Genomic DNA, 55,897 nt, shown 5'->3' on the forward strand with positions numbered 1-55,897 from the left:
GTGGCGTGGATCTGGCGCGGTTGAGCCATGTCAGCCAGCGCGCGTTGCAGGAAGGCTTTCGGCGTTTTGTCGGGATGTCGATCGTGGCGTATCAGCGGCAGGTGCGTTTGCAGCGCGCCTATGAGGCGTTGGCGCGAGGGCATGCAAGCTCTGTGACGGAGGTGGCGTTGAGCTTTGGCTTCAGTAATGTCGGGCGCTTTTGTCAGTATTTTCAAAGCGCTTACGGCGTAAGCCCAGCGGAATTGAAGGCCAGGCGTTGACCATTCGGTCCGGCGAAACCTGCATTTGATTGAACAGCAGGAATCTCACGGCGACTAACCCAGACAGGTCGTTTGACGGCACCGCCGATTCAAGCGGCGTTTACCTGGCTGCGACCCGACGGTGCGTTTCTGCGCGCGTCGGTGCAGGCTTCGCAAGGGGGTTTCCATGACCGAGGATTTCATCGGCTTTTTCACGGCTCACACGATTTTAGGAATTTCACTGGCGAACTGGGTGCTGGCGTTCCTCGCCGCGACACTCAGTTATCTGCTGACCACCACGGCGATCCGTTTCGTCTTCCGCAAGGTCCAGGCGCGGGCCAGCGCCGGCAACGGACATCTGACTTACATGGCCAGCGAAGTGCTGGCGGCAACCAGCACCACGTTGCTGCTGTTGGCATCGATTCTGGTCGGCATCGGTTTGCTGGATTTGCCGGAGCGCTGGCTCGGGCGGGTCAGCAGTTTATGGTTCGTGGTGGCGGCGTTGCAGGTCGGCCTGTGGACCAACCGCGCGCTGGCGCTGGGGTTGCATCGGTATTTCTCGCGGCATAACGCGACCGGCACTTTTCAGGCGAGCGCCCTGGCGACCCTGAGCCTGTGGGGCGTCAAGGTGTTGCTGTGGGCGGTTATTCTGCTGGCGATGCTGTCGAACCTGGGCGTCAACATCACTGCATTCGTCGCCAGCCTGGGTGTCGGCGGTATCGCGGTGGCGCTGGCGGTGCAGAACATTCTCGGCGACGTGTTCGCCTCGCTGTCGATTGCCGTCGACAAGCCGTTTGAGGTGGGCGATTTCATCGTCGTCGGCACGCTGGCCGGTACGGTCGAGCACGTCGGCCTGAAGACCACGCGCATCCGCAGTCTCGGCGGTGAACAGATTGTCATGGCCAACGCCGACATGATCGGCAGCACCATTCAGAACTACAAACGCTTGCAGGAGCGTCGAGTGGTGTTCGAGTTTCGTCTGACATACGAGTGCACCAGCGAACAGATCCGCCAGATCACCCAACGCGTTGAAAGCATCATCAAGAACGAAAAACAGGCACGCTTCGACCGCTGCCATTTCCGCAGTTTTGGTGAGAGCGCGCTGGAATTCGAGACGGTGTACATCGTTCTGGACGCCAGCTACAACGTCTACATGGACGTGCAGCAACGCATCAACCTGGCAATCATGGAAGCGGTGGCCGAGCTGGACGCGACGTTCGCCTTCCCGGCGCGCACCGTGCATGTCGCCTCCCTGCCCGAACCCAGCGCGCAGCCAGCACGCACACAGCAACCTTCGCGTGCGCAGCATGCTTGAGCGCAAGAGCCCGGCAATTTGCCGGGCTCGCTGTGTTCAAAACGCGTAACTGGCCTTGAGTCCGCCATTGAAACCATGGCTGTCACCGCCACCGTTGGCCCCGACCTCAGCGCCTACACTCAGTGCGCCGAGGTTGGCCATCAGATTAACGCCGCCGCTGAACTGGTCGCGGTTGTCGAACGCCGCGCGCTGCTCGATATCCAGCCCCAGCAGCTGGCCTTCGCTGTCGACTTGCTGATTGCCGAGCGCACGTTCATAGCCCACGCGAACACCCGGGACCAACTGCCACGCACCCATCGTCACCGGGGCAAATGACACGTCGAGATTGGCCACCGCGCTGCGGCGGGTCTGCTCAATGCCATCGACGTCGAGCGCCAGCTCACTGCCCTTCTCTTTGAAACCTTGCAAGTCGAGATGACTGACGCGAAAGCCCAGGCTCGGTTCGACAATCACGCTGCTGAGCGGCAGGCGATAACCCAACGCCACGGTCGCGCCAGTGAGATTGCCGTGAGTGTCGCCCTTGGCAGTGCCGAGGCCACCGCCAAGCTCGCGTTTGCTGTCGTAGTCGACATAACCGGCGCTGGCGTTGGCGTCGACAAACAAGCCGCGCTCAAGGCTGATGAAGCCGTAACGCGCACCGAGGTTGAGGAAGGTGAAGTCCGTATCGGCCTCGCCACCCGCTCCGCCCACGCTGCCCTTGCTGTAGCCAAAGCTGCCGCGCGCGCTGAGTTGTTCGCTGAAGCGCTGGGTGATGCCGAGCATCAGGCCCTGGCTGTGTTCGTTGCTGCTCTCGGCATGGGCCGAGCCGTCGGTGCCGAGGTAGCTGGCGAGCGCGGTGCTCCAGAGGCGGTATTGGCCGACCTTCAAATCGCTGCCGCTGGCGAACGGTGCGGCGGCTTGTTCGATCATCGTGTTCTGCCGCAGCAGGTAGCTGGCCGCATCGGCGTGAACCTGACCGCCGACTTGAGATTCGACACCGCCCAGGCTGCCGGCGTCGATCGCCGATTGCAGGTAGTAGTTGTAGGCGCTGTAGGTGCCGGACAGCTCGGAGTTCTGCAACTGCCGCAGCAATTCGGCACCAGCGGCGGCGTTGCCGACCAGCCCGGCCTGCCCCGGCAAGCTGTTGTACTCGACCAGTTTGCCGCGCAGTACGTAAATGGTTTCCTGGGACAGACCGAGGCCCTGCTTGAGGTAGTTGTCCATGCTGCCGTACTCAGCGGCGACCTGGTCGAGACCGGCCTGCAGGTAACTGGCCTGCACCCCGAGCAGCGGCCCGTAGACAGCGGCCATGCTCGGCGGCAGCGCTTTCAGGGTCGCGGCGACACGGGCGGCGGTGTAGTCGTTGGTCGCCAGATAATTGGCCATGATCGTCGCCTCATCGACGCCAGCGATGCTCTGCAACACGGCGGCGGTCCAGCCGGTGCGATCCTTGCCGGCGGTGCAGTGGAACAGCTGCGCAGCGTCGACACTGGCCAGCTCATTGAACAACTGGCCGAACTGCCCGCGCATGCCGGCATCGCTGACGAAAGCGCGGTTGGTTTCCTCCATCATCGCCACCGCTTCGGCGGCGCTGTGGAACGAGATATTGGTGATGTCCGCACCCGAGGTGGTGCTGCCGATGATGTCGATATTGCGATAGGCCGCGCCCGTGATCATCGTGTCGGGCGTCGCGGCGATTTCGCTGGGCGTGCGCAAATCGTAAATGGCTTTGATGCCGAGACCATTGAGCGTCGCCAGATCCGTCGCCGACGGCGTCAATGCGTTGGAGCGGTAGAACACGCCGCTGCGCATCACGCCGTCGTGGGTGGTGGAGTACGCGGTGGTGATGCCGGCGATGTCGCGAAAGTTGTCGATGCCGGACAAGCGCGGCGTATCAAGGGTGACAGGCTCGGCCGCGTGGGCAGCGGCGATGGACAGGCTCAGAACGGACAGCGAACACAGAAGACGTTGGAACACAGTGCAGCCTCATGAAATCAGCGTTGGGCTGGTCACTATGGGCAGGCGAGTGGGAAGGAATATGACAGTTTCGGCTGGCGACAAAATACCTGCGCGACTGGGCCGTGGAGTGCGTGATCGGTCCATCAATCCTGCTTGGATGTGTTGAAGATCCCTGTGGCAGCGAGCCTGCTCATGAAAGCGGCGTGTCAGCCGATTATATTCAAACTGAAAAAAAGCTTTCGCGAGCAGGCTCGCTCCCACAGGGTTTGGGGAAGTATCCGTTTTTTCAATTTGTCGCGCGCAATGCCAACCCCTTATAAGACTGCCATCACTTTCAAGAACAAGAGGCTGTACCCATGAGCAACGCCTGGAACGAAGGTTATTTCACCGACGAAGGCTACACCTACAGCTATAGCCGGGAGATCAATCCGGTGTTCCTGCGTTACTGCCTGTTGCTGCGCGGCTTTGCCACGCTGGAAAGCAGCGACGGCGTGCACTGCGAACTGGGTTTCGGTCAGGGCGTGTCGATCAACATCCACGCCACCGCCAACCCGGGCTCGTTTGTTGGCACGGACTTTCATCCGGGTATGGCGGCCCATGCCATCGACCTCGCGACTGCCGCCAACAATGGCGCCCGTCTGTATGACGACAGCTTCGAACAACTGCTGGCGCGCAATGATCTGCCGCAGTTCGACAGCATCAGCCTGCACGGTATCTGGACCTGGGTCAGCCGCGACAACCAGAAACTGATCGTCGAATTCGCCCGCCGTCACCTTAAACCCGGCGGCATGCTCTACGTCAGCTACAACTGCTTCCCCGGCTGGTCGCCGTCGGCGCCGCTGCGCAATCTGTTCAGCCTGCATGACCGTTTCGCCAATGCCTCGGCGCGCTCCGATGAGCGTATTGACGCCGCACTGGAGTTTTCCGAAGCGCTGCTCGCGGCCAATCCGAAGTATGCCGCTGCGGCGCCGAGTCTCGGCGCGCGGCTGCAAAGCATCAAGGGCCAGGATCGTCACTACGTCGCCCACGAATATTTCAACCGCGACTGGAACTGCATGTACTTCGCCGACATGGTCGACGCGCTGGCCCCGGCCAAACTCGACTACGCCACCACGGCAGTGCCGCTGGACTCAATCGACCCGCTCAACCTGAGCGCCGAAGGCATGGACTTTCTGGAAACCATCGAACACCCGATCATGCGCGAGCAAGCGCGGGACTACTTCGTCAACCAGCACTTCCGCCGCGATCTGTACGTGCGTGGCGCGACGCGCCTGTCCGCTGCCGAACGCCGGGCGAGGATGCTGCACAGCCGTTTCGCGTTGCTGCAACCCTGGGAAACTGTCGCGGGTTCGGTCACCGGTCCTGCCGGCGAAGCGACCCTGCAAGCGGAAATCTACGGCCCGGTGCTCGATGCCTTGGCGGCGCAGAACTATGCGGCCAAATCAATGCGCCAATTGCTCTCCGAGACTGCAATGGCTTACGACGACCTCGAACAAGCCTTGGCCGTGCTGATCGGTATGGGCGCGGTCGCTCCGTGCCAAAGCGAGGCCGCCGAGGCGCAGGTCAGCGGTCGCTGCGCCGCGCTCAATCTGCAACTGTGCAAACGCTCGCTGTACGGCGCCAACATCCAGACCCTGGCCAGCCCGGTCACCGGTGGTGGCGTGACGGTCAGCCGCTTCCAGCAGTTGTTCCTGATCTCGATCAAGCAAGGCAAACAGCAGCCGGCCGAATGGGCGCAACTGGCGTGGGGGGTGATCAGCGAACAAGGTGAAGTGCTGGTCGACAATGGCCAACCGCTGCTCACCGCTGAAGCCAATATCGCTGCGTTGACCGCACAGGCGCAGGTGTTTGCCGAGCAAACGCTGCCTGTGCTGAGGGCGCTTAAAATCGCTTGATTGCAAACGAACCAAGGTGGGAGCGAGCCTGCTCGCGAAAGCGCTGGATCAGCCGCCAAATCGGTGACTGACGTACCGCATTCGCGAGCAGGCTCGCTCCCACATTGGTCGAGGAACGTGGCTAAGCCAACCGTCCTGTTTGCGGAACTTTCCGCGCTCTGCCGCCCGTCCTGCCACTCGGCAAAAAACGAAATTTCTGCTGCGCGCCCTCCTCACAAACTATGCATGCGCCAACGCCCACAAGGGCAAGGCGCGATAGCCTGGTCTGAGGAAAATTTGAATGTTCATACATAACAAGCGACTTCAGTACACCGTTCGCGTGGCCGAGCCCAACCCGGGTCTGGCCAATCTGCTGTTGGAACAATTCGGGGGCGCCAATGGCGAACTGGCCGCGGCAGCGCGCTATTTCACCCAAGCCTTGGCCGAGGAAGATCCGGGACGCAAAGACCTTCTGCTGGATATTGCCACCGAAGAGTTGAGTCACCTGGAGGTCGTCGGCTCGATCATCGTCATGCTCAACAAAGGCGCCAAAGGTCAACTGGCAGAGGGCGTTCAAGAGGAAGGTGAGCTGTATCGCGCGCTGAATGGCGCCGGCAATGACTCGCACATCACCAGCCTGCTTTATGGTGCCGGCGCGCCTCTGGTCAATTCGGCTGGTGTGCCTTGGACGGCGGCCTACGTTGACTCGATCACCGAGCCGACCGCTGACTTCCGCTCCAATATCGCAGCCGAAGCGCGGGCGAAAATTCTCTACGAACGCTTGATCAACATCACCGATGATCCGGGCGTCAAAGAGGCGCTGGGCTTCTTGATGACGCGGGAAATCGCCCATCAACAGTCCTTCGAAAAAGCCCTGCATTCGATCCAGCCGAACTTCCCGCAGGGCAAACTGCCGGGCATGCCGGAGTTCACCAACAAGTACTTCAACATGTCTGGCGAGCCCAACGTTCGTGGTCCGTGGAACGAGGGCGGCGCGTGGGAATATGTGGAAACTCCAGAGCCGGCAGTTGACGGCGGTGACGGTCTGGCGACGGTCAGCCTCCCTGCTGACGACGCAGAGGTCCTGGAAGCCATGAAGATTCGCACGGCGTCTGACCCACTCAGCGAGCCGGTGACCGGTGCTGATTTGGGCTCCGGTTACGTGCAAGGCAAAGATGTCTGAACCCCGTCCGGCGGCCCCGGATCGGGTCGCCACTTGCTCAAGGTGATCAACATGAAAAACAGCAAAGTCCTGGCGCTGACCTCTGAACATTTTCAACGTTTGATGGAGCACGCTTACGCCGGTTTTGAGCTGGACTGCAAACAGGCCTGTCGGGGATTGAAAGTCAGCATGGCGGTGAATGTATTTGGCCTGGGCACCCTGCTGCCGAATAATTTCGCTGAGGAGACTGCCGTTCCGGCAGCGGACGCACATCCAGCCGTCGACGACGCCTTGCCCACGATGCCGGTGGTCGCCAAGCGCGTATTGGCGCAGCGCAACCGTTCCATCGACGGGGCGGAAAGTTTTCATCGGTAACAGGAGCGCGACATGAGAACGTATAAAAACCTGAGTTTCCCCTCAAGCCTGGGTGTCGCCCCGGGACTCCAGTTTCTGCTGGGCTGTGCGATATTCGCCGGCGGAACGCTGATCCTGATGAGCGAACTGGCGGCAACCTTCTTTGCGATGTGAACCTTGGTTTGCTATCGGGCGTTCAAAACAGCACCGCAGCCGCTTCCCTCATGAAGATCTCAACGGTCTTCGGCCCTATCCCCTCGAACTCGGACAGGCGCTTCTCCAGCGCCTTACGATCCGCGCTCGCCGCCACGATATTAGTGACCTTGCCGGCGTACTCGCTGTTGAGCTTGTTGGCCAACGCGAGCAATCGCGACGCCGTGCTCTCGTCGTAGCGCACGTAACGCGCCTGCCCCAGCATCGATACCAATTGACGGTGCGTACACTGCGCGAGCTTTTGCGGGGTGTCTTTGTGGTGCTGCTCTACTATGACCTGATACGCCTTGGCGGCGATGGCGCCCTGAATCCTTTTGCCCATCAGAAAACTGGCCAGCAGCCATTGGAACAGGCCGGTTTCGCTGGCGTTTTGCAGGTCGATGTTCAAGTCACCGGCCGTGATGATATCGCTCACAAGTCTCACCTCAAGGCGCGCTTCAATTACAGATGTTGACCCGGCACGGCTTTGAACGATCCAATCGAGACAGCCTGGCCAAGGCAGTAAATTGAATTCCAGGTGGAAAAGGATGGTCATCTTTCAAGAGATGAGAGATGACAAGCACAAGGACCCTCAAATGCTCGGTCGTAAGATGCCCAAAACCCCGGGGCATGACGCCGCACGAACCGCTCCCATCAAAGCTGCCAGCGAGATCGCCGCTTTCCGCCTGACAGTCATCTTCATGCTGACGGTCATTCTGGCGTTTCTCGGCGTGGAAGGATGGCGAACCTGGCGTGACTACCATGCAGCCTTCTCGTCGGCGCGTGATTCGGTCACCAACCTCGCGCGGGCAACCGCGCAACATGCCGAAGACGCCATCCGCCAGGTCGATGTGCTGACCGCCGCGCTGGGCGAGCGCGTCGAAGGTGATGGCCTGCAAAACATAGACGTACCGCGCATCCACAACTTGCTGGTCCAACAAGCCAAGTTGATGCCGCAGTTACATGGACTGTTTATCTACGGCCCGGACGGCAAATGGATTGTCACCGACAAGGAAATGATCCCGGACCCGGCGAACAATGCCGATCGCGACTACTTCCAGTATCACCGCGCCAACACTGATCGAAATGTGCGTATCGGTGATGTCGTCAAGAGCAAATCCACCGACGACCTGATTATCCCGATTTCCCGCCGCTTGAATAACCCGGACGGCTCCTTCGCCGGCGTGCTGCTTGGCACCATCAAGGTCAGTTACTTTGTCGACTATTACGGCGATTTCAAGATCGACGACAAGGGTGCGCTGGTGCTGGCATTGCGCAACGGAACCATTCTCGTGCGGCGTCCTTTCATCGCTTCGGTAATCGGTCAGAGCCTCGCCGACAGTGAGGTGTTCAAAAACTACCTGCCCTTTTCCAGTCAAGGGATCGCCGAGGTCCGAGCGGTCGTCGACGGCACCCAGCGTCTGTATGGTTACAGAGCTTTGAGCACCTACCCGCTGGTGGTCGAAACCGGCCTTTCCCGCGAATCGATCATTGCGCCGTGGCGCTGGGACCTGATCAAAACCGGTTTCGTGTTGATGTCGGTGATTACCGCGTTCACGGTCTTCGGACTGATCGTCTTGAGGCAACTGCGTCAACGGATGGTGATGGAAAAGGATCTGCGCCGGGCACACCAGGCCATGAAGGACATGGCTTTGACCGACAGCCTGACCGGGCTGGCCAACCGTCGGCGACTGGACACTGCCTTGATTGACGAAATTCGCCTGGCCAGACGCCAGGGTTCGTCGATCTCACTGATCATGATCGATGTCGATCACTTCAAGCTCTACAACGACAGCTACGGGCACGCGGCAGGTGACGATTGCCTGAGCGCCGTCGGCCAGGCGATTGCGCAAGCAGTAAAACGGCCGGGTGATCTCGCCGTGCGCTATGGCGGCGAGGAGTTCTCCGTGCTGCTGCCCAACACCGATATACGTGGGGCGGCGCTTGTGGCTGAGGAGATTCTTGAGGCCATTCGATCCTTGCGGATGGAGCACAAAGCCCATCCGCTGGGTCACGTCACCGCCAGCGCAGGTATTGCGGTTGGCAAGCCGTCCGAACATGAAGTGAGCCCCGCCACTCTTATCGAGTCGGCTGACAAACTGCTTTATGCCGCGAAGCAGAAAGGCAGGGATCGCTACTGTATCGGCGAGGAAGTGCTCGGCGCCTAGCCACCGCTCTTCAACGGGAGCGCAGCATCACGGCTGCGCGAACCCGCTGGACGCCAAACACCGTCATGCGCAGAAATTCCTGGTGACTGACCGGCAAGTGCTGGCAGTCCAGGCCGCGCTTGAGTTTGCTGTGGTCGACATCAGGATCGTGCGAGTAAACGAAGTCCTCGTCGCACCCGGTGATGATGACCCAATGCGGCGCTTTCAAGCGGGTGAATCGGTAGCTGCTGATCAGCACCAGCGGTTTGTATCCGGCCGCCAACGCCTCGCCGATCTGCAGATATTCACCCAGCACCTGCTCGACTTGCGTGGCCGCCAGGTCTTGGGCAAAGCCGTCCTCGACCAGTTTCATGATCGACTTCTTCTCCGTGCTGCGTACGCCGTGAAGAAAAAGCGAGCCCGCGTGACTGACCTCAAGGCGCACATCGAAACCGCGCCGCCAGGCCGCCAATGCCAGACCCCGAGGACTACAGCCACCGTGCCCCGCCGTCATGAAAATGGTGGTTGCCTCGCGCCACAGCTGGATTTCCTCCGCTCGGGTCATGGCACGGGTCGGATCGATGGCAGACATCGCCATCAGCAAGCACGCGGCGCCGCAGGTGAACTCGGTGGTTTGCTGGTAGTAAGGCACTTGGCGCGCGGGCGCTGGTGTTTCGCGCAGAATGCGTTTCTCGTAGCGCAACGCTTCGCAGTGATCCTCGTAGTAGTCCTCGACGCTGGCAAAGCGCTGATAGCCGTTGGCTTCGTAGAGGCGAATGGCAGCGCTGTTGTCCGCGCGCACCTCCAGGCGCAGCCATGCGCAGTTGCGCGCCAATGCGCAGGCCTGGGCCTGTTCCAGCAGACGCTGGCCAAGCTCATGACCGCGCCACGCTGGGCTGACCGCAATCGAATACAGGCGTCCAAGTGAGGTGCCACGGTGAAAAAGCACCAGCGCGTAACCACAAAGTGTTGCGCCCGAGGTGACGACAATCAGCGCGGCATTCGCTCGACTGAGCATCCAGCTGAAGTTGCGCTGATTCAACCGGTCGAGGGTAAAACACACCCGCTCCAATTCGACCAGATCGTCGATATCGTCAGTGGATGCAAAGCGAAAATCAAAAGACATGACCGCACCGTAAAGTTTGAGTAACGAACCGGGACAGACCGAAAGGCCCGTGATTTATTGAAGCGGCGTCTTCTTCAACAGGGATTCATTACTCATGTCAGCGGTGCAAGCCAACGTGAACGAAGTATTAGACAAAACCGAGCATTCGACAATCTCCCTCAGCGAGGAACCTCCCAGTCTCAAACCCTCGGGAAGTCGATTGCTCATACTGGTCGAACGCAAGGATGACTGGGCTGATTACCTGCCCAGCGAGAGCCTGATGCTGGCGCAGGATTACCTTGAACACAGCGATGATTTTCCTCATCGCACCCAGGTCATCAACCTCTGCCGCAATTACAAATACCTCGGTCAGGGCTATTACTGCTCATTGCTCGCCGAGGCGCGTGGGCACAAGGTTTTTCCCTCGGTGCGCACCGTCAGCGAGCTGGCGCGCAAAGCGCTTTACGGGGTCGGGCTGAATGATCTGCAACGCACCCTGGAGCGGGCGCTGGCCAACCATCCATACGGCGAAACCGAGGCGTTCACGCTGTCGCTGTACTTCGGCAAGGCCTCGATCGAGCCGCTGCAAGAGATCGGCCGTCAACTGTTCGAGGCGTTCCCCTGCCCTATCCTGCTGGTTGAATTCCGCCGTGGTGAGAGCTGGCAGATCGCAGGCATCAAAGCCGGAGCGCTGCACAAGCTTCGCGACGAACAGCAGCATGTCTTCGCTGACGCACTGGACGCGTTCAATCGCAGAACGTGGCGTCAGCCCGCTTCAAAACGCGTGGCCCGCTACGACCTGGCCATCCTGCACGATCCTGACGAAGCCCTGCCGCCGTCTAACCCCGAGGCATTGCAGCGCTTCATCGCGGCAGGCGAACAGCTGGGTATCGATGTCGAGCTGATCGAGAAAAAAGACTACGCGCGTCTTGCTGAATTCGACGCGCTGTTCATCCGCGAAACCACGCGAGTGGACGATCACACCTATCGGTTTGCCAAGAAGGCTGAAAGCGAAGGCCTTGTGGTGATTGACGATCCGTCGTCGATCCTGCGCTGCACCAACAAGGTCTATCTGGCCGACCTGCTCAAGCGTCGCGGGCTGGGCATGCCGGCAACGGAAATTCTCTACAAGGATCGTCCGCAGGAACTCGAAAACGTAGGGCGTCGCCTCGGTTTCCCCCTGGTGCTGAAAATCCCCGATGGCTGCTTTTCACGTGGTGTGATCAAGGTCGCCGATGCGCAAGCGCTGGCCACAGCCGCACAGGAGTTATTCGAACACTCGGTGCTGCTGCTCGCGCAGGAGTACTGCTACACCGAATACGACTGGCGCGTCGGCGTGCTAAATGGCGAAGCGCTGTATGCCTGCCGATACTTCATGTCCAAGGGGCATTGGCAGATTTACAACCACAAGGCGCTGCCCGGCGAGATCAACGGAATGTGCGAGGCGGTGCCCGTCGAGCAAGCTCCGCCCGCAGTCGTGCAGCTCGCCGTACAGACGGCGCGGCTGATCGGCGACGGCCTCTACGGCGTCGACCTCAAGCAGGCGGGCGATCGGGTTTTGGTCATCGAAGTGAACGACAACCCCAACCTCGATGCGGGTATCGAAGACGCGGTGCTGGGCGACGAACTTTATCGGCGCGTGCTGCAAGCGTTCACGCAAAGGCTCGAGCTCAAACACCGTGGCCAAGCGTGGTGAGCAATGATTGAAGGCTATTGCATTGACTGCGGCGCCCTGCACAGGACATCTGGAGAACAGGCGACTGTCTGGCTGTGTGTCGCCCCGGACGCAGCCGAGCAACTGAATTTGCACAGACGCCTGGGCATTGGCCCACAAGCGATAGAGTCGTCGCTGGACCCTGACGAAGTGGCCCGCATCGAGGTCAAGCCTGATCACCTGTTTATGATCTGGAAGCGCCCGGAAAGCTTCGACGGGCGCGCATTCAACGTTTCGTCCTTCGGAGTGGTGCTGAGCGAAAAACGCTTGGTGGTCATTTGTGCGAGCAACTCGCTGCTTTCGGGGTTGGAGCACGATGCGCAAATGACCGGGCCGCTGGACGTGCTGATGGCGTTGCTCGCAGAAAGTGTTCACCACTATCTCGGGCATTTGCGCGTGGTCAAACAGATCGCTCGGGAGATCCAACAGCAATTCACCCGGGCGATGGACAATCAGCAATTGGCACAGATGTACAACCTGAGCGAAAGCCTCGTGTACTACGTCAATGCGATTCAAAGTAACGGAGCGGTGTTGACGCTGCTGCGCAACCACGGCCAGCGTCAGGGCTTCAGCGACAGTCAACTGGCTGCGCTGAACGATCTGATCGTGGAAAACGAACAAAGCTTTCAGCAGGCCAGAATTCACGCCAAGGTGTTCGCCAACCTCATCGAATCCCACGGCAACCTTGCCAACAACAGCATGAACCGGGCGCTGCGCAAGCTGACGCTGATCAACGTCGTATTCCTTCCCTTGAACCTGATCGCCAGCATCGGTGGCATGTCGGAGTTCAGCATGATGACGTCCGGCGTTCCCTGGTGGATGTCTTTTCCCGTGCTGATCGCCTGCATGGGCCTCGTGGGCGCGGGGATGGTGCTGGTATTGCGGCGCATGGCCTGAATCCAGAGCACATTCTGCCAACGCCTGCGCCGCATTCGAGCGTCAGTTAGTCCGGCTGACCACCCGGATATGCGTAATCCCTACCCGCTCGGCCTGCTCGAGAATCTGTTCTGGCGTCGAATCCGCCGTGGGCATGACCAGGCTGTTTTCCGCATCGCCCAGATGCAGTTCCAGCAGATGCATCGCCGCGTCGTGCTCGGCCAGTTGCGCTTCCTTGAGTTCGAGCAGATAAGTACGAGGCTCGCCGTTGAAACGGTATTCGATGTGATAGGTGTACATGATGTCGTCCGCGTCGGTGGGAAAAGGCAGTGTTTATCCTGACGCGACGGTCAGCTTTTAGTTCAACCTGACTGCCATTTTGCGTTTGCAAACAAACTTTTTGCGCAGCGAAGCGTCCTCTTCTTAACTCTCCATAACAGCTGATCACAGCTAAGGACTGGCAATGACCTTTTTCATCTTCCTCTTGGCCTGCGCGGCGGCGGCAACCACTGGCGTGATGTTCAAACCCGGCCCGTGGTATGAATCGCTGACCAAACCCTCTTTCACCCCGCCCAACTGGGCCTTTCCGGTAGCGTGGACGATCATCTACCTGCTGCTGGCCTGGGCCGGCTATCGCCTGAGCCTGATCCCCGGCAGCCAAACGGTGCTGGCCTTGTGGGCCGCACAGATCGCCCTGAACACGCTGTGGACGCCGGTGTTCTTCGGCGCGCATCAGGTGCTGGCGGCGCTGGTGATTCTGGCGGTGTTGTGGGTGGTGGTCGCGGTGATGGTGGTACTCGCGCTGCAACTGGACGTGGTCACCGGGCTGATTCTGTTCCCGTATCTGGCGTGGCTGTGCGTCGCGGCAGCGCTGAACTGCTCGATTCTGATGAAGAATCGCCTGTGAGCGACTTCCCATGGCCGCAAGGCGAGCGCGATCTGGCGCAGGTTCGCGCGTTCAACAAAAAGCTCGCCTGGCTGCCGCGTTTCAAGATCCGCAATCGCCTCACCCCACGGCTGATACAGGCGTTGCTGCGGGCGGGTCAGCTCGGCGGCGACGGCAAGCTGCGCCAGCATGGGCTGACCGCCGAACGGAAGATCATCGACACGGTGCCCGTGCGCATCATCCGTCCCAAGGGCAAAACCAGAGGCGTGGTGCTGGATTTCCATGGTGGCGGCTGGGTGATCGGCAATGCGCAGATGAACGACAACTTCAACATCGCCATCGTCAACACCTGCGACGTGGCGGTGGTGTCGGTTGATTATCGGCTGGCGGTGTCGACGCCAATCGAGGGCTTGCTGGAGGACTGTCTACGGGCCACTCGCGGCATCTTGAACGATGGCGAATTTGCCGGGCTGCCCGTAGTCGTCGTCGGTGAATCGGCCGGTGGGCATCTGGCGGCGGCCACCCTGCTCGCGCTCAAGTCTTCGCCGCAACTGCTGCAACGGATCTGCGGCGCGCTGCTGTATTACGGCGTCTACGACCTGACCGGCACACCCAGCGTGCGCACCGCGCCCGCCGAAACTCTGGTGCTCGACGGCCCCGGCATGGTCGAAGCGTTGCGCCTGCTCACGCCGGACATCAGCGACGAACAACGACGCCAGCCACCGCTGTCGCCGCTGTACGGCGATTTCAGCGGACTGCCACCAGCGCTGCTGTTTGCCGGCGACCTCGATCCGCTGCTGGATGACACGCGGCTCATCGCCGAGCACTGGCAACACGCGGCGCCGGTGGAGATGTACGTGCTGCCGGAGTGTCCGCATGGCTTCATTCACTTCCCGACCGCCACTGCTGACCATGTGCTGGCTTACAGCCGCAAGTGGATCTCGGCGCGAGTGGCAAGCTACTCAGTGAAATCCGCCGAGATCAGCCCGGCGCTTTCGTAGCTGCCGATTGCATGGCGAGCGGTAAAAAACGAGACAAACAAAAGGCGCCCTCACCGGCGCCTTTTTTGTTTGCGCTGAACCCTGCGCGATCGTTCACCCCATGCCGATTGTGGTTCAAACCGTAAACAGTCTTTACCCGATCCGCGCCTGTTTCCCCCGCCAGCCGCCGCATAGAGTTTGTTCCAGCAGCACACTCAACCAGCAAAGGAACATCCTCCATGAAAGTCTCAATGCTCGTCCTCGCACTCTTCGGCTTCAGCTCGGTGGTCATGGCTCAGGACTCGACTACCACGCCACCCGTCGAGCAATACACCTACGCCAGTCACCTCGACGTCGCCAAAATCATCTCGGAAGATCCCGTTCCGGATGTCTGCGCCGTAGTGCCGGTGCACATGACTTATCAGGATTCTCAAGGCAAACAGCACATCCTGCAATACGAGGTCATGGGCAGCGGCTGCAGCAACGGTTGAACAGGCCAATACCTCGCACACCCATTGCGTCTCAGAGTTGGCTCGCTGAGACGCAAATGCTTTACCGCTTCAATCGATCAGCGCCTGAGCAGTGCTCGCCAACTGCGCGCCCACCCGGGTTTTCAAGGTATCGATGAATCGCGTGATCTTCGCATCGACAAACTGGCGAGACGTGTAGACCGCGTAAACATTGCGCTCGTAGGTGTGGTAATCGGGCAGCACCCGCACCAGCCTGCCGGTACGCAAATCGTCGATCGCCGTGAAGCCTGCCAACAGACCAATCCCCGCCCCTTCGCGAATGGCCACGGCCATTGCGTCCATATCGTTCACGCTGAAACTCGGCCCGCTCGGGATGAACGTCGCATCGCCCGCCTTGCTTTTGAGCTGCCATTCATCACGCACGTAATCCACGGTACCAAGCAGCAGGCATTGATGATCGCAAAGCTGCTCCGGTGTTTCGGGTGCGCCATGCCGCGCCAGGTATTGCGGAGAGGCCACCAATACGCAGTGACTGACGCCGATCTTCTGGCTGACATACGCCGAATCCGGCAGCGTTCGCGCGATCAGAATGGACACGTCCAACTGATCCTCAAGCAGATTGGGCATGCGTTGGGAGAGCATCAAATCGACGGTCACTTCGGGAAACGCCTGGCGATACTCCAGCACCGCGCCGGTCACCAGTTGCCGGGCCAGTCCGGGCACGCAGTGCACCCGTAACGTCCCTCGTGGTTGCAAGGCGGCATTGCTCGCCTCGGCTTCGGCGCTTTCCAGGTCAGCGAGAATCTTCACGCAGCGCTCATAAAACCGCCGGCCCGCGTCGGTCACAGAGAGACGCCGAGTGGAGCGCTGCAACAGGCGAGTGTCGAGCACGTTTTCCAACGCCGAGACCGCACGCGATACGTTGCCAACGGTGGAGTCGAGATGGTTGGCCACGGCAGTGAAACTGCCCATCTCGACTACCTTGATGTACACCGACATGTTTGAAAATTTGTCCATCCTGATCGTCCTGTAGACCTGCCACTCACTGCGGATAACGTCGGATGCTACACGCTCGCTCCCGCGCTCGATATTACCTTCTGGGACAACAATGATTCCCTCGTGGCCGGCTAAATCAAACGGCACGCCTTCCATAGACTGGATTCCACGGGACGCCTGAACCGCTGCGTACAAGGCGCCGAATGAATCCTCAACCATGAAGGCGACATCCATGAACACTCTTTACGATCCGCTCTATCTCTTCATCGGTGGTCAATGGCTCACCGCCCAAGACCGCGCGACCGCCGCCGTGGTCAACCCGGCAACCGGCGAGGAAATCGGTCAGGTCCCACTCGCCACCGCAGACGATCTGGATCACGCCCTCGAAGTCGCTCGACTGAGCTTCGACCAATGGCGCCAGACCGTGCCGGACCAGCGCGCAAAAATCCTCAAGCGCGCCGCCGACCTGATCCTCGAACGCGCCCCGCACATCGCTGCGCAAATGACGCTGGAAGAAGGCAAGCCACTGCGCGAAAGCCTCGATGAAGTGACCCGTGCGGCGGAATATTTCGAGTGGTTCGCCGAAAGCGCACGACGCATCGACGGCCGTGTCGTCCCGGCCAATCGTCCGGGTGTACTGCAACTGGTCAAACGCCAGGCAATCGGCCCTGTGGCAGCGTTCACACCGTGGAATTTCCCGGCCATCACCCCGGCGCGCAAGCTCTCGGCAGCGCTGGCCGCCGGTTGCAGTGTGGTGCTCAAGCCCGGCGAGGAAAGCCCCTCCACCGCGCTGGCCCTGGCCCGGGCGCTGGACGATGCCGGCTTGCCCAAAGGCGTGCTGCAAGTGGTGTTCGGTGTGCCGGATCAAGTGTCCAGCCATTTGATTGCCTCACCGATCATTCGCAAAGTGACCTTCACCGGTTCGGTGCCGATCGGTCGGCTGCTCTCGGCCCGCGCTGCCGAAGGCGTCAAGCCGATCACTCTGGAACTGGGCGGCCACGGCCCGGTGCTGGTGTTTGCCGACGCCGACATCGAAAAGTCAGCTGTGGAAGGCGTCGCCAATCGCTTTCGCGGCACCGGTCAGGTGTGCATTTCCTCGACTCGTTTTCTTATCCAGCGTGAGGCCTACGCCGAGTTTGTCGAGCACTTCGTCGCAGCCACCCAAGCGTTGAAAATCGGCGATGGCATGGATCCGCAAACCCAGGTCGGCCCTCTGGCGAACCCACGGCAACTGGCGAAGATGGAGCAACTGATCGCCGACGCCGTCGAGAAAGGCGCACGGGTGCTGGCCGGTGGCGAAGCGTTGCCGGGCGCAGGCTTCTTCTTTCAGCCCACCGTATTGGCCGATGTGCCGATGAGTGCGCGAATCATGCACGAAGAACCCTTTGGCCCCATCGCGATACTGATGCCTTTCGATGAGATGAGCGACGGCCTGCAAGAAGCCAACCGCCTGCCCTACGGCCTCTCGGCGTACGCGTTCACTTCCAATGCGCGCACCGCAATCGACGTCGCCGATGGCCTGGAAGCCGGAATGATCGGCATCAACCAGTACCGCATCGTCGCCACCGAACTGCCCTTCGGCGGCATGAAGGAAAGCGGCCACGGTTCCGAAGGCGGCATCGAAGGCATAGAGCACTATCTCACCAACAAATTCATCAGCCAGGTTTAAGGGGATTTCCATGTCGACTATCGATTTCAGCAGCCCACGCGAAGCCGCCCGCGCCTTCACCCCGAAACTGGCGCAATTCGTGGACTCAACGCTGTACCCGCAGATCTGGAGTGACCCCGCCTTGTCACCCCGCGACCGCAGCCTGATCACTGTCGCTGCGCTGATTGCCGGCGGCCACTGTGAAGAATTGCCCGCGCACCTGCGCCGCGCTGTCAGCAATGGCGTGAGCCATGAAGAGTTATCGGCGGCGATCACTCACCTGGCCTTCTACGTCGGTTTCCCGGGCGCCATCACCGCCTCGGCCATCGCCAATGCCACCCTTGCCGACACGGAGCAACGCTGAGATGAAAGCCATCAAGCTGAAAGAATTCGGTTCGGCAGAAGTGCTGCAACTCGGCGAAGCGCCCAACCCTGAAGTACGCCCGACCGACCTGCTGGTGCGCGTCTACGCGGCCGGCGTGAACCGTGCCGACCTGACCCACCGAACCGGCGGCTACGGCCATGCGAACTTCGGCGACTCGTTGATCATCGGTCTGGAGATTGCCGGGGAAGTGCTGGAGACCGGCAGCGAGGTGAGCGGATTCGCCGTCGGCGACCGGGTAATGGGCGTGGTCGGCGGCGGCGCCTACGCCGAACTGGCGCGCATCGACTACCGCATGGCCATGCCGATTCCGGCGCAGCTCGACTATGTGCACGCCGCGGCGATTCCCGAAGTGTTTGTCACCGCCCACGAAGCGATGCTGCACCTGGCCCGACTCAAGTCAGGCGACTCGGTGCTGATCCATGCCGCCGCCGGCGGCGTTGGTTCCGCTGCCGTGCAACTGGCCTACGCCACAGGCGCCACGGTGTACGCGACCACCGAAGGCAGCAAATTGTCGCGCGTCGAACATCTGGGCGCCGACGTGGCCATCGACTACAAGACCGAGGATTTCGCCGCAGTCATCGCCGACAAAACCCAAGGGCGCGGCGTCGATGTGATCATCGACTTCGTCGGCGCGCCCTACTTCGCCCGCAACATCGCCTCGCTGACCCACGGCGGCCGCCTGGTGCAGGTCGGCATTCTTGGCGGCGGCGGCAAGGTCGACGTGGAGCTGGAGCAAATCCTCTACCGGCACCTGCAAATCATCGGCACGGTGATGAAGTCGCGCACCCAGCCGGAGAAGCACGCGATGATCCAGCGCTTTCGCGACCACTGGCTGAAACGCTTCGCCGGCGCTGCGAGTCTGGAACCGGTGGTGGACAGCACCTTTCCGTTGTCCCGCGCAGCCGATGCCCATCGGCGGATGGAGTCTTCGCAGAATGTCGGGAAGATTATTCTGACGATGCAGGCCGAGGATTTGCGTTAAGACAGACATAAAAAAGGCCAGTCAGTTGAGCTGACTGGCCTTGGTTTGTCTGACGTTTTCGCTGATCAGCTCACCTTGATCACAACCTTGCCAAACGCCCCCTTCGCCAGATGCTCATAGGCATCGCGCGCCTGTTCGAATGGATACACATGGTCGATCACCGGCCGAATGTCGTGCTCGGCGAGGAACACGTTCATCCGGTCGAACGATGAACGCGGTGCCACCGCGATGCCGCGAATGGTGGTCTGGCGGAAGATCAGCGGCATCAGGTTCAGCTCGACAGTCTGCCCTGTCAGAAAGCCGATCTGCGCTATCCGCCCCGAAGCCTTGGTCGCTGCTACCGACTGATTGATGCCATTGCCTCCCGCCACATCAAGCAGCAGGTCCACACCCTTGCCCTCGGTGAGTTTCAGCACCTCGTCCGCCCAGTTCGGCGTGCTGCGGTAGTTGATACCGGCGACCGCGCCCAGACGTTTTACCGCGTGCAGGTTTTCATCGCTGCTTGAGGTAGCGATGACTTTGGCGCCCAGCGCGGTGGCGATCTGCACGGCGAAAATCGATACGCCGCCGGTGCCCTGCACCAACACAGTCTGGCCCGGTTGAATAGCGCCGAAATCCACCAGCGCATACCACGCGGTGAGTGCGGCGATTGGCAGCGTCGCCGCCTGTTCATCGCTCATGTTGGCCGGCGCGCCGACGGCGCTGTCCTCGTGAATGATCATGTACTCGGCGAGGCCACCGGGCAGCGGCGAACCGAAGCAATAATCCGGCTCGTTCGGCCCCGGCTCGCCGTCAAGCCAGCGCGAGTACAGATGCGAATTGACCCGGTCGCCGACCTTGAAGCGTGTCACGCCGTCGCCGATCGCAACCACCGTGCCGGCGGCATCGCTGACCGGAATCAACGGTTTTGGCACCATGTGCGGCTCATAGATGCCGTCAACGATGGCCTTGTCGCGAAAATTCAGCGACACGGCGCCGACCTTGACCAGCAGCTCGCCAGCCTTGGGCTGCGGTGTTGGCGTCTCGCCGAGTTGCAGATTTTCGAGCCCGAAATCTTTCAGTAACCACGCTTTCATGGTGAGTCTCCAAATCCGTTATTGGCCGCAACCCTCAGCAGGTTTGCCTTGGGGCCATGATTGGCTTTTACAGCAGCGCAATAAATGCTTGGAAAAAGACATGATTGTTCTATCCTCAGGCAATAAATCCATACGCTGAAACTTGCCGAGAAGTCATGGAATTACTGCAATCGATGCGCCTGTTCGCCCGGCTGGCGGAGCTAGGCAGCTTCACCAAAGCCGCTGAGTCGCTGGACATCGGCCGGCCGCAGGTCACTCGCTATATTCAGGAACTGGAAACATCGCTGGGCGTGCGCCTGTTCCAGCGCACTACGAGGAAAGTCGCACTCACCGCCGAGGGTGAGCTTTTCTATCAGCGGGTCCAGGAAATTCTGGCCGAGATCACCGCCGCCACCACGATGTTCGATCGCACCGGAGCCACGCTGTCCGGCCGCCTGCGCATCGATATCCCCACTGCGTTCGCGCAACTGGAATTCATCAAGAGCCTGCGCGAATTCACCGCCACCTACCCCGGCATCGACATGGTGCTGGGCGTCACCGATCGTGCGGTTGATCTGGTCGGCGAAGGCATCGACTGTGCGCTGCGCATCGGCGAGCTGCCCGACTCAACCCTGATCGCCCGCCCTATCGCCTTGGCGACCATGGTCACCTGCGCCGCGCCCGAATACCTGCGCGACCACGGCACGCCGGAAACGCTTGGAGATCTGGCGAACCATCAAGGCGTGAACTTTCTCTCGGGCCAGAACAACCGCACCTTGCCCTGGCAGTTTTCAGTTGAGGGCAAACAGAAAAGCTACGTCAGCCGCAAAGGCATAACCGTCACCGAGTCGAACGCTTACGTGCAGTGTGGCGTGTCGGGCTTCGGCATTATCCAGGCGCCGGGCATCGCGGTCGCCGAGCATTTGGCTAGCGGTGCTCTGGTGGAAATTCTGCAACCGCTGCGCCCGACGCCTCGGCCGGTATCGCTGCTGTACCCGAGCCGCACGCATTTGCCGGCGCAGGTGCAGGTGTTTATCGAATGGCTGCAGGTGCGGTTTGTGCAGTTGTATGCGGGGTGGGTAGAAGGTTGAATCTGGCTTTATCGCGCAGTTTCTGCAGCGTGCGCACCTAGGATTTAACACTGATCCCGCGAGCAGCAAAGACTTCACGCGCAGCCGTTATACCGTTCAAGGCACTGGGAAACCCTGCGTATACCGTCATTTGCAAGATCACATCGACCACCGCCTCCGGTGTGCACCCGACGTTCAGGGCGCCGCCGATATGCACTTTCAGTTGTGGCTGGGCATTGCCCAATGCGGTCAGTGCCGCAACGGTTGCCAGCTCACGAGTGCAGTGATCGAGCCCGGGGCGGGCGAAGACATCGCCGTAGGCAAAACTCAGAATCCATTCCGCAAGCTCTGGAGCAGTATCCTTCAATGAATCAACCACTGCCTGACCAGGTCCGCCAGTAATCTGCGTCAGAGCGGCTTCTCCGCGCGCTCGACGATCAGTCATCTCCACGGGCGCTGCGACACTGGTCACGCTGGCGCCGATCAATGTGGCGGACAGCAAACGATTGAAACCGGGAAGTTTACGGATCATGGTGATGCTCCTTTTGCTCGAGTTGGTGATAGATCTGAATCTTGTTATCCAGAACCTCCAGGGACTGGCTCAACTGGCTGATCTGCGCTTGCACGTCCCGGCGATGCTGCTCGAGAAGTTCGCGGCGTTCTGCCAGGGTCGAGTCGCCTGATCGACGCAATTCGGCATACCGCAGCATTTGCTGGATCGGCATTCCGGTCGCCTTCAACCTGAGCAGAAACTCGGCCCACAGCACATCCTTCTCGGCGTACACCCGGTGGCCATTGCCACCGCGCCCAACCGGATCGAACAGCCCGATGCGCTCGTAATAGCGGATCGTGTGCGCGCTCAAATCAAGGCGCTTGGCCAACTTTGAAATTGTCAGTTCTGGATTCATGTCATCACCGTAAAGGTTTGAGCGCGCTCTAAGTCAATGGCTATTTTCCATCAAGCAGAATCAGGCAAATCGCCGACAGTATCCGCTTAACGCCGACACCGCCCTGCCCCCTAATCTGAACCCATGCAGAACACACTACTGCAACGGGTTAACCAGAGCCTGATCTGAACGACCCGGACCTCAATCGAAATTTGACCGGAGTCACCGCCATGAAAACTGTAAGCCAACTGATCGCCGTCGCCACCTTCGCCCTCAGCGCCAGCGCATTCGCCGTACCGAGCAATCAGGAAGATCGTTTCTTCACCCAGGTCAGCGAACCACAGCAGACTGTTGCTGCCGATGGCTCGGAACGTACGCCCCAAGGCCAGGCTCTGGCTGAAAACGGCCGCAACCGCCTCGAGGAACACGGCCTGGTTGAAGACGGTTATGACAAGACCCCACAAGGCCAGGCCATCGCTGCCGACGGCTCAGACCGCACCCCGCTGGGTGAGGCCCTCGCCGCTGATGGATCGGACCGTACACCGGGTCGTCGCGCAGCTTAAGCGCGTGTTGCCGAGACAAGAAAAGTCCTGCAGGTTTGAAACCCGCAGGACTTTTCCTTTTTTTGAGGCAAGACCTGGAAAACCCTATTGATAGGAACAGGCAATACTTCGATCCGATTCGGCATCGTCCGCCAGCGTTATCCGCCCTAGCATGACTTCTCTAATTGCCTGCTGGAGTACAGATTCATGAAGACCCTTTTCATCACCGGTGTCAGCAGCGGCTTCGGCCAGGCGCTGGCCAAGGAAGCGCTCGCTCAAGGTCACAGGATTATCGGCACAGTGCGCAGTGAATCCGCTCTGGCAGCCTTCGAAGCGCTGTCGCCCGAGCGCGCGCATGGGGTGGTGCTGGACGTTACCGATTTCGATGCCATCGATGGGGTGGTTGCATCAGTGGAGGATCGTCACGGCCCGGTGGACGTGCTGGTCAACAACGCAGGTTATGGCCATGAGGGGATTTTTGAAGAGTGCTCTCTGGAAGAAATGCGCCGCCAGTTCGACGTCAACGTGTTCGGCGCGGTGGCGGTGACCAAGGCGTTCGTCGCGTATTTCCGCCAGCGCCGCGCGGGGCATATCCTCAATATCACTTCGATGGGCGGCCATATCACCATGCCCGGGATCGCGTACTACTGCGGCAGCAAGTTCGCTCTGGAGGGGATTTCTGACACCTTGAGCAAGGAGCTTGCGCCCTTCAATATTTTTGTCACCGCTGTGGCGCCGGGGTCATTTCGCACCGACTGGGCAGGCCGCTCGATGCAGCGCACGCCGCGTAGCATCAGCGACTACGATGCAAGCTTCGATCCGGTGCGCAAGGCTCGAGAGGAGAAAAGTGGCCATCAGTTGGGCGATCCGCAGAAAGCTGCACGGGTCATGCTGACGATTATCGACAGTCCAAACCCGCCGGCTCACCTGCTATTGGGCAGTGATGCGCTGGCGCTGGTGCGTGACAAATTGCAGCGCACGGCGGAGAGTATTGAGCAATGGGCAGCGCTTAGCCGCTCGACGGATGGCTGAAAGTCAAAAGCACCCTCACCCCAGCCCTCTCCCGGAGGGAGAGGGAGCCGATCGCGGGTGGATTCAACCCCGCGTTCGGCACGATATTACAGGTCGGCGTAGTACCAGAAAGCACCACGGTCAGTCCCCTCTCCCTCTGGGAGAGGGCTAGGGTGAGGGCTCTGTCTGACACCCCGCCAATCAGCCAGACAGGTTCAAACCCGCCTTTTCACAAGGAAACCCACAGCCCATGCCGAAACCGAAAGACCTCATCACAGCGCGCATGGTCCAGTTAATGAGCCAGCTCGCCCCGCTGGAGGGTTACAACCTGAGCCCGCTAGACGATGTGCGTTTCCTGCGTTCCAACCGACCGCTGACCCGCACGCCGGTGTTGTACGAACCGGGCGTGGTGATCCTTTGTCAGGGGCGTAAACGCGGCTATCTCGGCGATGAAATCTATGTCTACGACGCCCAGCATTATCTGGTGGTGTCGGTGCCGGTACCCTTCACCATGGAAACCGACGCCAGCGAAGCCGAGCCAATGCTCGCGGTGTACGTGCGCCTGGATTTCGCTTTGGCTGGCGAGCTGATTCAGCAGGTCGATGAACTGTGGGATTTCCCCAGATCCCAACCGATGGGCATGTACGCCTCGCCGCTCGACGAACCGCTACGCCGGTCAACCCTGCGTTTTCTTGAAGTGATGAGCGACGATGCCGACGCGCAAATCCTCGGCCCGGCGATGCTGCGCGAGCTCTACTACCGCATCCTCACCGGCGAACAAGGTGGCACCCTGCGCGCCGCCATCGCCCAACAACGCCAGTTCGGCAAAGTGACCCGCGCCATCCACAAGATCCACAGCTGTTATCACCAACATCTCGACGTAGAGACCCTGGCAGAGGAAGCGCAGATGAGCGTGCCGAATTTTCACCTGCACTTTCGCAAGGTTACCGATTCCTCGCCGATGCAGTATCTGAAGTCGACGCGGCTGCACCAGGCGCGATTGCTGATGCTGCGTAACGACCTGACTGCGGCAAAAACTGCATTTCTGGTCGGCTACGAAAGCGCCTCACAATTCAGCCGCGACTTCAAACGCCTCTTCGGCCGCACACCCCTGGCGGAAGTTGCGTGGATGAAACAGGCCTATGCGCTGCCGGCACCGACGACTGCTTCGCCGTTTGTGTCGTCGCACTGACTTCACCCGCGTCTTGAACAAACAGAAATCCACATTGAAGGGAAGAAAGTGAATCTGAGAGCTGAGATCGAAAACGCATTTGGACCCCAGGCATTCGCCCGCCCGCTTTTCTATTCCTGGCCCGGAGGATTGCGTTTCGAACTCTCCGAAACGGGCGGAATGATCGAGCAATTCCTGACCGCTATGCGCAAATCCATAACCATCTGCGGCGACGTTTTCCAAGGGGACGAATCGTTTGTCGCATGCCTGCGCATTCATTCCGGTCGCAATCGATTCGCCCATCGCAGTACTCTTCGCGCCCTTAAATCTGCTGGCATCGATACTCCATCAGCGCTGTGCATCTGGAGCGAAGAAATAGATAACGAAGAATGGTTCAGTGAGGAAGAGCCGGAATATTGGGTCAACGTCGCCTTCGAAGCGTCTGTGGCGAGCATTCAAGCATTACTCTGGTGCGCATTGGCCAAGGACTTCGGTGCTATCCAACCGCGTGCGAACTGTGCTGTCTACCTGTTCAATCTGCCCAAGCGAGTCATGGTCTTTCCCTATGACGACCGAGGCATGGACGTGGTTGGAGCCAACACCGAACTACTTTTGCAGCTTTATCAACGACATCATGCCTGGTTGCTCGACCATGACCGCGCAGCGATGGAAGCCACATTCGGCAGGCTGAAACGTTAGGTGAACGCTATCGTTTCAACTTCTTCGCCATGATGATCGTGCGCTCCGTCTGATGAAACTCATCTCTGATTTTCTTGAAGCCGAGCGAAGCATAGAAGCCTTCTGCGGTGACTGAGGAAGGAACGCGCAGCAGATTGAAACCTGTGTCCATGGCGAGTGATTGAATGCTCTTCATCAGCTGTCTTCCGACACCCATTCCTTGAAAGTCCGGGTCGACAAAAACGCTTCGAACAACGTCTCGATCGAGACTTGCCGTTGCGACGATTTGACTGTCGAGCGTAGCGACCAGCACCTGACGCTCAGTCAAAAAACGAAGGATCTTCGAGGGCGAAAAACTTTCAATCACTCGATCGATGATTTCGGGAGGATAGTCCCGAGCATTGCTCTCACGGAGCGTCTTGATGATCGTTTCACTGATAGCCGATGCATCCGCATCTCTCGCGATGTGAATTTGAATATCCACCCAGTAGCTCCTTGCTTGTCCGCTCCGTGTACAGCACTTATCGCAGCAAATTCCCCATCCGCATAGTGCTTGCCCCCTTCTGTGTTTCCCCGCCCAATCAAACAGGTCAGCCACCTGCATCAGGATGGGATCATGAACACCACGGCCATTCCCGAAGGTTTCACACCATTCACCCGCAGCAGTCCGTTGCTGGATCTGCTCGGCCCGATCTACGCCAGAGGCCACGGCCTGCAATTGGAACTGGGCTTGCTGACCGACTCCCGCCACGCCAATGGTCGCGGCACTTTGCATGGTGGTGTATTGGCGACTTTGGCCGATGTCGGGATGGGCTACGCCATGGCCTTTTCCAGCGATCCGCCGCAGCCGTTGATTACGGCGAGCATGACCCTGGATTATCTCGGGGCGGTGCAAATCAACGAGTGGCTCGAAGTGCGTCTTGAACACTCCAAAAAGGGCCGCCAACTGGCGTTTGCTGGCGTCAGTCTGCACGTAGGTGAGCGAACGGTCGCGCGCGCCAGTGCCGTGTTCGCGGTGCCGCTGAGCTGAAGCGCGAAACCTCAGTCTGACGCTTCAGAATCATCCCGCGCTGGAACAGGAATTTGCCATGAGGGTTTCTTGCCGACCTGGCTATCGAACGTGCGTCGCGCTTGGCGGAAACCCTCGACGTTTTCCACCACCCAAGTCCAGATCGGCGACATCCGCACCAGCAAGCCCATGCCCAATGGCGTCAGCTCGTACTCGACGTGCGGCGGCACCTGGTCGAGCTCGCGCCGGGTCAGCAGGCCGTCGCGTTCCAGCGCACGCAGGGTTTTGGTCAACATGCGCTGAGTCACGCCGGTCATCTGCCGTTTGATCTCAGCGTGACGCATCGTGCCGTACACCCCCAAGGCATGCAGGATGCCCAAAGACCAGCGACTGCCGGCGTGCGCGAGCACTTCGCGGCGCACGCCATCATCGTCTCGTCTGAGCGTCTGGCAGATTGCTTCTGCCTCACTGAGCGCTTGCTGATCAGTCATTTCTTCACTTGGTATCACGCGTGTGCCTTCTTCTGAGTGCTGCCCGATCGTGCCAGCATTTGCCGATCTTACATGCAGATCTCAGGAGACATCATGACCGAATTGAGCCACCCTTCCCCGCAATCCATTCTTGTCCTGGGCGCAGGCGAACTCGGCCTGCCGGTTTTGCGCAACCTTGCGCGAGTGGCAAAGCGCTCGCCCGGCAGCACGATCAGCGTCCTGCTCAGGGCCTCGACGATCGACAGTCAGTTGCCGGCAAAGAAAGCCGAAATCGATGAACTGCGCAGTCTCGGCGTGCAGATGGTGGCGGCAGATCTGGTCAACGATTCGATCGACCAACTGGCCGAAGTCTTCGCACCTTTCGATACCGTCATCGGCTGCGCCGGCATGGTCGCTGGTCGTGAGACGCCGATGAAGCTGGCGACCGCTGCGCTCAAGTCGGGCATCAAACGCTACTTTCCCTGGCAGTTTGGCGTGGACTTCGAAGTGATCGGCCGGGGCAGTCCGCAGGATCTGTTCGATGCTCAGCTCGACGTGCGCGAACTGCTGCGCGCGCAGGACAAAACCGAATGGGTGATCATCTCGACCGGCATGTTTACCAGTTTCCTCTTCGAGCCGGTGTTTGAAGTCGTTGATTTCGACAACGACACCGTTAACGCCCTGGGCAGCCTGGACACCAGCGTGACGCTGACGACCCCGGACGACATCGGCAAACTGACTGCAGAAATCGTTTTCTTCGAACCGCCTTTTCGCAACGAGATCGTGTATCTGTCGGGCGACACGCTGACCTATGATCAGGTCGCGGGCCTTCTCGAACGCGTGCTCGGACGGCCCTTCAAGCGTAACGTCTGGACGGTGCCGCACCTGATGCAGGAACTGGAAAAAGACCCCACTCACCACATCAAAAAATACCGCGCGGTGTTTGCCCAAGGTCGAGGTGTGGCGTGGCCGAAAGCGGGCACGTTCAATGAGCAGCGGGCGATACAGGTCACGACGGCCGAGCAGTGGGCGCGGGAAAATCTTGCGAACGAGTGAAAGCAGATTTTGCGCAGCGGGGCGTTGTGGGCGCTTTATACTCCCGCAAGCACCAGCTCCGCTGCCCGCTCACCAATAACGACACACGGCGCCATCGTGTTGCCAACGGTAATGCGCGGCATGATCGAGGCATCTGCAACGCGCAGCCCATCGATCCCGTACACGCGCAATTGGTGGTCAACCACCGACAGCGCATCGCGGCCCATTTTTGCCGTACACGACAGGTGCCAGTAGGTCATCGCCGAGTTGCGGATGAACTGTTCCATAGCGCGACGCTCTCTGGGACCGGGCACGACTTCGCGCTTGATCAGCCCATTGAAGGCCTGGCTGTTGCCGAGTGCGCGGCACAGTTCGATCGACGCATATGCCGCTGCCATGTCCTCGGGTTCACTCAGCGAGTTCGGCTCAATGATCGGTGCATCCAGCGGCCCTGCACCCGATAGCCGCAGGCGTCCGCGACTGGCCGGTCTGGCCAACCCGGCGAACATCGTCCAACCATGTTCCGGCGGTTGAATGGCGACCTCAGGCGGAGACGGTACCGCAAATGCCAGCTGACACTGCAACAGATCCGGGGCTTCCAGGCGACTGTCGCTTTTCCAGTACAAGGTGGTTTCGCATCCGCTGCCAGCGAACGCCTGGGGTTGTCGGTACTCCCACGTACACCCGAAAGCCAGGTGATCCTGCAAATTCTCGCCGACACCGGGCAAATGAACGACCGGTGCGATGCCGTGTTTTCGCAGTTCATCCGCCGGACCGATGCCCGACTGCATGAGCACTTTCGGTGATTGCACCGCGCCCATGGACAGAACGACTTCAGATGCGGCATGAAAGCGGCGCCGCTCGCCGGCGATCAACACTTCGACACCGACGGCCCGGGTGCCGACCAGCAACACGCGGGTCACCAACGCCCCGGTCAGCACCGTCAGGTTCGGACAGTGCAAGCGTGGCCGGATGTAGGCGTCGTAAACCGACTCGCGCTTGCCCTGTTTGATGCGCAAGTCGGTGACAGCGATCCCTCCTGCGCCTTCCATCATCTCGCCATTGGGACTGTCGAATCGTGGGATGCCCAGATCGCCACCCGCCTCCAGCGTTGCCAACGCAAGGGGTTGAGGTGTGGCCGGCTGCTCGACATGTACCGGCCCACCTGAACCACGCCGGGTGGCGTCCGGGCTGCCTTGCCAGTTTTCGATCCTGCGGTAGTAATCGAGCACCGATGCGTAGCCCCAGGCCGGGTCGCCAGACTCGGCAGCGAAATGCTCCCAATCGGCGCGATGGCCGCGCGACCAGACCATCACGTTGATGCTCGAACCACCGCCGAGCCCCTTGCCCATGCTCAACGGTAGCCGTCGACCGTTCAAGCGTGGATCGGCTTGGCCCGCGAATGCCCAGTCGCGCGCGGAGCCGAGGTTCAGCGGCCATTGCGCCGGTTCTGTCACCTCGGGGCCCGAATAGTCTTCGCCGGCCTCAATCAGCAGAACTCGTGCGCCTGACTCATCGGCAAGCCGCGCAGCGACCACGCAGCCCGACGTGCCGGCACCACAGACAATGAAGTCATAGTCGTGATCGCTCCGAAGATTCATACGCCCGCTCCCCTTCGATGCCGCGATCACTGTTCAGCAACGCCGTGCACGGCCTGGAGAATCACCGCCGCGACTTGCGCCGGCTGCGACTGCTGCGGGACATGGCTGGACTTCACCTCGGCGAGGGTCGCACCGATGCGCTTGGCGGCAGACCGCTGGACGTCGGGATGAATCATCCGGTCTTCGGTAGCGAGCAGGTACCAGGACGGCTTGGTTTTCCAGGACGAAACGGTGGTTTTATCTTCGAAAGCCGAGGCCTTGATCGGTCCTTGCGTGGCAGTCATGACGGCAGTTTGCGCGGCCGGCAGATCCTGAGCGAAGTCCTTGGCCATGCCTTCGGGGGTCAGATAGAGGAAGCCGTTACCGTCAGCCTTGATCTGACTGATGCCCGGCGGCGTCGGCGCACCTTTGCCCTGTTCGCCACTGGTTTGCCCGGCCTCTGGCGCGAAGGCGGCGACATACACCAGCGCGCTGACTTTCTGGTCGCTGCCAGCCTCGGTGATCACCGTGCCGCCCCACGAGTGACCGACCAGCACCACCTTGCCCTGCTGGTTGTTCAGCGCGCGGCGCGTGGCGGCAACGTCGTCAGCCAGCGAGGTGAGCGGGTTTTGCACAACGGTAACGGCCACGCCTTTGGCTTGCAGCAGTGGCACCACTTTGGCCCAGTCGGAACCGTCGGCGAAGGCGCCGTGTACGATCACCACCGAAGGCGTTGTATCCTGCGCATGGCTGGCGCCGGCCATGAAGGTACTGGCCAGGGCAAAGGCGACGGTGGCGAATTTCGATTTGATTGTTTTCATTGGATGAGCTCCTGTTCGGGAGTTCAGATTCTGCTGACTGGCCTGCGATGTGGGCATCGGTCAATTATCCGACCCCGGGACATTTTTCATGGATAGTGGCTTGCAACTGGACATCTCGCTGGACGGCGCATTGGCAACCATCGCCCAGGTCGGTGACCTCAGCATGGGGCAACCGCTCGGTCACTCCCGGCGCGTTGCCGCTTTGGCGCGGATGCTCGCGCAGGCATGCCATGGCGACGGTGAGCATCTGCAGGTTGCAGAGCAGATTGCCTTGCTGCGCTGGTCTGGGTGCACAGCCAACGCCGAAGGCTTTGCCGACCTGCTGGGCGACGACGTCGATGGTCGCCGCGCAATGCTCGATCTGACCCTGGGCAATGAACAGATGAACGCGGTGCATCAGGCAACCCCGCTGGCCGTGGTGCACTGTGAAGTGTCAGGTGCAATCGCCAAAACCCTCCAGCTCGGAACCGCCGTCGAAGCGGGCCTGTGTCGGGTGTTCGAAACTTACGACGGCACTGGCCGACCGTTGGGCGTAAGCCATGAACACATCCCGGAGGTCGCCTATCAGGTGGTCATGGCCGGTGATTTGGATATTCTCACTCGCGCTCACGGCCTGGACGCGGCGTTGCGCTGGATCAACGAGCAGTCGGATCGGCGCTATCCAGCGTCGCTGGTGTCGTTGCTGGTGGCCAATGCCAAGGACTGGCTGGCGGATCTGGAAACGCTTTGCACAAAAGTTGAACCCGCGCCTGAGCAGCGTCATGTCTCACTGACTTTGGTCGGAGACATCATTGACTTGAAGCTGCCATGGCTGGCCGGGCATTCGCGTCAGGTCGCGCATGTTGCCATGGAAGCTGCGCGCCTGTGGGGGCTGAGTGAGCCGACGCTGACAGACATTGGCAAGTCCGCGCTGATTTACGGTCTCGGCCGCGCAGCCGTTTCCAATCATCTTTGGAATAGCCCAGGGCCGCTGCCCTACGGTGCGGCAGAGCGAGTGCGCCTGGTGCCTTATTGGACGCAACAGGCGCTCCGACCGGTAGCGGAATTGGCCGCGCCCGCCGAGATAGCCACCCACGCTTATGAACGACTCGACGGCAGCGGCTATTTTCGCGGGGTGGCGGGTGATGCGTTGAGTGCTGGACATCGACTGCTTGCTACTTCGGTCGCCTGGGTGGCGTTGAGGCAGGCCCGGCCCTGGCGATCAGCCCACGACGAAGCCGCAGCAGCCACGCTACTCAAAAAGGATGCTGGCCGTGGTCTGTTCGATAACGATGTCTGCGAAGCGGTCATTGCTGCCGCCAGTGGCGAGCGTCGCCTGCGGCAACCCAAGCCTTCGCTGCTGACAGCCCGTGAGTGCCGCATTCTCCTGGAAATCAGCCGTGGCGCCAGCAACAAACAAGTCGCGCAACTGTTGGCTATCAGTCCGAGCACGGTGCGCACGCACATGGAAAGCATCTTTCGCAAACTGCAATGTTCGACCCGGGCAGCCGCCACTCTGAAGGGGCTGACACTGGGCTTGATCGCCTGAGTCCACCCGGTCAAGCCTGATCAGCCTGCCTGGCGCGAGCCAGTTCGATGAATGCCCTGGCGGCCGCAGAGGGATTGCGGCGGTTCGGGTAGTACAGGCACAACCTGTCTCGGGGCGGGGTCCAGTCCTCGAGTACCTGCACGAACTCGCCGGTGCGCATTTCGTCACGAACGTCCTGCTCCATGAAAAAGCCCAGCCCCATGCCCGCCTGCACCGCGACCTTGACCACGCTCGATTCATCCAGCGTAAGCGGACCGTTCACATCCAGACGGGTAACTTCTCCGTCCCGCTCGAAATACCAGGGGAAAATCGCCCCGTTCGGTAGTCGCACACGGATACATCGATGCCCGGGCAGATCGGACGGCGTGCGCGGTTTGCCGTGTTGTGCAAAATAACCCGGCGAACCGACCACCGCGTAACGTTGCGGCGGGCCGACAGGCACCACAATCACGTCGTTGGGCACCAGGCCTGCCGAGCGCACGCCGAAATCGAAGCCGTCAGCCACGATATCCACCAGCCGGCCTTCGGTTACAAGGTCAATATGGACTTTCGGATGCTGCTGCAAAAACTCGATCACCAGTGGCAGCAGCGCCGAACGCGCAGCGCTGGCGAAGGCGTTGATGCGCAACGTGCCCGAGGGCCCAGCGTTCTGCGAGCGCACTGCGTCGAGTGCCGCACGCAAATCCTGCAAGGCTGGCCCCACCTGTTCGAGAAACACTCTCCCCGCTTCGGTGATGGCGACGCTGCGGGTGGTGCGGTTGAACAGTCGCGATTCGAGGCGCGCTTCCAGTTGCGCAATGGTGTTGCTCAGCGCGGTGGTGGAGACGTCGAGATCAATGGCGGCCTGGCGAAACGACCCCCTTCGAGCCACGGCTATGACGGCGTCCAGTTCATTGAGGGCCAAGCGATCCTGAACCATGGATTGTCCTGTTTTTCGGGATAGGTCATTAAGGTTTGTCCCAGTTGAACAAACCATCTGTGGCGCAGCAAGATGACTCCAGTTAATCAATCAGGAGTCAGCCAATGAACCTTCAACATCCCGCCGTCGTGCAGACGCATGTCACGGTCATCGACGAGAAAGAAATCTACGACGCGCCCCATCAATTCCGAGCGCTGGAGATTTCGCCATGCTGAATTCAGGATTGACTGGCAAGCGGGTCCTCGTCACCGGCGGTACCAAAGGAATCGGCAAAGCCGTTGTGGATTGGTTCATAGCCGAGGGCGCGAAAGTCATCACCTCGGCTCGGCAAGTGGACGTCCAAATGCCGGGCGCACTGCTGGTCGCGGCTGATCTTTCGACCCGGGAAGGTTGTGACGTACTCATCGCAGCGGTCCAACAGCAACTGGGCGGCGTCGACATAGTGGTTCATGTCCTGGGTGGCTCGTCGGCCCCCGGTGGTGGTTTTGCAGCGCTGGACGACGAGCAGTGGCAACGCGAGCTCAATCTGAATCTGCTGCCGGCGGTGCGCCTCGATCGCGCCCTGCTGCCGGGCATGCTCGAGCGTCGTAATGGCGTGGTGATCCATGTCACGTCCATCCAGAGTCGACTGCCACTGCCGGAATCCACCACAGCGTACGCGGCGGCCAAGGCTGCGCTGTCGACCTACAGCAAGAGCCTGTCGAAAGAGGTGTCGCCCAAAGGGGTCCGTGTGGTTCGGGTTTCCCCGGGCTGGATCGAAACCGAAGCATCGGTGGCATTGGCCGAGCGACTCGCGCAGGAGGCAGGCACTGACTATCAGGGTGGCAAGGACATCATCATGCAAGCCTTGGGCGGTATTCCGCTCGGCCGCCCATCGACGCCAGCTGAAGTGGCTGAGCTGATCGGGTTTGTGGCGTCGCCACGAGCGGCTTCGATCACAGGAAGTGAATTTGTGATCGACGGCGGGACCATCCCGACAATCTAGCCGGCAGTTTGCGGGTCAGGGATGACTCGCTGAATCCGACCGGCACGCTTACATCCGATGCCGCTCCAGCAAAAAATCCACAAACAACCGCACCCGCACCGGCATCGCCGCGCCGCCCACGAACACCGCATGAATCGGTTCCTCATCGCCCGGGTTAAACGTTTGCAGCAGCGGGATCAGCGTGCCGCGCTGCAAGTCTTCCCTGACGGTGAACTCGCCGATGCGCGCAATTCCGGCGCCGAGTCTGGCGAACTGGGCCAGTGCTTCGCCGCTGCTGCATTCGATGTTGCCGCTCACTTTCAGCGAGAACTCCTTGCCGTCGCGGATAAACGGCCAGTTGGCTTCGGCGCGGCGGAAGTTGAAGCGCAGGCAGTTGTGCTTGAGCAGGTCTTCCGGTTCGAGAGGTGTGCCGTGACGTTTCAGATAGTCGGACGATGCGACCACGACTTGGCCGGTGTGGCCGAGTCGGCGTGAGGTCAACGGGCTGTCGGGCAGATGGCCGAAGCGTATGGCGACGTCCGCCTGGCCGGCGAGGATGTCGACTACTTCGTCGCCGAGGCTGAGGTCGACGACGATGTTCGGGTAACGGGCGGTGAAGGCTGCGACCAGCGGCACAATGGCCAGCCGTCCATGGCCAAGGGCGGCACTGACGCGCAAGCGACCCTTGGGTACGCCTTGATCGGTAATGGCCCCTTCGACCTCGTCCATGTCGGCGAGAATCCGCCGAGCACCGCGCAGGAAGGCTTCGCCCTCGGCGGTAAAAGTGAGTGCGCGGGTGGTGCGCAGCAGCAAGCGGGTGCCGAGTCGCTGTTCAGCACGGGCGATGATCCGACTGACCGCCGAAGGCGTCAGCCCCAACGCACGCGATGCCGCTGAGAGGCTGCCCTCCTGCGCCACGGTGACGAACACGCTCATTTCCCCTGACCTGCCGTTGAAGTCCATTCGTGCCTCTTACGCAAAGGTGATTGCCAAAATCGCCATCTACCGCCTGAAAACGATGGATCGTAGCATTGGCGGCATAGATGAGGAGACTTTCCATGCGTATCAATCCACCACTTGTTGCACTCGCCGTCGGCGCCTTTGGCATCGGCGTCACCGAGTTTGCGCCGATGGGCATGTTGCCCGGCATTGCCGCCGATCTCGGCGTTTCCATTCCCGCTGCGGGGTTGTTGGTCAGTGCCTACGCCTTGGGCGTGCTGCTCGGCGCGCCGCTGATGACCCTGACCACTGGCAAGATCCCGCGGCGCTATCTGCTGATCGGGCTGATGGCGATTTTCACCCTGGGTAACCTGATGTCGGCGCTGGCTACCGACTACTACAGCCTGATGGTCGCCAGGGTGATCACCTCGCTCAATCACGGCGCATTCTTTGGGGTCGGCTCTGTGGTCGCCGCCAGTGTGGTCGCGCCGGAAAAACGTGCCGGCGCCGTGGCGGCAATGTTCATGGGCCTGACGTTGGCGACTATCGGCGGTGTGCCGCTGGCTGCCTGGTTTGGTGAGCTGTTTGGCTGGCGCACGGCGTTCTGGGGCATTACCGGTCTCGGCGTGCTGACCATGATCGCCTTGTGGTTCGCCCTGCCCAATCTGAAAGCAGAGCAAGGCGCGGGTGCACTGGCGGAAATTCGTGTGCTAGGCCGAGGTCCGGTGCTGGCCGCGCTGGCCCTGACCGTGGTCGGCTCGAGTGCGATGTTCACCGTGTTCACTTACATCGCGCCGATCCTCAGCAGCGAAACCCACGCCTCCGCCGCGTTCATCACCGCCATGCTGGTGTTGTTCGGAATCGGTTTGACGCTGGGCAACATGTGGGGTGGCAAGGCTGCCGACCGTTCGATCGACCGCACCCTGATCGTGTCGCTGAGCGCATTGATTGTGGTTTTGCTCGCATTCACTGTGCTGATGCGCTGGCCGTTGCCGGCCGCCGTGGCCATTCTGATCTGGGGTATCGCCAGCTTCGCCCTGGTGCCGCCGCTGCAGATGCGCGTGATGGAAGCCGCCAAGGACGCGCCGAATCTGGCTTCGGCGGTGAACATCGGCGCGTTCAATTTCGGCAACGCGATCGGCGCGGCGCTGGGTGGCGCGGTGATCAATGCCGGGCTGGGTTATCCGGCGATTTCCCTGGCCGGCGCGGCGATGGCTGGTCTGGGCCTGCTGATGGTGCTGACGTTCGCCTGGCGCTCCAGAGCCAGTGCCGCTGCGCTGGCGTAAGTCTTTGCAGCGCTATGCGCCGCCCTGCTGATACTCGCGGGGCGTGCAGCCGAACTCGCGACGGAACACCGTGTGCAGATATTGCGCAGACTTGAAGCCGCAGGCCTGGGCAATGTCGGCAATCGCCGCATCGGTGTTCTTCAAACCGCTGGTAGCCGCCGCCAGTTTGAAACGCAGAATCTCGTCATGCACGCTGCAACCGCGCTCGGCGCGGAAATGCGCTTCCAGTGATGAACGCGACACCCCGACATACGCAGCCACCTGCGCGGTCTTGATGCCCTGACAGGCATATTGGCGGATGAACAGCAGCGCTTGCATGACGTAGGGATTGCCGAGTGGTTGGTGCAGGCTCGACACCTGCACATTGACCGCGTCCGGCGGAATCAGAATCTGCGTACCGGTGGACGGCATGCCGTGGAGCATCTGGTGCAGCAATTGCGCGGCGGTGCGGCCCATGGTTTCGGTGCCCTGAATCACCGAACTCAGCGGTACGCGAGTCAGGCTGCGGGTCAGCGGGTCATTGTCGATGCCGATCAGCGCGACCTGCTCCGGCACGGCGATGCCGGCGGTCAGGCAGGCTTGCAGCAACTGCCGGGCGCGGGCGTCGCTGACGGCGATGATGCCGATCGGTTTGGGCAGGCTGTGCAGCCAGGCGATCAGCTGTTCGACGGCGCTGTCCCACAGCGGCGCGCTGGTGCCCATGCCGCGATAGATCTCGGCGTGCAGGCCGTCTCGTTGCATCAGTTTGCGAAAGGCTTTTTCCCGCTCCTGCGCCCAGCGATTGGCCTGCGCTTCCGGCAGGCTGAAACAGGCAAAGCGCTGCAATCCCGCCTCGACCAGATGCGAATAAGCCAGAGTGATCAATGCATTGTTATCGGTGGCGACATAGGGGATCGCTTTTGGATAAGCGCGTGCATCCTCGTAGGAACCGCCCACCGCCACCACCGGCAAATGAATGTCGGCCAGCGCCTCGCCAATCAGCGGATCATCGAAGTCGGCAATGATCCCGTCACCCTGCCAGCGCTCGATGCCTTTCAAGCGGCAGAGAAAGTCCTCTTCCAGAAACAGGTCCCAGGAAGCGCGGGTGCTGCTCAAGTAGTTGCCGATGCCGCTGATGATGCCACGGTCGTAGATCTTGCTGCCGTTGAACAACAGGGCGATGCGGTGCACGGGCGGTAGGCTCTTCATTCAGTATCCGGATTTTGCGTCAAGCCATTCGCGAGCAGGCTCGCTCCCACACAGTTTTGTGAACGACACGAATCAAATGTGGGAGCGAGCCTGCTCGCGAAAGCGGCCTCAAATTGTTTTTGTTCCGGGCCGCCATGTCGCGGCGACGATGGACACAGACTAGGCCCGCGAGCGCTGAAGCTCAATACGCAAAATCGCACTCGCAGTTGAGGCTTTTCATAATCAGCGGGCACGGGGCCGTTGCTAGTATCGAGACACCGCCAAGAACAACAAGGACAAGGTCCATGCAGTATTTCCCCAATATCGAGCCGGTTCGCTACGAAGGCCCGAACAGTGATTCGCCCCTCGCATTCCGTCAATACGACGCCGACAAACTGATCCTCGGCAAACCCATGCGCGAACACCTGCGCATGGCCGCCTGCTACTGGCACACTTTCGTCTGGCCGGGCTCTGATGTGTTCGGCGCCGGAACCTTCAAACGCCCGTGGCAACGCAGTGGCGAACCGATGGAACTGGCTATCGGCAAGGCTCAAGCCGCATTCGAGTTCTTCAGCAAACTGGGCATCGATTACTACTGCTTTCACGACACGGACGTCGCCCCCGAAGGCAACTCGCTGAAGGAGTACCGCGAACACTTCGCGCAAATGATCGACCGCCTCGAACAGCATCAGGAACAAAGCGGCATCAAGCTGCTCTGGGGCACCGCCAACTGCTTCAGCAATCCGCGTTTCGCCGCCGGCGCTGCGAGCAATCCCGATCCGGAAGTGTTCGCCTGCGCCGCCGCGCAAGTGTTCAGCGCAATGAACGCGACCCATCGGCTCAAGGGTTCCAACTACGTGCTGTGGGGCGGTCGTGAAGGCTACGAAACCCTGCTCAATACCGACCTGAAACGCGAGCGCGAACAACTCGGGCGCTTCATGCGCATGGTGGTCGAGCACAAGCACAAGATCGGTTTCACCGGCGACCTGCTGATCGAGCCCAAGCCGCAGGAGCCGACCAAGCACCAATACGATTACGACAGCGCCACGGTGTTCGGCTTCCTCCAGCAGTACGGTCTGGAGAAGGAAATCAAGGTCAACATCGAGGCCAACCACGCGACCCTGGCCGGCCACAGCTTTCATCACGAAATCGCCACCGCCGCCTCGCTGGGAATTTTCGGCAGCATCGACGCCAACCGTGGCGATCCGCAGAACGGCTGGGACACCGACCAGTTCCCCAACAGCATCGAAGAAATGACCCTGGCGACCTATGAAATCCTCAAGGCCGGCGGTTTCAAGAATGGCGGCTTCAATTTCGACTCCAAGGTGCGCCGGCAGAGCCTCGACGAGATCGACCTGTTCCACGGCCACGTTGGCGCCATGGACGTTCTTGCCTTGTCGCTGGAACGCGCCGCCGCGATGGTCGAGAACGATCAATTGCAAACCCTCAAGGACCAACGCTACGCCGGCTGGCGTCAGCCGTTCGGGCAAGCGGTGATGGCAGGAGACTTCAATCTTGAGTCACTGGCAGAGCACGCGTTTACCAACGAGTTGAACCCGCAAGCCGTCAGCGGCCGCCAGGAAATGCTCGAAAACATCGTCAACCGTTACCTGTATCGCTGATCGCCAAGGGAAGCTGCCGACGCAAAAACGCTGTGACAATTGCACGACAATTCTGTGCCTGCTGCGTCGGCAGATTCTCTACAGTTCTACCAGCCCGATTCATCGTCAGGCCGTGTCTTTCCAACAAAAATAAAAGGACGCACCACCATGAAGAACTTGAAACGTACGCTGTTGGCCAGTGCCCTGGCGTTGTTGGCCCTGCCGGTAATGGCCGACGCTATCCACCCGAAAATCGGTTTTTCCATTGACGATCTGCGTCTGGAACGCTGGTCGCGCGATCGCGATTACTTCGTCGCGGCGGCGGAAAAAATGGACGCCAAAGTCTTCGTGCAATCGGCGGATGCCAACGAGCAGAAGCAGATTTCGCAGATCGAAAACCTCATCTCTCGCGGCGTCGATGTGATCGTCATCGTGCCATTCAACGCGACAGTGCTGACCAACGCCGTGGCCGAGGCGAAGAAAGCCGGAATCAAAGTGGTGTCTTACGACCGGCTGATTCTCAACGCCGATGTCGACGCCTATATCTCCTTCGATAACGAAAAGGTCGGCGAAATGCAGGCCGGCGGCGTGCTGAAAGCGGCGCCCAAGGGCAATTACTTCTTGCTGGGTGGCGCGCCCACCGACAACAACGCCAAGATCCTCCGTGAAGGCCAGATGAAAGTGCTGCAACCGGCCATCGACAAGGGCGATATCAAGATCGTCGGCCAGCAGTGGGTCAAGGAATGGAACCCGACCGAAGCGCTGAGCATCGTCGAAAACGCCCTGACCCGTAACAACAACAAAATCGACGGCATCGTCGCCTCCAACGACGCTACCGCTGGCGGCGCCATCCAGGCACTGGCCGCGCAGCAACTGGCCGGCAAGGTGCCGATTTCCGGTCAGGACGCCGACCTCGCAGCCGTCAAACGCGTGATCGCCGGCACGCAAACCATGACCGTGTACAAACCGCTGAAACTCATCGCCTCGGAAGCGGCCAAGCTCTCGGTGCAACTGGCACGCAACGAAAAACCGGCCTACACCTCGCAGTACGACAACGGCAGCAAGAAAGTCGACACCATCCTGCTCACGCCAACCCCGTTGACCAAGGACAACATCGACTTGCTCGAACAGGACGGCTTCTACACCAAGGCGCAGATTGCCGGGCAGTGATCCGGTCGTAAATCTTGATCAGACCTGTGGGAGCGAGCCTGCTCGCGAAAGCGGAGTGTCAGTCAGTAAAGCTCTGGCTGAAAAAGCCCCTTCGCGAGCAGGCTCGCTCCCACACAGGTTCAGTGGTGTTTGAGTCCCTGGTATACGAGCCTTTTCCATGTCCGACTATCTGCTGCAAATGAACGGCATCGTCAAAACCTTCGGCGGTGTCAAAGCGCTCAACGGTATCGACATCAAGGTCCGGCCCGGTGAATGCGTGGGCCTGTGTGGCGAGAATGGCGCCGGCAAGTCGACGCTGATGAAGATCCTTTCGGCGGTCTATCCCCATGGCACCTGGGACGGCGAAATCCTCTGGGACGGGCAACCGCTCAGAGCGCAATCGATCAGCGAAACCGAGGCCGCCGGCATCGTCATCATCCATCAGGAACTGACCCTGGTTCCGGATCTGTCGGTGGCGGAAAACATCTTCATGGGCCATGAGCTGACGCTGCCAGGCGGGCGCATGAACTACCCGGCGATGATCCACCGCGCCGAAGCCTTGATGCGTGAATTGAAAGTGCCGGACATGAACGTTTCGCTGCCGGTTTCGCAGTACGGCGGTGGTTATCAGCAACTGGTTGAAATCGCCAAGGCCCTGAATAAACAGGCGCGTCTGCTGATCCTCGACGAACCTTCCTCGGCCCTGAGCCGCTCGGAAATCGAAGTGCTGCTGGACATCATCCGCGACCTCAAGGCCAAGGGCGTCGCCTGCGTCTACATCTCGCACAAGCTCGATGAAGTCGCCGCCGTGTGCGACACCATTTCGGTGATCCGCGACGGCAAACACATCGCCACCACCGCCATGGCCGACATGGACATTCCACAGATCATCACGCAGATGGTCGGCCGCGAAATGAGCAACCTCTACCCCAGCGAGCCGCATGAGATTGGCGAGGTGATTTTCGAGGCGCGCCACATCACTTGCTACGACGTCGACAACCCCAAGCGCAAACGGGTCGACGACATTTCCTTCAGCCTCAAGCGCGGCGAGATTCTCGGCATTGCCGGGCTGGTCGGGGCCGGCCGCACCGAGCTGGTCACCGCTCTGTTCGGCGCTTACCCCGGCCGCCACGAGGGCGAAGTCTGGCTGGACGGCGAGCCGATCGACACGCGCACGCCGCTGAAAGCGATTCGCGCCGGCCTGTGCTTGGTGCCTGAAGATCGCAAGCGGCAGGGCATCATTCCTGACCTCGGCGTCGGCCAGAACATCACCCTCGCCGTGCTCGAGAGTTATTCGAAAATGACCCGCATCGATGCCGAAGCCGAGCTGGGCTGCATCGACCGGGAAATCTCCCGTCTGCATCTGAAGACCGCAAGTCCATCCCTGCCGATCACCAGCCTGTCAGGCGGTAACCAGCAGAAAGCCGTGCTGGCGAAAATGCTGCTGGCCAAACCGCGCGTACTGATTCTCGACGAGCCGACCCGAGGCGTGGATGTCGGCGCCAAGTACGAGATCTACAAGTTGATGGGCGCGCTGGCCGCCGAAGGCGTGTCGATCATCATGGTTTCATCGGAACTGGCCGAAGTGCTCGGCGTGTCCGACCGCGTGCTGGTGATCGGCGAAGGCCAGTTGCGTGGCGACTTCGTCAACCATGAACTGACCCAGGAACAGGTACTCGCCGCCGCCCTCAGCCAGCCCGGCAGCCATAACAATAATGATCGGAAAACCGCGTAAATGAATCAGGTCAAACAACTGTTCACCCGCTACAAGATGCTCGCGCTGGTATTCGCCGTGGTGCTGATCTGGCTGTTCTTCAGCTGGCAGACCGAAGGCGGTTTCCTCACCCCGCGCAACCTTTCCAACCTGCTGCGGCAGATGTCGATCACCGGCATCCTCGCCTGCGGCATGGTGCTGGTGATCATCAGCGGCGAGATCGATTTGTCGGTGGGCTCATTGCTCGGCCTGCTCGGCGGCCTCGCGGCGATACTCGACGTGGTCTATCACATTCCGTTGCTGGCGAATCTGAGTCTGGTCGCCCTGTGCGGCCTGATGATCGGCCTCGCCAACGGCTACATGGCGGCGTACTTGCGCATACCGTCATTTATCGTCGGGCTCGGTGGCATGTTGGCGTTTCGCGGGATTTTGCTGGGGATCACCGGCGGCACCACCATCGCCCCGGTATCGCCGGAGCTGGTCTATGTCGGCCAAGGTTATCTGCCCCACGCGATCGGCACTGGCCTGGGTGTGCTGCTGTTTGCGCTGACAGTGTTCCTGACCTGGAAACAACGACGCAATCGCGCCCTGCATGGCCTGGCGGCGCATTCACTGGTGCGTGATGTTGTGCGCGTGCTGGTGATCGGCGCGGTGCTGGCCGGTTTTGTTCAGACCCTCAATAGCTATGACGGCATTCCCGTGCCGGTGCTGCTGTTGCTGATTCTGCTCGGGGTGTTCAGTTACGTCACCAGCCAGACCGTGTTCGGCCGCCGGGTCTATTCGGTCGGCAGCAACATGGAAGCCACGCGCCTGTCAGGCATCAATGTGCAGGCGGTCAAGCTGTGGATCTTCGGCATCATGGGCGTGATGTGCGCCCTCGCCGGCGTGGTCAACACCGCACGCCTCGCCGCCGGCTCACCGTCCGCCGGCAGCATGGGCGAGCTCGACGCCATCGCCGCCTGCTTCATCGGCGGCACCTCCATGCGCGGCGGCTCCGGCACCGTCTACGGCGCCCTCCTCGGCGCGCTGGTGATCACCAGTCTGGACAACGGCATGTCCATGCTCGACGTCGATAGCTACTGGCAGATGATCGTCAAGGGCAGCATTCTGGTGTTGGCGGTCTGGGTGGATGTGAGTACGCGTACGGCGCGGCGTTGATCGCCGCGAGCCTGGAGGGATCTGCTTCAAAAGGGAGCAAGAACGCAAGCCGCTGCTACGCTACGTAACACAATATTATGGAATACCAGATACCACAAAACATTGCTTTGAACGCTTGGTCCGCTCTGGCTCAATGGCTTCGAAGGCCTTGCACAGCTTGGCCCGTATCTTGCTCCTCCAGTGCATATCGCGCTCAAGGTCTATGGCCATGCCTGCATCCTCCGCAAATTTCGGCGACGCTCACACCCGCTCTTCAAGCGCGGTGTGTGCGTTGCCGTGCGCAGCCATGGCGCGTTATCTCCGTCGATTCCGCTCTTCGTCCTCCATCGTGCTGCCGCAGCTGCCATCCTGCGTGAGCGCGAAGCAAAACGGTTTCTGGCAGATAGTCAGGTAACACCTCCCCACGAGAGTCTCTCTCGATCTCTCGCAGTTTCCGCCTTGGCGGATCGCTGCGCACCGTCATTACCGAGTTTTCTGGTGAGTCCCTCCGGCTCGCCCGACGCTCTGCATCCGGAACAAACCTGATGAACCAAAACACCGCCTTGCTTGTGATCGATATGCAAAAGGAAGATGGCTTCCCGCTCGAACGCTTCGATCAAGTGGTCGATAACGCCGCATCCCTGATCGATCGCGCTCGCCAGTTGCACATCCCGATTTTCTATACCCGCCATGTCAACGACGCTCCGGGCCGCGATCTGGCGCTGGGCGAACCGGTAGACGACCAAGGCAGGCCAACGACTTACCGCGCCGGCACATCTGCGATCGAGATCATTGACGCCCTGGCGCCTCGAGACGCTGACGTCGTCATCGATAAACGCCGCTACAGCGCCTTCCACGGCACCCGTTTGGCTCAGATGCTCAACCGCCGAGGCATCAAGCACCTGGTGGTCATCGGCGTGCTGACGGATGTGTGTGTCATGAGCAGTCTGTTCGACGCCTATCAGCACGACTTCCAGATCAGCCTTGTCGCTGACGCCTGTAGTGCGACTACAGAGGGAGCGCATTACTCGGCACTGTTCATCCTTTCCAACTGGCTGTACGGGCTGGAGCTCTTCACCACCGAGCAGTTGTCGAGACGCTGGAACAACGAGCCGGCAACATCGCTTCGAACCGCCGAACCCGATCACCTCGCCTTCCAGCCAGATGAATTCCCACAAGTCGTAGCGCGCTTTCAACGCCGCCTCGTCGACGCCTGCTGAACGGAGAACAGACATGAAAGTTGAAAAACGCAGCATCGACTTTATCCCTGAGAGCGAGCGTCACGGTCGGCCCCGTTCCTTGTTCTTCGTCTGGTTTGGTGCCAACGCCAACATCACCACGGTAGCGGCTGGAGTGTTGCCCATCAGCCTGGGACTCAATCTTTTCTGGAGTGCGCTATCGATTCTTATCGGTTCGCTGATTGGTGCAATCTTCATGGCTTCGCACTCCGCACAGGGGCCGAGACTGGGTATTCCGCAGATGATCCAGAGCCGGGCACAATTCGGGGTTTTCGGCGCTATCGTACCGCTGCTGTTCGTCATGCTTATTTATTTGGGCTTTTTCGTCAGCAACACGCTGTTGGCTGCTCAGGCGGTGAGCGACCTGAGCCCGTTGAGCACCGCTGGCAACATCGCTCTGCTGGGCGCGGCATGCTTCCTGGTCGCGCTGTTCGGCTACCAATTGATTCATCGCGTACAGAAGCTGCTTTCGCTGATTTCGATTGCCGTGTTCGGCATCGCCACCCTGCTCGCTCTCGCGCTGCCGATAGAGGCCGGCCAATGGACCGCGCAGGGTTTCAATCTGGTCAGCTTCCTCGCCTCTGTCAGTATCGCGGTCACTTGGCAACTGTCCTACGCACCTTACGTGGCGGACTACTCTCGCTATTTGCCGAGCGACACTTCCGCCCGCCAAGTGTTCTGGTACAGCTATGCCGGTACCGTTATCGGCGGAAGCTGGATGATGTTGTTAGGCGCCGTACTGGCCAAGGGCATGGTGGGGTTCTCCGATAACGTCGGGCTGCATCTTATAGGCCTGCTCGGAGGAGGCACGCTGCTGATGGTGGCATTCGTGCTATACGGCCAGATCGCCATCAATGTGTTCAACCTGTATGGCGCTTTCATGTCGACGATCACGATGATCGAGCCTTTCTCTGCGCTCAAAATCACCCCGTCTGTACGTGCGGGATTCCTGCTGATCATCTGCACGATCGCAACCGGTTTATGCACATTGGCGCAGGACGACTTTCTGCAGTTCTTCCTGAATTTCATCTTTTTCATGAGCTACTTTCTGATCCCCTGGACGGCGATCAATCTTGTCGACTACTACGCGCTGCGCAAAGGCGTTTACCGGATTACCGACATCTTCGATCCGGCAGGCATCTACGGTCGGGTGAACTGGACAGCAATCGCAGTATTCCTTTGCACCATTGCTCTGGAAATTCCGTTCATGAACACCTCCATGTACGTCGGGCCTGTTGCCACCAGCCTGCAAGGCGTAGACCTGGCGTGGGTCGTTGGCTTGCTGTGCCCTGCGTGCGCTTACTACGCCCTCATGCGCCGGCGCGGTTCGCTGTTGATCAAGGCATCGCAAGTTTGATGTTCGCAGGCTGAGAGCGTTTGTGCTCTTCTATCGGAACAGTACTGAGGCCCGTATTCACGGGCCTCTTACTTCCTGTGCAAGTTTGTGTAACATCCGGGACCTGGACGATTCGATTTATACGTAAGTCAAAACAATTACTGGCAGTGATTTATTGTCAGGGACATGATCAACGGCCCAACCCAACTCTCTGCAGTTGTACAAGCGCAGCGGTAATCGTTGAGTCTTGCCGAATTTCATCAGCCGCCTCGTTTGCGAGCTGAAGCGAACATCAGCGTTTCGCTGATGGCTTGAACTGACGATCAATGTCCAACATCTTCGCGGCACACAAGGCCAGGCGCTGACTGATCACCCGCTCCTGCTCGTTTTTGAGACATTTTTCACAAAGCCCGGCATGTCCGGCACTTGCCTTATGACGCTCCGCTTGCGGCGAGGTTTTGTACAGCTTATTGCACTTTGTACAAGTGTGGCGCAGCTCGTCGTTTTCCATGGCCCTTCTTCCTGTCAAGGCACAATCGGGTCATTAACCATTACATGAGCTTCGCTGAATCTGTACAGGAAATTGTTCGTTTATCGCCTCGCTTGCGAAGCTTGCTAACTAAAATATTCCACTGGTTAACTGCACCAACGTACCAATTTTACAGTATCGGCAGCGATCTACAGATTACGCGCTAGTTAAACGCAGCGATGTTCCTCGTCAATATCAAATGACATTCAAACGCCATCACACCGGACAAGCGTCGATATATTTTGCCGTTTCGCTTAGTTACGCTGATCAAACTTTCGCAATCACATAAGGAGCGTTGTTATACCGCAAGCGCATGCTTGTATAAGTGATTTTTCAACCGGTGCGGACGCATGTCGAGATGTTAGAAAAAACTGTGAATTTCCTGGCGCGAGGAACATCCCTCTTTCATGAGTAACAGGAGAGCCTCATGAGCCAGACAGATTTGTACATGATTAAGTACCGACTTCACGGTGTGCCCAAATCCTTCATTATCCGCGCCAAATTGATGAACAACGCAGAAGCCTGGCAGTGGGCGAGTTGTGATGCCGGGTTGACGCCAATTCCCAAGCCAGGCCGGCCTCCATTGAAGCGCTTCTCGAAACCGATGGCCGAGCGATTCGGCGTCACCGACGTGCAATGGCACGAATCAAAGGCCGTGTGTTGGGACGAGGACCTGGCGATATGAGAATCCCGCGCCGCCAACCCGAGGCCTATCTGCCCGGTTCACCTTCAGCAGCGGGCACTTGAAATTCAAACATCACTCGTCGCCGGGTAATCCCCATACCGTTCACGGCCCTGACGGAACCACGTACTCAGTCCACTCGCTACTGTTTTGCGGTTTTCTGGTCAATTCCCCGGCAAATCAGATATTTCTGCCTAGACTTGAACATGTCTCGGCACTTGAACGCGTTCAGCGCGTCGAGCGGTCATCACAATAAAAACAAGAGGAATCACCCAGATGCTCAGATCTCTGTTCAGCGCACTTGCCTGCGCTTTGGCGGTAAGCAGCATGAACCCGGCCATGGCGGCAGACCCGGTGATCATCAAGTTCTCGCATGTGGTCGCTGACCAGACGCCCAAGGGGCAAGGTGCGTTGCTGTTCAAGAAACTGGTCGAGGAACGTTTGCCGGGCAAGGTCAAAGTCGAGGTGTATCCCAACTCCTCGCTCTTTGGTGATGGCAAGGAAATGGAAGCCCTGTTGCTCGGCGATGTACAGATGATTGCGCCGTCGCTGGCCAAGTTCGAGCAGTACACCAAGTCAGTGCAGTTGTTCGACCTGCCCTTCCTCTTCAATGACATCAACGCTGTCGACCGCTTTCAACTGAGCCCGCAGGGTCAGGGCCTGCTCAAATCCATGGAAAGCAAAAACATCACCGGCCTGGCTTATTGGCACAACGGCATGAAACAACTGTCGGCCAACAAGCCACTGCGTGTACCCGCTGATGCGCGCGGCTTGAAGTTCCGGGTGCAGGCCTCGGCGGTGCTGGAAGAGCAATTCAAGGCGGTGCGCGCCAATCCGCGCAAGATGAGTTTTGCCGAGGTATATCAAGGCCTGCAGACCGGTGTGGTCAACGGGGCGGAGAATCCTTACTCGAACATCTACAGCCAGAAGATGCATGAAGTGCAGAAGTACATCACCGAATCCAACCACGGTGTACTGGACTACATGCTGATCACCAACACCAAATTCTGGAACGGCCTGCCGCCCGACGTGCGCAGCGAACTGGACAAGATCGTCGTGGAAGTCACCACCCACGTGAACAAGGAAGCCCAGCAACTGAACGAGGGTGACAAGCAGCGCATCCTTGCCGCCAAAACCACGGAAATCATCACGCTTACGCCAGAAGAACGTGGGCAATGGCGCGATGCGATGAAACCGGTGTGGAAGAAGTTCGAAGGCGAAATCGGCGCTGAGCTGATCTCTGCTGCCGAAGCCGCAAACCAGGCGCAATAATCGCAAGGCAGGCGCCGCTGCGTCGGCGCCTGCCCGTCTTCACTCGACGTGAGATGCCATCCATGAAAGCGCTTCGGCGAATCTGGGAACACTTCGAGGAAGGCTTCATCGTCTTCCTTCTGGCGGCCATGACCCTCGTCACGTTTGTCTACGTGATCCTCAACAACTTCTACAGCCTGTTTTACTGGCTCGCCGATCATTGGCCGGCGGCCAGTGTTCCGCTGTTCGCCGTTGGCGATCAGATCATGGGCATGGCGCAGGCCATGACCTGGAGCACCGCCCTGACCAAAGCGCTGTTCGGCTGGCTGATTTTTTTCGGCCTGGCGTATGGCGTGCGCACCGCCGGGCATATCGGTGTCGACGCACTGGTCAAACTGGCGCGCAGATCGGTACAGCGTTACATCGGCATCCTCGCCTGCCTGTGCTGTCTGGCCTACGCGGGGCTGCTGGCCGTCGCCAGCTTCGAATGGATCGAAACCTTGATGAACGCCGGTATCGGTGCAGAGGATCTCGGCCATTTCGGCGTCATGCAGTGGCATATCGGGTTGATCGTGCCGCTGGGCTTCGCGCTGGTGTTCATCCGCTTCGCTGAAATTCTCTTGCGCATCCTGCTCAACCGTCAGACCGGCCTCGGCCTGGCCGATGAAGCGGCCGACGCGCTGAAACTTGCCGAACACGAGGAAGACAAGCCATGACCATTGCCTTCCTGTTCGTGGCCCTGTTCGCCTTGATGTTCATCGGCGTGCCGATCGCCATTTCGCTAGGGCTGGCCGGCTCCCTGACGATCATTTTCTTCAGTCCCGACTCGGTGCGCTCGCTGGCGATCAAACTGTTCGAGACCTCGGAACACTACACGCTGCTGGCCATTCCGTTCTTCCTGCTGGCCGGGGCCTTCATGACCACTGGCGGCGTCGCCCGCCGGCTGATCGACTTCGCCAACGCCTGTGTCGGGCATATTCGCGGCGGCCTGGCCATCGCGGCGGTGCTGGCCTGCATGCTGTTCGCCGCCCTCTCCGGTTCAAGCCCCGCCACGGTCGCTGCGGTGGGCTCGATTGCGATTGCCGGGATGGTCCGTTCCGGCTACCCGCAGGCGTTCGGCGCAGGGATCATCTGCAACGCCGGTACGCTGGGCATCCTTATCCCGCCGTCGATTGTGATGGTGGTTTACGCCGCCGCTACAGAAACCTCCGTGGGCAAGCTGTTCATGGCCGGCGTGGTGCCCGGTCTGCTGCTGGGCACGGCATTGATGGTGGCGATCTACATCGTCGCGGTGAAGAAAAATCTCCCCGCCTTGCCGCGTGCGACGCTTCGCGAGTTTCTGAGTACGGCACGCCAGGCAATATGGGGCCTGTTGCTGATGGTGATCATCCTCGGCGGCATCTATTCGGGCATGTTCACCCCGACCGAAGCTGCCGCAGTGGCAGCCGTCTATTCGGCCTTCATCGCTTTGTTCGTCTACAAGGATCTGACCTTTCGCGAGACCCCCAAGGTTCTGCTCGACTCGGCCAAGCTGAGCATCATGCTGATGTTCATCATTGCCAACGCCATGCTGTTCGCCCACGTGCTGACCACCGAACAGTTACCTCAACAAATCACTGCCTGGGTGATCGACGCCGGCCTGACGCCGGTGACGTTCCTGCTGGTGGTCAACATTGTGCTGTTGATTGCCGGCGCGTTCATGGAACCGTCAGCGATCATCCTGATCCTGGCGCCCATCCTTTTTCCTATCGCGATGAAACTGGGCATCGATCCGATTCACCTCGGCATCATCATGGTGGTCAACCTTGAGATCGGCCTGATCACGCCACCGGTGGGCCTGAACCTGTTCGTGACCTCGGCGGTGACCGGCATGTCCTTGCCCGCCACAGTCAAAGCCGCGATGCCCTGGTTGTCGATTCTGCTGTTGTTCCTGATCCTGATTACTTACGTGCCGTGGATCTCACTGGTGCTGCCGAACTGGCTGGGGATGAACTGACGTCGTGACGATCACGTTCAGCCGGGACCGGCTAGAGTGCAATCACTCTGCTTAAAACCATAACAAGACGGAGAAGTGCCCCCATGCGAGTCAAAACACGCTTTGCCCTGCTGGCCGCCGCCACGCTGACCCTTAGCAGTGCCGCGCAGGCCGCGCCCGTGTTCATCAATATCCTCACCGGCGGAACCAGTGGGGTTTACTACCCGATCGGGGTCGGTCTGTCGCAAATCTACAGCGACGGTATTGCCGGTTCGAAGACATCGGTGCAGGCCACCAAAGCGTCGGTGGAAAACCTCAACCTGCTACAGGCCGGTCGCGGCGAATTGGCCCTGGCTTTGGGCGACTCAGTGGCCGACGCCAAAAACGGCGTAGAGGACGCCGGTTTCAAAGCACCGCTGACCAAATTGCGCGCCTTGGGCGGTGCCTATCCCAATTACATTCAAATCGTCGCCAGCAAAGAGTCGGGGATCAAAACCCTCGCCGATCTCAAGGGCAAGACCATCTCGGTCGGCGCCCCAAAATCCGGCACCGAATTGAATGCGCGGGCGATATTCAAAGCGGCCGGCCTGACCTACGAGGACATGGGCAAGGTGCAATATCTGCCGTTTGCCGAATCGGTGGAATTGATCAAGAACCGGCAACTGGATGCCACCCTGCAATCGTCGGGACTGGGCATGGCCGCCATTCGCGACCTGTCGTCGGTGATGCCGCTGAACTACGTGGCTATCCCGAGTGAAGTGGTGGCAAAAATCGGCAATCCGGCCTACCAGAGCGCAATGATCCCGGCCAACACCTACGACGGACAGGCCGAAGCCGTGCCTACCGTGGCAATCACCAATATTCTGGTGACCCGCGCCGACCTGCCGGATGACGTCGTCTATGACATGACCCGCCTGCTGTTCGACAACCTGGGGCGCTTGGGTAACTCCCATTCGGCGGCCAAGGACATCAAGCTGGAAGCGGCTGCGAAAAACCTGCCGATCGCGCTGCACCCCGGGGCCGAGCGCTACTACAAGGAAAAAGGCGCTTTATAAGCGCTTGTGCGCAGTGGCGTGACGGCCACTGCAGCGTCGATTCCTTTGCGTGGTCATGAGGAAGGCAGCCAATGAGTGACGAGCATCACGGTATTTCCGCGAACCCACGGGACTGGCCGAAAACCCTGTTTTACGTAGCGTTGCTGTTCTCGATTTTCCAGATCGTCACCGCAGCCTTCTCTCCTCTCTCCAGCCAGGTGCTGCGTGCGGTGCACGTCGGTTTCCTGCTGTGGGTGGTGTTTCTCAGTTATCCGGCACACGGCACAGACCGTCCGTGGCAACCGCTGGCCTGGCTGCTGAGCCTGGCCGCCATCGCTACCGCGCTGTATCAATGGGTGTTCGAGGCCGATCTGATCCAGCGCTCCGGTGACCTCACCTCGGCCGACCTGATGATCGGCATCGTATTGATTGCTCTGGTCTTCGAAGCCGCGCGACGGGTCATGGGCATCGCGCTGCCGGTGATTTGCGGGCTGTTCCTGGCGTACGGTCTGTTCGGGGAATACCTGCCCGGCGAACTGGCCCATCGCGGCTACGGTTTCGACCAGATCATCAATCAGCTGTCGTTCGGCACCGAAGGGCTGTACGGCACGCCAACCTATGTGTCGGCAACCTACATCTTCCTGTTCATCCTGTTTGGCGCGTTTCTTGAGCAAGCCGGCATGATCAAGCTGTTTACCGACTTCGCCATGGGCTTGTTCGGTCACAAGCTGGGAGGCCCGGCAAAAGTGGCCGTGGCCTCGTCGGCGTTGATGGGGACGATCACCGGCTCCGGGATCGCCAACGTCGTGACCACCGGGCAATTCACCATTCCGCTGATGAAGCGCTTTGGCTATCGCGCCGCGTTCGCTGGCGGCGTGGAAGCCACCTCCAGCATGGGCAGCCAGATCATGCCTCCGGTGATGGGCGCGGTCGCCTTCATCATGGCTGAAACCATCAATGTGCCCTTCGTCGAAATCGCCAAAGCGGCGCTGATTCCGGCCCTGCTGTATTTCGGTTCGGTATTCTGGATGGTCCATCTGGAAGCCAAGCGCTCCAACCTCAAGGGCTTGCCCAAAGACCAATGCCCCAGCGCTTGGGGCGCGGTGAAAGCCCGCTGGTATTTGCTGATTCCTCTGCTGGTCCTGGTTTACCTGCTGTTTTCCGGGCGCACACCGCTGTTCTCGGGCATGGTCGGCCTGGCATTGACTGCCATCGTGATTCTTGGCTCGGCGATCATTTTCCGGGTGCACAGCTTTGGCCTGCGCTGTGCGTTCTGGATTGCACTCGGCGTGCTCTGCACAGGTTTTTTCCAGCTCGGCATCGCGGTGATTTTCGCGGTCATTGCCGTCCTGGCGCTGGTCTGCGCTTTCATCAAGGGCGGTCGCGAAACGCTGCTGATCTGCCTGCACGCGCTGGTCGAGGGCGCCCGCCACGCGGTACCGGTGGGCATCGCCTGCGCACTGGTCGGCGTCATTATCGGCATCGTTTCGCTCACCGGCGTCGCTTCGACGTTTGCCGGCTACATCCTCGCCATCGGCCGCGACAACCTGCTGCTGTCGCTGATCCTGACGATGATCACCTGCCTGGTGCTGGGGATGGGCATTCCGACCATTCCCAACTACATCATCACCAGCTCGATCGCCGCGCCCGCCCTGCTGGAGCTGGGCGTGCCACTGATCGTGTCGCACATGTTCGTGTTCTACTTTGGCATCCTCGCCGACCTGACCCCGCCGGTCGCCCTCGCCTGTTTTGCCGCCGCACCGATCGCCAAGGAAAGCGGCTTCAAGATCAGCCTGTGGGCCGTGCGCATTGCGCTAGCCGGTTTCGTCATCCCGTTCATGGCGGTCTACAACCCGGCGCTGATGCTGCAAGGCGACAACTTGTGGGCGACTGCCTACATGCTGATCAAGACTCTTCTGGCGGTTGGTCTCTGGGGCATGGCGTCGACCGGTTTTCTGCAACAGAAAATGCTGCTTTGGGAACGCTTGCTGAGTCTCGCTGCGGGTTCTCTGCTGATCGTGGCACTGCCCGTGACCGATGAAATCGGCTTCGCACTCGGGATGCTGGTCATCGTGCAACACCTCTGGCGCTCGCGGCGCGCCGCTGCGGCCAATGCATGATCAGCTTGTGCCTGGGTCTGGCCGGCAGCATTTGGGCACAATTGCCGCTAGCGAACTTCACCCTGGCATGGAACCACAGCATCGAAAAGATCCGTTGGGAGGAAGACTACCGCGTCACGGCCCAAGGGCTGGTTCTTGAGCAGGCCAGGGTTCGCGGCAACGGCGCTGGCATGGAGATACCCGACGATGCCCGACTGGAGAACGGCAGTTGGCATTTCCGACGCCACTTGCCGCCGCTGCAACCACTGCAATTAGGCCGAACCCCGCAGGCCGGCGATTACCAGTTATGCATGGATGGCAAGTGCGAACTGGTCAGCCGATGGGTTGGGCCGGCCAGGATCAGCCAGCCGTTTTTGCAGCTGTGGGGTTGCGAAATGACTTCGCTATCGCCGTCGCATGAACGCCAGGCCGCTCATTTCTAATCAAGCGGTCATTTCCCGATTGATCGCAACCATCTGCTCGCGGGTGAACTCAGTGCCGGGCGCCATGAATCGGGCCATCAACCCATCGCGGTTCAGCGGCGCGCGGGCCTTGTCCGCAGCTTCGAGCGCCTGCTTCAGTTCCGGCAAGGTCAGTTCGGTGCAGTAAGCCGGGGTCCCGGGTTGTTGACGCCATGACTCCTGAAGGCTGCCCGCAGCGAGCGCGGTGAATCCGGTTTCTTCGACCAGATCCTGAGCGATCGCCTCGGCACGCACATCATCGCCGGCGACTGGCAAGGCGATGCGAGTTGCGGATTCGGCAGGTTGACCTTGATCGGCCAGCGTAGCGGCGAGTACGGCATTCCACGCTTTGATCAGCGGGCGGCCGATCTGCTCGCTGACCCAGACGCTTTCAGGCTTGCCCTCGTCCACTTCCTTGATCGTCCCATCACGCTGCGGGTAGTAATTGGAAGTATCGATGACCACGACTTGCTCGGGAACCTGGCTCAGCGTCTGCTTCAAATCAGGGTATCGGGCGAAGGGAATCGACAGGATGATCACATCGACATCGGACACAGCCTGCTCTTTGGTGACAGCCTTGGCACCGACTTCTTCAGCGAGTGCCTGAATGCTTTGCGGGTCTTTCGAGTTGGCCAGTTTGATCTTATGACCGCACGCAGCCAGCTTGCGCGCCAGTGTTGCGCCGATGTGGCCGGCGCCGATAATTCCGATGTTCATTTCAAAACCCTCTCTGTTACGTGTGTTATCGCCCGGTTGAGCGCGCTTTTGGACTGGTGGGCTCAGTCAGCCGCCGGATGGGCAAGCGCATCCAGCGTCAGACGAAGCGCCTCAATCCCCTGCTCATCAAGCTGGCAGGCCGTCTTGATCTTGCCGGTGATGGCTCTGATGTCGTCTTCCATGGCCCGGCTTTCGGGCGTCAGGTCGATCAGCACGCGGCGCTCGTCTGCCGGATCGCGCTTGCGCGTGACCAATCCGGCGCCTTCCAGACGTTTGAGTAGCGGCGTGATGGTTCCCGCGTCCATGGCCAGGTAAGTGCCGAGTTCGCCCACAGACAATGGCGCGCCATCCAGAAGCTGCAGGATCACCAGATACTGCGGAAAGGTTAAGCCCAGTGGTTCCAGATACGGCTTGTGCAAACGCACGACCCGGTTGGCAGCGGCGTAGAGTGCAAATGACAGCTGCGTTCCCACGTGATTTCGGTTCGAGCTCATTTCATAGTTCGCTATTGTATAGTGCACTATATGTTTCATGAGTACGAAAGGAGTGTCAACCCAGGCAGCCCGTGCGGTGTCGATCAGCACCTCTGTCAGCGATCCGGATCGCCAACAGAGGTGCTAATCGCCACGCTTGGTTTACTTGTGCGCCAGCAGCGCCTTGCGTGCAGCCTTGGCGTGTTTCATGGCGGCGATTTCCCGCTCGCACGCTTCGACATCGAAGGAGTTGTCCCACTTGGCAATGGCAATGGTGCCGATGCCGTTGCCAATCAGGTTGGTCACCGCTCGCGCCTCGTTTAGGAAGCGGTCGATGCCCAACAGCAACACCAGGCCCACCAGAGGTATGGAGTGAATGGTGGTGAGCGTGGCCGCCAGGGTCACGAACCCTGCTCCCGCCACACCGGCCGAGCCCTTGGAGGTCAGCAGGAACACGCCGAGCAGAATCATCTGATCCATGAATGTCAGCGGCGTGTTGGTCGCCTGGGCGATGAAGATCGCCGCCATGGTCAGGTAAATGCAGGTGCCGTCCGCGTTGAACGTGTAGCCCGTCGGCAGGACCATGCCGACCACGGATTTCTTGCAGCCGAGCTTTTCCAGTTTGACCATCATTCGCGGCAGCACCGCTTCGGTCGAACAGGTGCCCAGGGTGATCAGGATTTCATCCTTGAAATAACGCAGAAACTGCATCAGCGGCATGCCCGACCATCGCGCCACCGCGCCCAGCACCACGACGATGAAGATCAGCGTGGTGATGTACAGCGCAATCAGCAACTGCCCCAGCGACAGCAGAGTGCCGATGCCGTATTTACCGATAGTGAACGCCATGCCAGCCCCCGCGCCCAACGGCGCCAGACGCATGACCATCGCGACGATTTTGAACAGACCTTGGAGGAACAGATCGATGGTGTTGATCAGCGGTTTGCTGGTTTCGCCCATTTGCACCAGGGCGACGCCCATCAGCACCGACAACAGAATCACCTGCAGCATGACGCCGTTGGAGAAGGCGCCGAGGAATGTGTGCGGAATGATATTGAGGAAGAATTCGACGAGGCCGCCCTGCTCGCTCGCCGCCTGGCTGTATT

General features: G+C 60.0%; 57 protein-coding genes (2 of these 57 only partly in view). 38 read left to right on the forward strand and 19 right to left on the reverse strand.

Annotated elements, in window-relative coordinates; genetic code table 11:
- Together J5M66_RS03810 and J5M66_RS03815 are read left to right on the forward strand one after the other, a co-directional pair.
- Positions 1-260, forward strand: partial view of an AraC family transcriptional regulator gene (locus J5M66_RS03810; protein WP_206422196.1) — the final stretch only. The gene continues 724 nt to the left of window position 1, outside the view; only the last 260 of its 984 coding nucleotides appear in the window; its start codon lies off the left edge, out of view; it ends in the stop codon at positions 258-260.
- 166 nt (positions 261-426) lie between these two features.
- On the forward strand, positions 427-1,554 hold the full coding sequence (locus tag J5M66_RS03815; protein ID WP_016774365.1) for a mechanosensitive ion channel family protein: 1,128 nt from the start codon (positions 427-429) through the stop codon (positions 1,552-1,554).
- Between the two features lie 36 nt (positions 1,555-1,590).
- Here the strand turns inward: J5M66_RS03815 and J5M66_RS03820 are convergent, their stop codons facing one another.
- Entirely contained in the window at positions 1,591-3,510 is a 1,920-nt protein-coding gene (locus J5M66_RS03820; RefSeq protein WP_207807238.1) for a tyrosine-protein phosphatase, read from the reverse strand.
- Between the two features lie 338 nt (positions 3,511-3,848).
- Between J5M66_RS03820 and J5M66_RS03825 the strand changes: the two genes are divergently transcribed.
- The 4 genes from J5M66_RS03825 (at position 3,849) to J5M66_RS03840 (ending at position 7,056) form a co-directional block, all read left to right on the forward strand.
- Entirely contained in the window at positions 3,849-5,387 is a 1,539-nt protein-coding gene (locus tag J5M66_RS03825) for a class I SAM-dependent methyltransferase (RefSeq protein ID WP_207807239.1), read from the forward strand.
- A 280-nt stretch (positions 5,388-5,667) separates the two neighbouring features.
- Positions 5,668-6,549, forward strand: a complete 882-nt coding sequence (locus J5M66_RS03830) for a manganese catalase family protein (RefSeq protein ID WP_016774362.1) — start codon at positions 5,668-5,670, stop codon at positions 6,547-6,549.
- Between the two features lie 51 nt (positions 6,550-6,600).
- Positions 6,601-6,903, forward strand: coding sequence for a hypothetical protein (locus J5M66_RS03835; protein WP_207807240.1), 303 nt, complete (start codon positions 6,601-6,603; stop codon positions 6,901-6,903).
- Between the two features lie 12 nt (positions 6,904-6,915).
- The gene (locus J5M66_RS03840) at positions 6,916-7,056 is read left to right on the forward strand and encodes a hypothetical protein (RefSeq protein ID WP_185757841.1); all 141 of its coding nucleotides are present in this window, start codon (positions 6,916-6,918) and stop codon (positions 7,054-7,056) included.
- 22 nt (positions 7,057-7,078) lie between these two features.
- On the opposite strand, the gene J5M66_RS03845 is transcribed toward J5M66_RS03840, so the two are convergent.
- A complete protein-coding gene (locus tag J5M66_RS03845) occupies positions 7,079-7,510 on the reverse strand; it encodes a DNA methylase (RefSeq protein WP_207807241.1) in 432 nt (143 codons plus the stop codon).
- Between the two features lie 265 nt (positions 7,511-7,775).
- Between J5M66_RS03845 and J5M66_RS03850 the strand changes: the two genes are divergently transcribed.
- Positions 7,776-9,242: a sensor domain-containing diguanylate cyclase gene (locus J5M66_RS03850; RefSeq protein WP_243432901.1), complete on the forward strand. Its 1,467-nt coding sequence runs from the start codon at positions 7,776-7,778 to the stop codon at positions 9,240-9,242.
- 10 nt (positions 9,243-9,252) lie between these two features.
- Here the strand turns inward: J5M66_RS03850 and J5M66_RS03855 are convergent, their stop codons facing one another.
- On the reverse strand, positions 9,253-10,347 hold the full coding sequence (locus J5M66_RS03855; protein WP_207807243.1) for a GNAT family N-acetyltransferase/peptidase C39 family protein: 1,095 nt from the start codon (positions 10,345-10,347) through the stop codon (positions 9,253-9,255).
- Between the two features lie 94 nt (positions 10,348-10,441).
- Between J5M66_RS03855 and J5M66_RS03860 the strand changes: the two genes are divergently transcribed.
- Together J5M66_RS03860 and J5M66_RS03865 are read left to right on the forward strand one after the other, a co-directional pair.
- Positions 10,442-12,022, forward strand: coding sequence for a RimK family protein (locus tag J5M66_RS03860; protein WP_207807244.1), 1,581 nt, complete (start codon positions 10,442-10,444; stop codon positions 12,020-12,022).
- A gap of 3 nt (positions 12,023-12,025) precedes the next feature.
- Positions 12,026-12,937, forward strand: a complete 912-nt coding sequence (locus tag J5M66_RS03865; RefSeq protein WP_207807245.1) for a magnesium transporter CorA family protein — start codon at positions 12,026-12,028, stop codon at positions 12,935-12,937.
- A 42-nt stretch (positions 12,938-12,979) separates the two neighbouring features.
- On the opposite strand, the gene J5M66_RS03870 is transcribed toward J5M66_RS03865, so the two are convergent.
- Positions 12,980-13,216, reverse strand: a complete 237-nt coding sequence (locus tag J5M66_RS03870; protein ID WP_016774354.1) for a hypothetical protein — start codon at positions 13,214-13,216, stop codon at positions 12,980-12,982.
- Between the two features lie 163 nt (positions 13,217-13,379).
- Here J5M66_RS03870 and J5M66_RS03875 point away from each other — a divergent pair, with 163 nt between their 5' ends.
- From J5M66_RS03875 to J5M66_RS03885, 3 genes are all read left to right on the forward strand, one after another.
- Positions 13,380-13,823 (forward strand): TspO/MBR family protein, encoded by a 444-nt coding sequence (locus J5M66_RS03875; RefSeq protein WP_041480509.1) that lies wholly within the window; start codon positions 13,380-13,382, stop codon positions 13,821-13,823.
- The gene (locus J5M66_RS03880) at positions 13,820-14,803 is read left to right on the forward strand and encodes an alpha/beta hydrolase fold domain-containing protein (protein ID WP_207807246.1); all 984 of its coding nucleotides are present in this window, start codon (positions 13,820-13,822) and stop codon (positions 14,801-14,803) included. The genes J5M66_RS03875 and J5M66_RS03880 overlap by 4 nt, the downstream gene beginning before the upstream one ends.
- Before the next feature lie 218 nt (positions 14,804-15,021).
- Positions 15,022-15,273 carry a DUF2790 domain-containing protein gene (locus J5M66_RS03885; protein ID WP_039758903.1) on the forward strand — a complete coding sequence of 84 codons (252 nt, stop codon included), beginning with the start codon at positions 15,022-15,024 and terminating at the stop codon, positions 15,271-15,273.
- A 69-nt stretch (positions 15,274-15,342) separates the two neighbouring features.
- Here the strand turns inward: J5M66_RS03885 and J5M66_RS03890 are convergent, their stop codons facing one another.
- Positions 15,343-16,269, reverse strand: a complete 927-nt coding sequence (locus J5M66_RS03890) for a LysR family transcriptional regulator (protein ID WP_207807455.1) — start codon at positions 16,267-16,269, stop codon at positions 15,343-15,345.
- A gap of 211 nt (positions 16,270-16,480) precedes the next feature.
- On the opposite strand from J5M66_RS03890, the gene J5M66_RS03895 reads away from it, so the two are divergent.
- From J5M66_RS03895 to J5M66_RS03905, 3 genes are read left to right on the forward strand one after another with little or no spacing between them, the layout of a single operon-like run.
- A complete protein-coding gene (locus J5M66_RS03895) occupies positions 16,481-17,917 on the forward strand; it encodes an NAD-dependent succinate-semialdehyde dehydrogenase (RefSeq protein ID WP_207807247.1) in 1,437 nt (478 codons plus the stop codon).
- A gap of 10 nt (positions 17,918-17,927) precedes the next feature.
- The gene (locus J5M66_RS03900) at positions 17,928-18,260 is read left to right on the forward strand and encodes a carboxymuconolactone decarboxylase family protein (RefSeq protein ID WP_024012615.1); all 333 of its coding nucleotides are present in this window, start codon (positions 17,928-17,930) and stop codon (positions 18,258-18,260) included.
- A gap of 1 nt (position 18,261) precedes the next feature.
- The gene (locus J5M66_RS03905; RefSeq protein ID WP_207807248.1) at positions 18,262-19,263 is read left to right on the forward strand and encodes an NAD(P)H-quinone oxidoreductase; all 1,002 of its coding nucleotides are present in this window, start codon (positions 18,262-18,264) and stop codon (positions 19,261-19,263) included.
- Positions 19,264-19,328: 65 nt separating this feature from the next.
- Here J5M66_RS03905 and J5M66_RS03910 read toward each other — a convergent pair whose 3' ends face one another.
- Positions 19,329-20,339, reverse strand: coding sequence for an NAD(P)-dependent alcohol dehydrogenase (locus tag J5M66_RS03910; protein WP_207807249.1), 1,011 nt, complete (start codon positions 20,337-20,339; stop codon positions 19,329-19,331).
- 155 nt (positions 20,340-20,494) lie between these two features.
- Here J5M66_RS03910 and J5M66_RS03915 point away from each other — a divergent pair, with 155 nt between their 5' ends.
- Entirely contained in the window at positions 20,495-21,409 is a 915-nt protein-coding gene (locus J5M66_RS03915; RefSeq protein ID WP_207807250.1) for a LysR family transcriptional regulator, read from the forward strand.
- A 37-nt stretch (positions 21,410-21,446) separates the two neighbouring features.
- Here the strand turns inward: J5M66_RS03915 and J5M66_RS03920 are convergent, their stop codons facing one another.
- Together J5M66_RS03920 and J5M66_RS03925 are read right to left on the reverse strand one after the other, a co-directional pair.
- A complete protein-coding gene (locus J5M66_RS03920) occupies positions 21,447-21,833 on the reverse strand; it encodes a carboxymuconolactone decarboxylase family protein (protein ID WP_123442795.1) in 387 nt (128 codons plus the stop codon).
- Positions 21,834-21,909: 76 nt separating this feature from the next.
- Complete coding sequence (locus J5M66_RS03925; RefSeq protein WP_016774345.1) at positions 21,910-22,296, reverse strand: MerR family transcriptional regulator; 387 nt, start codon at positions 22,294-22,296, stop codon at positions 21,910-21,912.
- Between the two features lie 209 nt (positions 22,297-22,505).
- Here J5M66_RS03925 and J5M66_RS03930 point away from each other — a divergent pair, with 209 nt between their 5' ends.
- From J5M66_RS03930 to J5M66_RS03945, 4 genes are all read left to right on the forward strand, one after another.
- Positions 22,506-22,838, forward strand: coding sequence for a hypothetical protein (locus J5M66_RS03930; RefSeq protein WP_016774344.1), 333 nt, complete (start codon positions 22,506-22,508; stop codon positions 22,836-22,838).
- A 186-nt stretch (positions 22,839-23,024) separates the two neighbouring features.
- Positions 23,025-23,849: an oxidoreductase gene (locus J5M66_RS03935; protein ID WP_206420512.1), complete on the forward strand. Its 825-nt coding sequence runs from the start codon at positions 23,025-23,027 to the stop codon at positions 23,847-23,849.
- 229 nt (positions 23,850-24,078) lie between these two features.
- Positions 24,079-25,020 carry an AraC family transcriptional regulator gene (locus tag J5M66_RS03940; protein WP_206420513.1) on the forward strand — a complete coding sequence of 314 codons (942 nt, stop codon included), beginning with the start codon at positions 24,079-24,081 and terminating at the stop codon, positions 25,018-25,020.
- A gap of 129 nt (positions 25,021-25,149) precedes the next feature.
- Positions 25,150-25,698, forward strand: coding sequence for a DUF3885 domain-containing protein (locus J5M66_RS03945; RefSeq protein WP_243433097.1), 549 nt, complete (start codon positions 25,150-25,152; stop codon positions 25,696-25,698).
- A 7-nt stretch (positions 25,699-25,705) separates the two neighbouring features.
- Here the strand turns inward: J5M66_RS03945 and J5M66_RS03950 are convergent, their stop codons facing one another.
- The gene (locus tag J5M66_RS03950; protein ID WP_024012608.1) at positions 25,706-26,161 is read right to left on the reverse strand and encodes a GNAT family N-acetyltransferase; all 456 of its coding nucleotides are present in this window, start codon (positions 26,159-26,161) and stop codon (positions 25,706-25,708) included.
- A 132-nt stretch (positions 26,162-26,293) separates the two neighbouring features.
- Here J5M66_RS03950 and J5M66_RS03955 point away from each other — a divergent pair, with 132 nt between their 5' ends.
- The gene (locus tag J5M66_RS03955) at positions 26,294-26,707 is read left to right on the forward strand and encodes a PaaI family thioesterase (protein ID WP_130888041.1); all 414 of its coding nucleotides are present in this window, start codon (positions 26,294-26,296) and stop codon (positions 26,705-26,707) included.
- A gap of 11 nt (positions 26,708-26,718) precedes the next feature.
- On the opposite strand, the gene J5M66_RS03960 is transcribed toward J5M66_RS03955, so the two are convergent.
- Positions 26,719-27,177 (reverse strand): helix-turn-helix domain-containing protein, encoded by a 459-nt coding sequence (locus tag J5M66_RS03960; RefSeq protein WP_016774338.1) that lies wholly within the window; start codon positions 27,175-27,177, stop codon positions 26,719-26,721.
- A 93-nt stretch (positions 27,178-27,270) separates the two neighbouring features.
- On the opposite strand from J5M66_RS03960, the gene J5M66_RS03965 reads away from it, so the two are divergent.
- Positions 27,271-28,212: an aromatic alcohol reductase gene (locus J5M66_RS03965; RefSeq protein WP_024012605.1), complete on the forward strand. Its 942-nt coding sequence runs from the start codon at positions 27,271-27,273 to the stop codon at positions 28,210-28,212.
- 35 nt (positions 28,213-28,247) lie between these two features.
- On the opposite strand, the gene J5M66_RS03970 is transcribed toward J5M66_RS03965, so the two are convergent.
- A complete protein-coding gene (locus J5M66_RS03970; protein ID WP_207807251.1) occupies positions 28,248-29,792 on the reverse strand; it encodes a GMC family oxidoreductase N-terminal domain-containing protein in 1,545 nt (514 codons plus the stop codon).
- Positions 29,793-29,818: 26 nt separating this feature from the next.
- Complete coding sequence (locus tag J5M66_RS03975) at positions 29,819-30,592, reverse strand: alpha/beta hydrolase (protein ID WP_206420516.1); 774 nt, start codon at positions 30,590-30,592, stop codon at positions 29,819-29,821.
- An 88-nt stretch (positions 30,593-30,680) separates the two neighbouring features.
- Here J5M66_RS03975 and J5M66_RS03980 point away from each other — a divergent pair, with 88 nt between their 5' ends.
- Positions 30,681-32,120, forward strand: a complete 1,440-nt coding sequence (locus J5M66_RS03980) for an HD domain-containing phosphohydrolase (RefSeq protein ID WP_207807252.1) — start codon at positions 30,681-30,683, stop codon at positions 32,118-32,120.
- Between the two features lie 10 nt (positions 32,121-32,130).
- Here J5M66_RS03980 and J5M66_RS03985 read toward each other — a convergent pair whose 3' ends face one another.
- Positions 32,131-33,039, reverse strand: a complete 909-nt coding sequence (locus J5M66_RS03985) for a LysR family transcriptional regulator (protein ID WP_123442736.1) — start codon at positions 33,037-33,039, stop codon at positions 32,131-32,133.
- Between the two features lie 208 nt (positions 33,040-33,247).
- Between J5M66_RS03985 and J5M66_RS03990 the strand changes: the two genes are divergently transcribed.
- Positions 33,248-34,024, forward strand: coding sequence for an SDR family oxidoreductase (locus J5M66_RS03990; protein WP_016774331.1), 777 nt, complete (start codon positions 33,248-33,250; stop codon positions 34,022-34,024).
- Positions 34,025-34,072: 48 nt separating this feature from the next.
- Here J5M66_RS03990 and J5M66_RS03995 read toward each other — a convergent pair whose 3' ends face one another.
- Positions 34,073-34,966: a LysR family transcriptional regulator gene (locus tag J5M66_RS03995; protein WP_207807253.1), complete on the reverse strand. Its 894-nt coding sequence runs from the start codon at positions 34,964-34,966 to the stop codon at positions 34,073-34,075.
- Positions 34,967-35,061: 95 nt separating this feature from the next.
- Between J5M66_RS03995 and J5M66_RS04000 the strand changes: the two genes are divergently transcribed.
- Positions 35,062-36,228 carry an MFS transporter gene (locus tag J5M66_RS04000; RefSeq protein WP_016774330.1) on the forward strand — a complete coding sequence of 389 codons (1,167 nt, stop codon included), beginning with the start codon at positions 35,062-35,064 and terminating at the stop codon, positions 36,226-36,228.
- A gap of 12 nt (positions 36,229-36,240) precedes the next feature.
- Here the strand turns inward: J5M66_RS04000 and J5M66_RS04005 are convergent, their stop codons facing one another.
- The gene (locus J5M66_RS04005) at positions 36,241-37,416 is read right to left on the reverse strand and encodes a DNA-binding transcriptional regulator (protein ID WP_016774329.1); all 1,176 of its coding nucleotides are present in this window, start codon (positions 37,414-37,416) and stop codon (positions 36,241-36,243) included.
- A gap of 284 nt (positions 37,417-37,700) precedes the next feature.
- Here J5M66_RS04005 and xylA point away from each other — a divergent pair, with 284 nt between their 5' ends.
- The 6 genes from xylA (at position 37,701) to J5M66_RS04035 (ending at position 45,591) form a co-directional block, all read left to right on the forward strand.
- Entirely contained in the window at positions 37,701-39,017 is a 1,317-nt protein-coding gene (gene xylA, locus J5M66_RS04010; RefSeq protein WP_207807254.1) for a xylose isomerase, read from the forward strand.
- A 147-nt stretch (positions 39,018-39,164) separates the two neighbouring features.
- Positions 39,165-40,166: a D-xylose ABC transporter substrate-binding protein gene (gene xylF, locus J5M66_RS04015; RefSeq protein WP_160768914.1), complete on the forward strand. Its 1,002-nt coding sequence runs from the start codon at positions 39,165-39,167 to the stop codon at positions 40,164-40,166.
- Positions 40,167-40,323: 157 nt separating this feature from the next.
- The gene (gene xylG / locus J5M66_RS04020; protein ID WP_125926104.1) at positions 40,324-41,880 is read left to right on the forward strand and encodes a D-xylose ABC transporter ATP-binding protein; all 1,557 of its coding nucleotides are present in this window, start codon (positions 40,324-40,326) and stop codon (positions 41,878-41,880) included.
- Positions 41,881-43,017 (forward strand): sugar ABC transporter permease, encoded by a 1,137-nt coding sequence (locus tag J5M66_RS04025; RefSeq protein WP_024012594.1) that lies wholly within the window; start codon positions 41,881-41,883, stop codon positions 43,015-43,017.
- Positions 43,018-43,541: 524 nt separating this feature from the next.
- Positions 43,542-44,216: an isochorismatase family cysteine hydrolase gene (locus J5M66_RS04030; RefSeq protein ID WP_024012592.1), complete on the forward strand. Its 675-nt coding sequence runs from the start codon at positions 43,542-43,544 to the stop codon at positions 44,214-44,216.
- A gap of 13 nt (positions 44,217-44,229) precedes the next feature.
- Positions 44,230-45,591 (forward strand): cytosine permease, encoded by a 1,362-nt coding sequence (locus J5M66_RS04035; protein ID WP_207807255.1) that lies wholly within the window; start codon positions 44,230-44,232, stop codon positions 45,589-45,591.
- Between the two features lie 271 nt (positions 45,592-45,862).
- Here the strand turns inward: J5M66_RS04035 and J5M66_RS04040 are convergent, their stop codons facing one another.
- Positions 45,863-46,081, reverse strand: coding sequence for a hypothetical protein (locus tag J5M66_RS04040; RefSeq protein ID WP_110599145.1), 219 nt, complete (start codon positions 46,079-46,081; stop codon positions 45,863-45,865).
- 445 nt (positions 46,082-46,526) lie between these two features.
- On the opposite strand from J5M66_RS04040, the gene J5M66_RS04045 reads away from it, so the two are divergent.
- From J5M66_RS04045 to J5M66_RS04075, 7 genes are all read left to right on the forward strand, one after another.
- Complete coding sequence (locus tag J5M66_RS04045) at positions 46,527-46,784, forward strand: DUF6555 family protein (protein ID WP_039758965.1); 258 nt, start codon at positions 46,527-46,529, stop codon at positions 46,782-46,784.
- Between the two features lie 324 nt (positions 46,785-47,108).
- Positions 47,109-48,053 carry a C4-dicarboxylate TRAP substrate-binding protein DctP gene (gene dctP, locus J5M66_RS04050; protein ID WP_223630351.1) on the forward strand — a complete coding sequence of 315 codons (945 nt, stop codon included), beginning with the start codon at positions 47,109-47,111 and terminating at the stop codon, positions 48,051-48,053.
- Between the two features lie 62 nt (positions 48,054-48,115).
- Positions 48,116-48,748 (forward strand): TRAP transporter small permease, encoded by a 633-nt coding sequence (locus J5M66_RS04055; RefSeq protein ID WP_110599141.1) that lies wholly within the window; start codon positions 48,116-48,118, stop codon positions 48,746-48,748.
- Positions 48,745-50,028 (forward strand): C4-dicarboxylate TRAP transporter large permease protein DctM, encoded by a 1,284-nt coding sequence (gene dctM, locus J5M66_RS04060; RefSeq protein ID WP_041480541.1) that lies wholly within the window; start codon positions 48,745-48,747, stop codon positions 50,026-50,028. The genes J5M66_RS04055 and dctM overlap by 4 nt, the downstream gene beginning before the upstream one ends.
- Positions 50,029-50,111: 83 nt before the next feature.
- The gene (locus J5M66_RS04065) at positions 50,112-51,062 is read left to right on the forward strand and encodes a TAXI family TRAP transporter solute-binding subunit (RefSeq protein WP_024012586.1); all 951 of its coding nucleotides are present in this window, start codon (positions 50,112-50,114) and stop codon (positions 51,060-51,062) included.
- Positions 51,063-51,133: 71 nt separating this feature from the next.
- Positions 51,134-53,161, forward strand: coding sequence for a TRAP transporter permease (locus J5M66_RS04070; protein ID WP_207807256.1), 2,028 nt, complete (start codon positions 51,134-51,136; stop codon positions 53,159-53,161).
- Entirely contained in the window at positions 53,158-53,583 is a 426-nt protein-coding gene (locus tag J5M66_RS04075) for a DUF1850 domain-containing protein (RefSeq protein ID WP_207807257.1), read from the forward strand. Before J5M66_RS04070 ends, J5M66_RS04075 begins: the two co-directional genes overlap by 4 nt.
- On the opposite strand, the gene J5M66_RS04080 is transcribed toward J5M66_RS04075, so the two are convergent.
- The 3 genes from J5M66_RS04080 to dctA all read right to left on the reverse strand — a co-directional run.
- The gene (locus J5M66_RS04080; protein WP_279381481.1) at positions 53,584-54,384 is read right to left on the reverse strand and encodes an NAD(P)-binding domain-containing protein; all 801 of its coding nucleotides are present in this window, start codon (positions 54,382-54,384) and stop codon (positions 53,584-53,586) included.
- Positions 54,381-54,812 carry a MarR family transcriptional regulator gene (locus J5M66_RS04085; protein ID WP_016774314.1) on the reverse strand — a complete coding sequence of 144 codons (432 nt, stop codon included), beginning with the start codon at positions 54,810-54,812 and terminating at the stop codon, positions 54,381-54,383. Before J5M66_RS04085 ends, J5M66_RS04080 begins: the two co-directional genes overlap by 4 nt.
- A 141-nt stretch (positions 54,813-54,953) precedes the next feature.
- Positions 54,954-55,897 carry the 3' portion of a C4-dicarboxylate transporter DctA gene (gene dctA, locus J5M66_RS04090; protein WP_125915997.1) on the reverse strand. The gene runs 364 nt beyond the window's last position, so the window shows 944 of its 1,308 coding nt (coding positions 365-1,308); the start codon falls outside the window, past its right edge; the stop codon is at positions 54,954-54,956.

It is taken from the genome of Pseudomonas sp. 67(2021) (genome assembly GCF_017491835.1).
GTDB classification, from domain to species: Bacteria; Pseudomonadota; Gammaproteobacteria; order Pseudomonadales; family Pseudomonadaceae; genus Aquipseudomonas; species Aquipseudomonas atacamensis.

Coding starts and splice junctions, on each gene's coding strand:
- J5M66_RS03825 (WP_207807239.1), top strand. CDS start 3,849: ATGAGCAACGCCTGGAACGAAGGTTATTTCACCGACGAAGGCTACACC.
- J5M66_RS03900 (WP_024012615.1), top strand. CDS start 17,928: ATGTCGACTATCGATTTCAGCAGCCCACGCGAAGCCGCCCGCGCCTTC.
- J5M66_RS04005 (WP_016774329.1), bottom strand. CDS start 37,416: ATGAAGAGCCTACCGCCCGTGCACCGCATCGCCCTGTTGTTCAACGGC.
- J5M66_RS03975 (WP_206420516.1), bottom strand. CDS start 30,592: ATGAAAACAATCAAATCGAAATTCGCCACCGTCGCCTTTGCCCTGGCC.
- J5M66_RS04025 (WP_024012594.1), top strand. CDS start 41,881: ATGAATCAGGTCAAACAACTGTTCACCCGCTACAAGATGCTCGCGCTG.
- J5M66_RS03925 (WP_016774345.1), bottom strand. CDS start 22,296: ATGAATCCAGAACTGACAATTTCAAAGTTGGCCAAGCGCCTTGATTTG.
- J5M66_RS03835 (WP_207807240.1), top strand. CDS start 6,601: ATGAAAAACAGCAAAGTCCTGGCGCTGACCTCTGAACATTTTCAACGT.
- J5M66_RS03970 (WP_207807251.1), bottom strand. CDS start 29,792: ATGAATCTTCGGAGCGATCACGACTATGACTTCATTGTCTGTGGTGCC.
- J5M66_RS03920 (WP_123442795.1), bottom strand. CDS start 21,833: ATGACTGATCGTCGAGCGCGCGGAGAAGCCGCTCTGACGCAGATTACT.
- J5M66_RS03980 (WP_207807252.1), top strand. CDS start 30,681: ATGGATAGTGGCTTGCAACTGGACATCTCGCTGGACGGCGCATTGGCA.
- J5M66_RS03990 (WP_016774331.1), top strand. CDS start 33,248: ATGCTGAATTCAGGATTGACTGGCAAGCGGGTCCTCGTCACCGGCGGT.
- J5M66_RS03965 (WP_024012605.1), top strand. CDS start 27,271: ATGACCGAATTGAGCCACCCTTCCCCGCAATCCATTCTTGTCCTGGGC.
- J5M66_RS03830 (WP_016774362.1), top strand. CDS start 5,668: ATGTTCATACATAACAAGCGACTTCAGTACACCGTTCGCGTGGCCGAG.
- J5M66_RS03885 (WP_039758903.1), top strand. CDS start 15,022: ATGAAAGTCTCAATGCTCGTCCTCGCACTCTTCGGCTTCAGCTCGGTG.
- J5M66_RS03865 (WP_207807245.1), top strand. CDS start 12,026: ATGATTGAAGGCTATTGCATTGACTGCGGCGCCCTGCACAGGACATCT.
- J5M66_RS04085 (WP_016774314.1), bottom strand. CDS start 54,812: ATGAGCTCGAACCGAAATCACGTGGGAACGCAGCTGTCATTTGCACTC.
- J5M66_RS04065 (WP_024012586.1), top strand. CDS start 50,112: ATGCGAGTCAAAACACGCTTTGCCCTGCTGGCCGCCGCCACGCTGACC.
- J5M66_RS04055 (WP_110599141.1), top strand. CDS start 48,116: ATGAAAGCGCTTCGGCGAATCTGGGAACACTTCGAGGAAGGCTTCATC.
- dctM (WP_041480541.1), top strand. CDS start 48,745: ATGACCATTGCCTTCCTGTTCGTGGCCCTGTTCGCCTTGATGTTCATC.
- J5M66_RS04070 (WP_207807256.1), top strand. CDS start 51,134: ATGAGTGACGAGCATCACGGTATTTCCGCGAACCCACGGGACTGGCCG.
- J5M66_RS04040 (WP_110599145.1), bottom strand. CDS start 46,081: ATGGAAAACGACGAGCTGCGCCACACTTGTACAAAGTGCAATAAGCTG.
- J5M66_RS03955 (WP_130888041.1), top strand. CDS start 26,294: ATGAACACCACGGCCATTCCCGAAGGTTTCACACCATTCACCCGCAGC.
- xylA (WP_207807254.1), top strand. CDS start 37,701: ATGCAGTATTTCCCCAATATCGAGCCGGTTCGCTACGAAGGCCCGAAC.
- J5M66_RS04035 (WP_207807255.1), top strand. CDS start 44,230: ATGAAAGTTGAAAAACGCAGCATCGACTTTATCCCTGAGAGCGAGCGT.
- J5M66_RS04030 (WP_024012592.1), top strand. CDS start 43,542: ATGAACCAAAACACCGCCTTGCTTGTGATCGATATGCAAAAGGAAGAT.
- J5M66_RS03995 (WP_207807253.1), bottom strand. CDS start 34,966: ATGGACTTCAACGGCAGGTCAGGGGAAATGAGCGTGTTCGTCACCGTG.
- J5M66_RS04075 (WP_207807257.1), top strand. CDS start 53,158: ATGATCAGCTTGTGCCTGGGTCTGGCCGGCAGCATTTGGGCACAATTG.
- J5M66_RS03985 (WP_123442736.1), bottom strand. CDS start 33,039: ATGGTTCAGGATCGCTTGGCCCTCAATGAACTGGACGCCGTCATAGCC.
- J5M66_RS03940 (WP_206420513.1), top strand. CDS start 24,079: ATGCCGAAACCGAAAGACCTCATCACAGCGCGCATGGTCCAGTTAATG.
- J5M66_RS04000 (WP_016774330.1), top strand. CDS start 35,062: ATGCGTATCAATCCACCACTTGTTGCACTCGCCGTCGGCGCCTTTGGC.
- J5M66_RS03895 (WP_207807247.1), top strand. CDS start 16,481: ATGAACACTCTTTACGATCCGCTCTATCTCTTCATCGGTGGTCAATGG.
- J5M66_RS03960 (WP_016774338.1), bottom strand. CDS start 27,177: ATGACTGATCAGCAAGCGCTCAGTGAGGCAGAAGCAATCTGCCAGACG.
- J5M66_RS03890 (WP_207807455.1), bottom strand. CDS start 16,269: ATGGACAAATTTTCAAACATGTCGGTGTACATCAAGGTAGTCGAGATG.
- J5M66_RS04045 (WP_039758965.1), top strand. CDS start 46,527: ATGAGCCAGACAGATTTGTACATGATTAAGTACCGACTTCACGGTGTG.
- J5M66_RS03815 (WP_016774365.1), top strand. CDS start 427: ATGACCGAGGATTTCATCGGCTTTTTCACGGCTCACACGATTTTAGGA.
- J5M66_RS03935 (WP_206420512.1), top strand. CDS start 23,025: ATGAAGACCCTTTTCATCACCGGTGTCAGCAGCGGCTTCGGCCAGGCG.
- J5M66_RS03910 (WP_207807249.1), bottom strand. CDS start 20,339: ATGAAAGCGTGGTTACTGAAAGATTTCGGGCTCGAAAATCTGCAACTC.
- J5M66_RS03915 (WP_207807250.1), top strand. CDS start 20,495: ATGGAATTACTGCAATCGATGCGCCTGTTCGCCCGGCTGGCGGAGCTA.
- dctP (WP_223630351.1), top strand. CDS start 47,109: ATGAACCCGGCCATGGCGGCAGACCCGGTGATCATCAAGTTCTCGCAT.
- xylF (WP_160768914.1), top strand. CDS start 39,165: ATGAAGAACTTGAAACGTACGCTGTTGGCCAGTGCCCTGGCGTTGTTG.
- J5M66_RS03870 (WP_016774354.1), bottom strand. CDS start 13,216: ATGTACACCTATCACATCGAATACCGTTTCAACGGCGAGCCTCGTACT.
- J5M66_RS03850 (WP_243432901.1), top strand. CDS start 7,776: ATGCTGACGGTCATTCTGGCGTTTCTCGGCGTGGAAGGATGGCGAACC.
- xylG (WP_125926104.1), top strand. CDS start 40,324: ATGTCCGACTATCTGCTGCAAATGAACGGCATCGTCAAAACCTTCGGC.
- J5M66_RS03875 (WP_041480509.1), top strand. CDS start 13,380: ATGACCTTTTTCATCTTCCTCTTGGCCTGCGCGGCGGCGGCAACCACT.
- J5M66_RS03930 (WP_016774344.1), top strand. CDS start 22,506: ATGAAAACTGTAAGCCAACTGATCGCCGTCGCCACCTTCGCCCTCAGC.
- J5M66_RS03840 (WP_185757841.1), top strand. CDS start 6,916: ATGAGAACGTATAAAAACCTGAGTTTCCCCTCAAGCCTGGGTGTCGCC.
- J5M66_RS03855 (WP_207807243.1), bottom strand. CDS start 10,347: ATGTCTTTTGATTTTCGCTTTGCATCCACTGACGATATCGACGATCTG.
- J5M66_RS03860 (WP_207807244.1), top strand. CDS start 10,442: ATGTCAGCGGTGCAAGCCAACGTGAACGAAGTATTAGACAAAACCGAG.
- J5M66_RS03905 (WP_207807248.1), top strand. CDS start 18,262: ATGAAAGCCATCAAGCTGAAAGAATTCGGTTCGGCAGAAGTGCTGCAA.